Origin of the sequence: Hungatella sp. SL.1.14, from assembly GCF_024460495.1 — a bacterium.
GTDB lineage: Bacteria > Bacillota > Clostridia > Lachnospirales > Lachnospiraceae > Hungatella > Hungatella hathewayi.
The window spans coordinates 1-57,671 of record NZ_JANFYJ010000032.1 but is presented as its reverse complement, the minus strand read 5'-3'; the positions used below and the strand labels follow the sequence as shown (position 1 = coordinate 57,671).

Below are 57,671 nucleotides of genomic sequence, written 5' to 3'. Positions count from 1 at the left end.
CGGGCCATGGACCGACCGGATGCCGCCGTTATCCCGATAGTGGCGATGACTGCAAATGTGTTCAAAGAGGATGTGGATGCGGCTATGGAAGCCGGAATGAATGGCTTTGAGGGGAAACCGCTGGATGTAGAACATCTTTACCGGCAGCTCTGCAGACTTCTTGGTATCGATACGGAATGATGAAATGGCAGCTTAAAAAACCAGTTTTGGAATGGTGAATTCCAAAACTGGTTTTTTAGTGGACAAGAGGCTTTAAGCGTAAACGCATTTGCCTATGTGGCGGCCTGCTCGTTTGCTTTCTGCATTTTTCTGTAGAAAAACAGCAGATGATTCATGTGGGCAGTGCTTCTCTGGAAACCGCCGCTGCGGTTTCTGGCGGACCAGAGAGTATAGTGAACCTTCAGAATATCGTCCAGATCATCGAACAGAACCGCCATTTCACGGGAGAAGGCCCCGGGGTCATCTCTGAGCACGGTCATGGTGTAATACAGATGAATCCCATGGCGTACCATACGGAGACCGTTTTCCATCTCCCGGCGGATCAGCTCGCCGTCGGCACAGGCCAGGGCTGCTTCCGAGACCTCCTTTTCCACCTGGTCCAGATATTCCTTCATGGCGGCAAAGTCGATACAGATCGCAGGTTCCCGGGGAGGAATGGAGTTCGTTTTTGCAATGTTGGCGGAAAGAGTCAGGAGCCGCTCCATCTTCGCATCGAATTCCTCAATGGATTCATAAGTGTATTTGCTGGACATGACTGCGAATGCCAGCGTGGTGTTGTACAGCGGCGCATGCTCTAAGTGGTAGTAGTTGCCAAGGTCCCAGGCAGTCTGGAAGGCGTTTTCTGCGGGGCTTTCATAGATGAAACGGTTGCAGAACCAGGCCGTTAAATCAGAATCGCTTTCGGGTCCGCTCCAGGAACAGGCGGCCGTATAGGCGAATCCGGGGTAGCTGGCGCTTAAGTACTGCCAGTGGCCTAAATCGCCCCAATCGGTGGTGATAATTCCGAGACCGCCATATCGGATGGCACAGGAAGCGGCGTCCCGGATGTTTTTTGCCATATTGTCAGAGCGCCCGGTCAGGGATCCCCAGGAACTGGTTCCGGGGCAGAGACAGTAATTTAAACCGGTCTTCTGCATCAGTCTGGCATGGTCTTCAAAATGAGCATCGCCCTCGTAGATCCAGTCCAGCAGGATGGCATCCTTTGGAAAACGGGATACGCAGTCCGGGTGGTGCAGGATCTCATCGCCCCACATGAGCATTCTTTTTCCGCGGGAGGCGCAGTAAGCGTGCAGCTTTTCCACATATTCAAAGTACAGGTTCAGGCGGCCTTCCTTTTCGGCGGCCTGCTTATTCTTTCCCATCCCCAGCTCAAACGGTTCATCCATGTTGACATTGATACAGCCGGAGGAGGAGGCATCCATCAGCGTGCCTAAAAGCGTTTCCGCCAGTTCGAAGCTTCGGCTGTCGCGGACATCCAGGGTCATCGGCGGCCGCCAGAAGAGATTTTCAAAGATATACCCGTCCTCACATTCTGCAAGACTGCGAAACTGCGGTTTTTCCAACCATTTTTCCATGTGGCCCAGGACGTTTTGGTTGGGTACGAGATCGATAAAATGAGCTCTGGCATACTGGGAAAGTTCCCGGAATTCCTCCGGCGTCACCGGTGTCTCGTTGGTAAAAAGATAGTGAAAATCCTCGTAATCAAAACTGAATCCTTCCATATACAACTGAAGATGGTTGATTCTCATGGAAGCAAATAAGTCAATCAGTCCTTTAAGCGTCTCCATGGAAGGGATTTTGTCACGGCCGATATCGAGCATGATCCCTCGGACGGAAAGGGACGGTTCATCCGCAATCTCTGCACAGGGAAGAACACCGTCTGCCTGCGCAGCCAGCTGGACCAGTACGCCCAGTGCATAGAAGTAACCGGCGCCATCCTGGCAGGTGATCCGTATTCCATCGGAACTGATGCATATATGAAAGCTTTCCGGAGAACAGGTAACGTATTCCGCAGCCAATGTGATCCCGTCCGGCGAGTAGCCGCCGGGAAAAGCTTCTGCGAGAAGGGCGGCGGGGTCGAAACCGGCGTCCCGGCAGGAGGCTTCGATCTCAGGTGCGGTGGTCACGGCGCCATATCTGATGCCGGAAATGGTATTCTGCTGAAACGTGCATTGTTTTGGTGCAGGGAAAATTCGGTACATCTTATATACCTCCTAACATTTATCAAGATGTGAGACTGACAGCGGCAGCGGGAACCAGTTGACGGAATAAAGCGGGGAAGACGGTTCTCTGCCATAAAAGGAAGCCGGAGAGAACAGAAGATCTACCGCTTCTACATCGCTCATGCAGAGATCCGGTGTATCCCCGCACGGCGATACCGTAATTTCGCCGTGGGATACTGTGACAGCCAGTGCGGATCTGCCGCCGATTTGCAGAACGAGGCGGCCGTCGGTTAAAGGTTCTGACTCCGATTTGATGGAAAGGAAGAACCGGATTGCGTCACTGTAGTTGAATATTCGGTAATTATCTTCTTCCCGTACCGAAAAACGTTCATAGAAACCGGATATACCGCGGATTCGTTCTGTGTCATAGGAAGGGACTGCAAGCGTAAAGGCGTCACAGCCGTGGAGTGTGCTCCATGCCTTCAGGGCGGAGAACAGCATTGCTTCATCCGTCAGAACCAGTTCGTAAATATGGTCCTTAGTACCGCAGAGGTAACCGGCTGCGGTGCCTTCGCATTCTACTGCGTACAGCCCGCTGCCCCAGCTGGTGCAGACCGGGAAGAAATCTTGCTCCGACCTGACGGTATGTACCGGCAGCAAAGCATACATGCGGCTCAGCTTCTCAATCAGAGCGGTATCCCCGGCGGTTACCGGCTGCAGCGTGATCGGAATATCAGGATAGCGGGACGCGCAGTGACGGAAATTATCAGAGATGAATCGGTATTCCAGATAATGACCGCCGGGTTCATAGCCGTAATACTGATAGCGGTGACGCCTTCCATCCAGAATGCCTAAGGTAATCCCCTGGCGTTCCATATCGTCAGCGGCCATGGCCATCAGCTGCTTCATATAGCCTTTCCCCCGGCTGTAAGGATGAACCGAGACGCTGCCCACGGTGGCACAGGTAATGGTATGGCCGCTGTGCTCCAGGGTAATGGGAAGGACGCAGACGACAGCGCGTATCTGGCCGTCTTCTTTAGCCAGATAGTGGCACCATTCGGTCTGGCGGTCCGTTCCGTAAAGTTTGGGTAAGAGGGTCCGGAAGTTATGAGGGACCCGGTGCATGCTGAATACCATATTGATGAAGTCCAGAATCTCCGGAAGTTCTCCCGGCTGGCCCTTGCAATAGACGGTCATGAGACAAATCTCCTTTCTGTTTCAAACACATTCTGAGCATCTGCAGCCACGCAATGGCACGGCGGCCTGACAGCTGCTGTTATGCAGCACCAAAAGAAAAATATTCCTAAAAGTATGAAAAAAGCATAAAAACAGATTAAAATTTAGATACCATCCATGTTAGCACAATTTGGGAAGCAACACAATATAAAAGTAAAAAAATCAAAAATATTAGGAAAGTTCCATAATATAAGGTGAGTAAATACGGCATATTGACTATATTGACAGATAGGAAAGAAACGTGTACGATAAAGAAAAATATTAAAAAAAGTATGAAAAGGGGAAGCAATATGTCAAAGATTGTATTTGTTCCTTTGGATGAACGGCCCTGCAACTATCTGTATCCTGATTATATCGGGCGGATGAGCGGACTGGACTTAAGGATACCTCCGAAGGAAATTCTGGGAGATTTTAAAAAAGAGGCCGATGTGGAAGCTGTATGGGAATGGACAAAAGGACAGGTAAAGGGGGCCTCCCATCTCGTGGTATCCATGGATATGCTGTTATACGGAGGCATTGTACCATCGAGACTTCATCATCTGCCGGAGGCGGTCTGTGAGGAACGGCTGGAACGCTTAAAGGAGATCAGGGGGCTGGAGCCGGATATTCAGATATATGGTTTTCAGCTGATTACCAGGGCTCCGGCCAGAGATGGCAGCGGGGAAGAACCGGATTATTATGAGGATTACGGATACCGTATTTTCCGTTACGGAGTAATCCGGGATAAGGAGTCGGTAAATGCGGCCACACCCGAGGAACTGGAAGAACTGGAGACGATCTGCCGGGAAGTACCGGAGGAGTATCTAAATGATTTTTTGGAACGCCGCCGCGTAAATTATCATAACCATATTCGAACCATCGAACTGGTGGAGGAGGGCGTCATCGACTATATGATAATTCCTCTGGATGACTGCCGGGAGTACGGTTATGCTCCCTCTGAGCGGAAAAAACTCAGCTCTGTTATGGCGAAGAAAAACCTGCTTTCCCGCATAGCCATGTATCCGGGAGCGGACGAGATCGGCTGTACACTGCTTGCCAGGGCGATTAACGGGCAGAGCGGACTGACACCTGCCGTTTATGTGGATTACTCTTCCCTGCGGGGAAAGACACAGATTCCTTCCTATGAGGACCGAAGCATCGGCGAGACGGTTCTGTCCCATTTGCTGGCGGCAGGCTGCAGCGAGGCGGAGACCTCGGCCGAAGCAGACTTTGTGCTGGCGGTCAACCCGCCGACACCATTCAGTTTAAAGCTGGAAAAAGAAATCCTTACTGACGATATTATCCTGGAGAGTGAGAGGAATCTGTCTGCTTTTCTGGCAAGAATCAGGAAATACCGGACGAGAGGGCTGGCGGCAGGCGTTGCCGACTGCGCCATTCCCAATGGGGCTGACCGGGCGCTGATGCAGTTTTTATACGAACAGGATATGCTGAAAGAGCTGGCCGCCTACGGCGGCTGGAATACCTCATCCAATACCCTTGGAACGGTACTGTCCCATCTTTGCGCGTGGAACGCGGCGGAGAGGCTGGGACGCTTAACTGGAGAAGCGCGTGAGGCTTCTGAAGAATTCCTGTTCTTCCGGTATCTGGAGGACTGGGGGTATATGGCGGAGGTACGCAGAGACGTTACCGATCATCTGACGGATATCGATCCGGAGCTGAACCGTCTTGACTTAAGGGATAAGGAGCCTGTGGTCCGGGAGATTGTGAAGAAGAGGCTGGAAGAGTTCCAGGCGAAGTATTTTCCGAAGGAACCATACCGGTTTGAACTGAGGATGCCGTGGAATCGGATGTTTGAGGTAGAGATTAGTCTTTATCGATAATTAAGAAAATATGTTGTGACATTGCTGCCTGAACCGTTGCAATATGTTTTTTCCAGTTTAAAAAGGTGCCATAATTATCGATGTATTTGCTTATCTCCCATGATAAAATATTTATGTATAGTCGAACAGAAGTCAGAGGATAGCTGGTAACTATAAATTACTGTAGCAATCCGAAGCGCAATCATCAGACGCACGAAAGTCTTTTGATTACTTCTAAGTAAATTAGACACGGAGGGTTTGGATTTTTCAAGCCCTCTTTTTCAGTTCATCATCAGCTCAAAGTATTGAATGGCTTTTCAAGGGCGAATGATTTCCGCGGACAGTGAGCCTAACGGACACGCTGAAGGCGCGGTTTGATTTTTTTACAATAATAGATTCCCATGCAGACCGCAGCGGTTCCCCAGGTGACGGGATAGCCGAGATACAGAGTGTAGATGGACGGGAAGAAGGGAATCATGATCGTCAGCCAGAGGATTCTGAGGCCGCATAAATTCAGGATTGACAAAAGCATGGTACTGAAGGTGTCCCCTGCGCCCCTGGCGGTTCCAATCAGAATCTGACATGTGATCAGCAGAATGTAGCCTGGTCCCAGCACCTGACCCATCATGGCTCCATAATGGACGACCTCAGGGTCGGCGGTGAAGAGCCGGAGCGGCCCTGCGCTGAAGAAGAAGAGCAGGATTCCAATGGCGGCTGCGTAGAGGTTGCCGAGCCACAAAAACTGTTTAAATCCTTGCTTTACACGGTCAAACTTTCTTGCTCCCATGTTCTGGGCGATGTAGGTGGTCGTGGTCAGAGAGAGGCAGTTGGCAGGGAGAAGGGCAAAGCTGTCCACTTTCCCGTAAATGTTGCTGCCGGCCATGGCCAGAGAACCAAAACCGTTTAAATAGCTCTGCACAATGACGTTGGACAGGGAGGTGACGGCAGTCTGAAGGCCTGTGGGAATGCCGAATTTTAATATCTTAATCAGCATGGCCTTATCGGAATGAATCTGTGATGGAATCAGGCGGTAAATGTCATCGGTATGAGTCAGCTTCCATAACACACAGGCGGCCGAGACCAGCTGTGCGATTAAGGTGGCCAGCGCGACTCCCAGCACGGCCATATGAAAGACTGTGACAAAGACAATATCCAGCACCACGTTAATGACAGAGGAAAGGCAGAGGCAGTAAAGCGGATGCTTCGTATCTCCCGCCGCCTGCAGAGTGCCGGCCCCCATGTTGTAAAGGATATTAAAGAGTGCTCCAAGAAAATAGACGCGCAGATAGAGTGCTGCGTCCGGGATGACGGAAGAGGGGGTGTTCATAGCGGTTAAAATAAGGGGAGAAAGAAGACAGCCAGCGATAGAAACCAGAATTCCTCCCAGGATACAGAAGCAGAAAGAAGTATGGACGGCTGAATGAAGCCGGGTACCATCTCCGGCGCCGTAATACTGTGCGATGATGATTCCGGCACCGGTAGTCAGGCCGATGATGAAGCCGATGAACAAATTAATAATCTGGGCGCTGGCGCCAATAGCGGCCAGCGCACCGCTGCCTACGAAATTGCCTACGATAAAGGAATCTGTAGTGTTGTAAAGCTGCTGAAACAGGTTCCCAATGATGAGGGGGCCTGTGAACAGCAGAATCGATCGGGTTATGGGCCCTTCAGTCAGTGAAGCAGATGGTCGCTCCTTCATAATCCTGTCTCCCGCCTGTCCTCTCAGGTCTGGTCGCTGTCAGACGAATCCGACTGGCTGCGGCTGCTTTCAAGGTAATTATAAAAGGTAAATTTGCTGATTCCCAGAAGTTCACAGATCTGTTCCCCGGACTTCGTGATGAGGAATGCTCCTTTCTGGTCAAGGAAACGGATAAACTCAATCTTCTCGTTCTTGTTCATCTCCAGCGCAGGCTTTCCGATCTGTTCCTGTCCCATCTGAATCAGATGGCTGAGAAGATTATTCACGTCGGGAGCGAAAATCTCCTCGTCGTTGGAAGTGAAGCTGTCAAACTGGTTAAACTGGCGTAAATACCCTTCAAACTGAAGTGTCTCTGTGATATCCAGGTTCACGCAGATCGATCCGATGACCTCGCCCTGATCATTTTTTAGATAGATCGATGAGGAACGGAGAATCTTTCCGTCCTGTGTAGTGGTAACATAGTTAAAACGATCCCCATCCAGCACGGTTCCGCGCAGGACTTCCAGCCCTAAGTTGCTTCCGCAGCCCCCGATGGAACGGTGGGTAATGTCTCCGTTTCGGATATCGACAATGGTATGGTTGTAATCCTTTGTCAGATCATGAAGTACGATTTCGCATTTGTTACCGAAGTGCTGCTCTACTAATGTGAGAAGCTGCTGAAGTATAGGCATAATTTCATCAAGGGTTTTCATGGTAATCACCTCTCAAATATGAAAAAAAATAAGAATATAGTTGCGAATACTGTTTGTAGACTCAGTATATCATATTAAAAGTTTTTAAACAATAGAGAAATCAGAAAAAAAGTATGAGAATTACGCCGAAATCCCGGAGAGCACCGGCGCCGTCATGTATATTCCGTGTCCGTCTTGCTTCCTACTCGCCATAAGAAAGTCCGAGACTGGCGTACACGCCGAAAACAGGCGCGTTCGCCAGTCTCGGACTTTCTTATGACTCGTAACCCTCCGCCGAACGTAGGTGAGGGGGACTATCCGCTTCAGATGCCGGCACACTGGAATATACATGACGGCGCCGGTGCTCTCCGGGATTTCGGCTGTGTACTGGCTTCGCTGGATAAAAATGCGTATGGATATTATGTTAAAGGGGATAGCTGGTGGTGTAGACAAGTTGGAAACTAATGATGTAAGTGTGTGCCGCAGCTTTCGCCGATAATGAGTTCGGGGGGGAAGGTTATTCTGGCGTTTTCTGTGGAGCCCTGTATGGACTGGATCAGGGTGCGGACAACCATCTGTCCCCAGCGCCGGCTGTGGTGATGGATGCTGGTGAGACGGGGCATCGTGTAGTCGGCAAAGTAAAAGCGGTCGCAGCTGATGAGGGCCACGTCGCGGGGGACGGAGAGGCCGTGATCGGCAAATGCACGGATAGCGCCAAGCGCCACATTGTCATTCATGGCGATCACGGCGGTGAAGGGCGTCTCCCTCGTTAGAAGTGCTTCTGCAGCCTGGTATCCGTCCGGCAGATAGTAATCAGATAGAGATATTAAGTCTTCCTGTACCGCACTGCCGGAGGAGGCAGCCGCTTTTTTATATGCTTCCAGACGGGTCTCCGTGATGGTGACGCCGGGCTGGCCGCCGGCAAAGGCGATATGCTTGTGGCCCAGTGAGGCGAGGTAATTGTAGGCGGTGACGACTCCGCTTCCATTTTCTGAATCAAGAAAGATACAGTCGACGCCGGGGATTGCCCTGCCTGCCGCTACGACCGGAATGGAGGCGGCCAGCTTATTCAGCGCCTCCTTATAGGCGGGATTGGGCTCGACCATGTCCAGCTGGCCGCCGATAATCAGTATTCCATCTACTTTTTTGTCCATCATCATGCGGAAATATCCGGTCTCGTCGATCGGTGAATCCCCATGATGAAAACGGGTGTTGCACAGATAAACAGAGTATCCCTCCTCGGCGGCACACCTCTGGACTTCCTGAAAAATGGTTGCGAAATAGGGATTGGTGATATCCGGCAGAATGACGCCCAGCGTCATGGTTCTCTTCGATATCAATCCCCGGGCGAGCGCGTTCGGCGTAAAGTCATATTTTCTGACCACCGCTTCGATGCGGGCCTTTTTATCGGCGGAAACCGGTACTTTTCCATTTAAAAAACGGGAGACGGTGGCGACAGAAACACCGCTTTCCTGGGCGATCTGGGTAATTGTTATATTGGATTTCATAATCAGCCCCTCCAAAATATGCTTGAATCCCACGGACGAAGAACCGGGGGTCTTCCCAGTATAACACGGACGAAATGAAATTGCAATGAAACCCTTTTCACAAAAATATCAAATGAAATTTATGAAATATCACGAATTGACAAGAAAAAGAACGGATGGTATCGTAAAAATATGAAAAGGTTTTCATAAACTCATGCGAAGCGTGTGGAGAAAGGGAGTAAAAGAAATGGATACATATCTGGGAATTGATTACGGTGGAACCAAGCTTCTGATTGGGGAGGTCCGGGAGGATGGGGTGCTTTTGAAGTACAGGAGGTATCCGACCGGGCTTACGGGGCAGGAGGAGATTGCCGCTCATCTGCTTCAGTGTCTCGATAACTACGTAGCGGAGGAGGCTCCGGAAGGAAGAATCCGAGGGGCAGGAATCGGTATTGTAGGGATCAGCGATTTTAAGAATGGGATCTGGCATTCGGTGAATCATGAAGAAGGGATACCGCTCCCTCTGGCGCAGATGGCCGCTGAGCGGCTTGGAGTGGAGACGGGGATCGACAACGACGTCAGGAGCGCGGCTGCAGCGGAGCTTTTGTGGGGAGAAGGAAAGAACTGCTCTGATTTCATTTATGTCAATGCGGGAACCGGGCTGGCTGCCGGATTTGTAATCGATGGGAAGGTGCTGCATGGGGCTCACTGTGATGCCGGGGAAATTGGCCATATGGTTGTGGATTACAGGAGCAGCAGGAACTGTGTCTGTGGACGAAAGGGCTGCTGTGAGCTTACGGCTTCCGGAATCGGGATTCACAGGATGGTCGAAGAGAGACGGGCTGATGCTCCGGCTGAACTCCTGGAGCTGGGAAAGAGCGGGAGATATCCGGCGGCGGCCGTATTCCGCATGGCCAGAGAAGGCAGTGAATTCTGTCTTTCCATCGCAGAGGAGGCGGCCTCAGTGCTGGGCTGCACCATTATGAATCTGGTGCGCATGTCAGACCCTGATATGGTGGTGGCCGGCGGCGGACTGATGTCGGATCCGTGGTTCTTTCAGCGCGTGGAAGGATATTTGGAGAAAGTGACCATGCGCCATGTATCAAAAGGGTTCCGGGTATCAGGCTTCGCCCCGGCATTTTCCGGCGTAATCGGCGCTGCGGCTGTAGGACGCCTGAAAAGCGGGAGAGAGGGAAGAAATATCATTTAGAAAGATAGAATTTATAACATCAGATTTTATGACAAAGGAGATTAAATCATGAAGATAACGATTGCAGAAACAGAAAAACAATTTGACGAAACAGGTGCCTGGAGAATAATCGGACAGATTCTGGCCAGGAAAAATTCCGTTATCGGCCTTTCTACCGGGCAGACGACGACTAATATGCACAGAATTGTCAGCGAATTATACAAGCTTCATCCCTTTGATGTGTCAGAAACCGTCTTCTTTAATGTGGATGAACTGACGAATCTGCCGCGGAGTTACGAGGGCAGCTGCTACGCCATGATTCGCAGCCAGCTTTTAGACCACCTGGGAGTACCAGATGAGCGCTTTTTGATGCCGCTTACGGAGGGCGACGATTTCGAACTGGAGAGCAGAAAATTTGAGAACGGTATCAGAGAGCACGGCGGCGCGGATCTGCAGATTCTGGGAATCGGCTGGAACGGCCATATTGGAATCAATCAGCCGGGAACTCCATTTGGCAGTGATACCTGGGTGTCGCCTATGGATGAGATCTTTGAAGCCAGAGTGCGAAGAGAGACGGCAGTGCCCGATGATCATGAACTGGGTGGCCTGACCCTGGGAATTAAGACCATCATGCAAAGCAGGAGGATTATTCTGGCGGCCAAAGGAGAAAAGAAGGCAGAGATCATAAGGCAGGCGCTGGAAGGCCCGGTGACCGAGGCGGTTCCGGCCTCCATTCTGCAGCTGCATCCGAACTGTGAGGTACTCCTGGACCGTGAGGCAGCAGGTGCATTGATGCGCAAGACCATTTAAAAACGCCGGACTGGCCGGGAACAGTGACAACTCTTGAAAATGCAGAGTGATGCAGAAAGGACGAATATGCAGATAAATACAGAGTTTCAGCAGGAACTGGAAGAGAGCGGTTATATTCACAGACCGCTGCCTCTCCATGAAGAAGTTTCTCTGGAACAGAGGGAAAAGGAAAAGAAGGTGACAGCGAGAAAGACCGTGTGGAGCGGAGATGGAAAGGGCTGCTGCGGGGATCCTGTATCTATGGAGCGGGGGACGGTGGAAACCGTCCGGCTGGAGGTGGAAACTGTTCTGGCAATGGAGGCGCCTCTCCTGTGCCGGTGCTGGCCGGAAGGAATGCCTCAGGACGGGGACTGTGCCTATTACGGCCATATTCACGCCGCATTTCCGGTGAAAGAGACGGACTGGACTTCGTTTCACCGTGTAAGGGCCCTGATCAGGCCGGAGTGTGACGGAGCGAGAACCGTCAGCCTTTCCATGTATCTGGAAAATGACGGCGAGCGTAAGGTTCCGGACCGGTACAGACGGCAGGGATTTCACATGATGAATTTAAAGAATCACCAGTGGAATGACTGTATCTGGGAATTTCCGTCTCTGCCCCGTGACTGCGTGAGCGGATTTGGCTTCCGTTACCGGATCAATGGACGGGACACCGCAAGCGGTGAGACGGCCGCCTTCTTTGTGAAGGAAATCTGGCTGGAGGCAGTGGAACATCCGGGAAAGGAGAGCGGCTGGCTTCCGGAGCGGAACACCGTTTGCTATTCCACCTGCGGTTATGAGACCGGAGCAGTGAAACGGGCGGTGCTGGCTGAGGAGGCGGAAACATTTATAATTGAAGACCGGAGTGGCAGAATTTGTCTGAAAAAGAGCCTGGAACATGTAGTCTGGAAGGAAGATGCCTTCCGGATTGCCGACTTTTCAGAGCTGACCCAGGAAGGCGAGTACAGAATCCGGGCGGGGAATGTGACCGGAGACTGGTTCCCGGTCAGAGACGGTGTTCTGGATGAGGTGACGTGGAAAGGGATAAATTTTCTGTTCTGCGAGCGGTGTGGTTATCCGGTTCCGGGCAAGCATGGACTCTGCCACATGGATGTTTACGCAGAACATAATGGGGTAAAGCTGCCATACTGCGGCGGCTGGCATGATGCAGGAGATATGTCCCAGCAGACAGTCCAGACGGCAGAGACGGTAGAAAGCCTGCTGGAGCTTGCCGCAGAGCGGAGAGGGAACACGCTGCTGTACCAGAGACTGATGGAAGAAGCCCTGTGGGGGCTTGAATTTATCTTCCGGACGAGATTTGGAGACGGTTACCGGGCTTCCAGTATCGGCCTGATCCGATGGACCGACGGAAAAATAGGCAATGATGACGATGCAGCCAATGTCCGGGTTCACAACCATGCACTTGAGAATTTTATCTGCGCGGGAGTCTTTGCACTGGCTGCCGAGTGTCTGCGGGATTATGACGGTGAGCTGGCCTGGCGGTGTGCGAAGGCAGCCGAGGAGGATTTTGAATTTGCCCTGGAACGCTGCCGGACTCACGGAATGGAGCTGCCGGTACAATGGGAACATACATACTCTTCATCTGCAGCACTCTTTTACGGAGAAATCGTGACAGCCGCGGTCAGAATCTGGAAGGTAACGGGAAAAGAGGTGTATGAAACGGCTGCAGCTGAGTATGGAAGAAAACTTCTGGACTGCCAGGAGAAGGACTCATCAGAGACAGGGCTGCGCGGGTTCTTCTACAGGGATGAGACCCATCGCGATATCGTCCACTATAATCACCAGGCCAGGGAGCATGTTCCGGTCACGGCCCTTGTGCTGCTGTGCCGGCTGTTGGATTCCCATCCCGATAAAATGCTGTGGGAAGAGGGGATCCGCCTGTACGGCGAGTATGTGAGAGACTTAATGGCCTGTGCCTCTCCCTATGAAATGCTGCCGGCCGGCCTCTATTCCGAGACGGCGGAGGATCAGGAGCTTTTCCGTCTCCTTCATCTGCAGACAGATTATGAGACAGAGAAAGAAAATCACACCCTTCAGGTGAGGGCGGGAATGTGTGTCCCAACCGGCACTGGGGGAAAATCAGGCTATGGAGTCCGCCAGTTTCCGGTATGGTTCTCCTTCCGAGGCAACACCGCGGTGATGCTGTCGGCGGCAAAAGGGGCTGCCGCTGCAGGCGGATATTTAAATGACGCATTCCTTATGGAAGCCGCAGCCTCCCAGACCGACTGGCTGTTCGGGAAAAATCCGTTTGGGCGGTCTCTTATGTACGGTGTGGGTACCGGATATCAGCAGCTTTTCTCCACTTTCCCCGGCATCTGTGTGGGGCAGCTGCCTGTGGGAATCGAGACGGATGGCAATTCCGATGTCCCGTACTGGCCCGGCGGCAACCAGTCTACCTATAAAGAAGTCTGGGTCACGTCAGTTGCCAAATTGTTTGCAATAATTGCGGAAATATATAAAAATCAGACATAAAGTATGAAAAAGCAAACTAAAAAACATGTAAAGAAAAGTGAAGAATTAAAAAAAGTAAGCTGTTAATTAAAAAAAGTGATAAAAAAGTCCAAAAAAAAGAAAAAAAATACTTGAAAACTAACAAAAAGTATGATATTCTAAAATCACCAAAAGAAAAAAAGATTTTTAAAAGCATAAAAAAAGTTTGAAAAATATGACGAATATTAATAACTGATTTTATGCAAAAAAAGGAGGAGAATTATATGAAGAAGAGATTTATGTCCTGTCTGCTGGCGACTGCTATGGTGATTACATCACTGACAGCGTGCGGGGGAGGAAAGAGTACCACAACCGACACCACTGCAGCTGCAGGCGGAGAGACAGCAGAGACAACCGCCGGAGAGACAGCAGGGGACACAAAGGCCGAGAGCGGTGACAGGAAGAAAGTCGTATTCTGGTATTCCCACACAGGTGATGAGGCAACCTGCTTTGAAAATGCGATTAAGGCTTACAATGAGAGCCAGGACAAGTATTTCGTAGAGGGCTTGAGCGTATCTGATAAGCAGAAGATCATCGTTGCCATCTCCGGTAATGAAGCGCCTGACGTTATTGAAGTCTCCAACCAGGATGTCCTGGCGTACGCCACCAACGGACTGGTAGAGTCCATTACCGATCTGGCCGCAGCTGATAATTACGATCTGACAGGAGTATTTTCCAATCAGTCTCTCGTAGCCAACACACTGAACGACACTGTATACGGTGCGCCGCTGGCATCCATGATTATCCAGATGTTCTATAATAAGGACATTCTTGAGGAGATCGGCTACACAGAGCCTCCGAAGACCATGGAAGAGCTGTACGAGATGGCGGTAAAGGCTACGGAGGTTGACGATAAGGGAACCATCACGAGACTGGGCTACCCGTTATTCCCGCTGGCAAGCGCAAGACAGGAACTGATCTATGCCTTCGGCGGAAAGTGGTGGTCAGATGACGGATTAACCCTGACACCGGATGATCCGGCTATCCTTGACAGCCTTAAGATGAACATCGACTACAGAAGCCAGTACGGAATCGAGAAGGTACAGGAATTCGTCGCAACGGCCAATACCAACCGCTATACGGAAAATGACATGTTCTTTGCAGGTAAGCAGTTATTCCGTTTTGACGGAACCTGGATGGCAGCCATGATGAAGAACTTTAACTCCGATGTCAACTATGGCGTGGCGCTGATCCCGGGAACGGAAGCACATCCGGAGATCGCAGGTACCAGCCGTTATGAGACAAACTCCTTAAGCATTCCGATCGTAGCAAATGAAAAAGAAGGCGCATGGGATTTCGTTAAGTACTTCACTAATTCTGAGGCAACAAAGGAACTGTTAATCGGTATGGCAAATCTGCCGACACAGCTTGCATTATATGATGATCCGGATATTCTGGCACAGCCGAATTTCGATATGTTTATTGAGGCTCTTAAGACAGAAAACGGTATTCAGTACGCCAAGATTGAAGATCTGGCAAAATATACTTCCTTAATTGAAGAGTATCTTGACTATGCTTACAATGGCATGCAGACGCCGGAGGAGGCCATGAAGGGCCTTGCCGACCAGGCGAAGATGCTTCAGTAACAGAGTTACCGCGGGTTTTTTGTGACTTCCGCTTCGCTGCACTCACAAAAAACACCTCGCGGAGCTGTCCGTGCAAAGCAAAAGAATATCACATATGATGCCGAAGCACATATGTGATATTCTTTTATAAGGGGCCTTTTCATAATGTTTTCCGATCTCACACATCAGAAAGGAGTAGTCCAATGTCAAAACCGACTGCCAAGAAAATGAGCAAATCAGAACGGCGGGACAATATCAATGGATTTCTGTTCGCACTTCCATGGATTATTGGATTCGTATGTTTCAGTCTGATACCGCTGCTCACCTCGTTTTACTATAGCTTCACATCCTTCAATCCGGTGAAGCCGCCGGAATGGATCGGCCTTGAGAATTTCAAATATATTTTTAAGGACCCGCTTGTGTTCAAGAGTCTGAAAAATACTCTCTTTATGGCCTTTGTATCCACTCCGATTAACCTGTTTATTGCAATGCTCCTTGCTTCCTTATTAAATAGTAAGTTTAAGGGCAGAGGCGTGGCAAGAACTATTTTCTTCATGCCTTCCATCATCCCGATGGTTGCAGCTACCATGGTATGGATCTGGATGTTCGATCCTACATACGGCTATATCAACCGCGTGCTGGAGATGATCGGAATCAACGGCCCCTCGTGGCTGGTTAACCCGGCCTACACAAAATGGGCGCTGGTATTGATGGGAACGTGGTGCACCGGTACGACGATGCTGATCTGCCTTGCGGCTCTCCAGGATGTGCCGAACAGCTATTACGAGGCGGCCGAGATCGACGGAGCGAACGCTTTTGACAAGTTTTTCCGGATTACGATGCCGTGTGTGGCGCCGGTTCTGGTGTACCAGGGGATTTTGAATATCATCAACTCGTTCCAGTATTTTACTCAGGTATACGTTATCATCAACGCCAGCTCCGGCGGCGGTGCCAGCAACGCCAGCGGCGGACCGGCCAACTCCATCTTAATGTATCCGCTGTATCTGTTTAACACCGCATTCTCTTATATGAAGATGGGCAGAGCTTCCGCTATGGCATGGCTTCTGTTTGTCATTGTGTTTGTGCTGACACTGGTCATGACCAGAATCACGAAGAAGGTATCCGAGAATGGCGTAGGGGGTGAATAAGTATGAAAAACAATTACGCATATTATAAAAAACGTTTAAAACCGATTCCGAAGTATATTCTTGTTATTGTGCTGAGTTTTATCTTCTTTTCACCGTTTTTAATCATGGTGACAACGGCTCTTAAGACAAACGCGGATGCCTTCCAGCTGCCGGTAAAGCTGTTTCCGAGGGAGGTCATCTGGAACAATTTCCCGGAAGCCATGGCAAAGATACCGTATGTAAGATATATGATGAACACGATTTTCATCACGCTTCTTTCCGTAATAGGACAGATGGTAGCCACCCCGCTGGTAGCCTATTCCCTGGCCAAGATCAAGTGGAAAGGCGCTCCCATCATCTCTGCCCTGATTATGGGGACGATGATGATTCCTTATACGGTAACCATGATTCCGTTATATAAGATCTGGTCCAGACTGGGATTTACCAATACATACGTACCGCTGATTCTGCCTACCTTCTTTGGCAGTCCGTTCTACATTATCATCATGAGACAGTTTTTTGCAGGTCTTCCCAATTCCCTGATGGAGGCGGCAAAGATCGACGGTGCGGGTGAATTCAAACGCTACATCGCCATTGCGCTTCCGCTCTCAAGACCTGCCCTGACGACCGTTGGTATCTATGCGTTTATCAATGCCTGGTCCGATTACTTAGCACCGCTTATCTATATCAACAAGACGGAAAAACTGACGCTGTCCTTAGGTCTGCAGGGCTTCTTAAACCAGTATTCGGTTGACTGGACGCACCTGATGGCGGCGGCAACCATATTCGTAATTCCGGTCGTAATCTTCTTCCTGTTCTTCCAGAGGAACTTTGTAGAGGGCATTGCAACGTCCGGTATTAAGGGCTGATACATTTTTTGAAGAGGAGCAGACTATGGAACATCGAATTACGCTGAATGGCACCTGGAACTGGTGCGATACGGAAACGAAGGAATGGCATAAGGGATCTGTCCCGGGAACCGTTTTGACCGATATGGCGGACGGAGGCCTTATCGAGGATCCCTATTGGCGGACGAATGAGTATGAGACACGGGAGCTTTCCCGCAGAGATTACCGATATGAGAGAGAATTTGAAGTGCCGGACAGCTTTTTCCGGGAGACGGAGCAGTGCCTCGTGTTCGAGGGGCTTGATACCATTGCAGACATTTATTTAAACTATGAACTGCTCCTTGCAGTCAGGGATATGCACCGCACCTGGAGAATTGATGTAAAGGGAAAGCTAAAGACGGTAAACCGGCTGGCTGTTATCTTTCATTCTCCTATCGCCTTTATTGAAAAGGCGGACCGGGAAGGGGACATCTTTTATGCTTCCACAGGCTGCATGAAGGGAAATGGAGCACTCAGAAAGGCCCACTACATGTTTGGCTGGGACTGGGGTCCTCAGCTGCCGGATGCCGGAATTTTCCGCAGCGTCTATCTGTCCGGATATTCGGGCGCCCGTCTGGAGGATGTGAGGGTCCGCCAGGAGCATGGAGATACCGGGGTGAAGCTGTCGCTTGAGAGCAGTGTGAGAATGCCTGGCAGAAGTGAAACGTCTGAAGCCTATACGCTTGCATGCGAAATTACGGCGCCGGATGGAACCGGGATTTTTGTCAGTCAGACCGTTCATCCCGGCAGCACGGCCTGTACTTCGGAAACGATAGAAGCACTTATCGAGGACCCGCAGCTGTGGTGGCCGAATGGATACGGCGAACAGCCACTGTATACGGTGCGGGCAGAACTTAAAGCAGCCGGCGCTGTTCTCGATGTATGGGAAAGAACCATCGGATTGAGGACTGTCACTGTCTGCACGGACGCAGATGAATGGGGCAATCAGTTTGCCTTTGTGGTCAACGGCCAGAAGATATTTGCCATGGGCGCCAACTACATACCGGAAGATAATCTCCTCGGCCATTTGAGTGAAGCGCGGAGCGAACGGCTCATCCGCGACTGCGCCAGGGCTAATTTTAACTGTATCCGAATCTGGGGCGGCGGCTATTATCCGGAGGATTATGTGTACGATGCCTGTGACCGGTACGGTATTCTGGTCTGGCAGGACTTGATGTTTGCCTGCAATGTCTATGATTTAAACGATGAATTTGAAGCTGATATTCTGGCTGAAACGGCCGATAATGTAAAACGGATCCGCCATCACGCCTGCCTCGCCTTATGGTGCGGCAACAATGAGATGGAATGGGGCTGGCGCGACTGGGGACGTCTGGAGGGACACAGGCCGAAATACAAAGCGGACTATACGAAGATTTTCGAGATGCTTCTGCCCCGCCTGGTAAAACAGGTGGATGATCAGACGTATTACTGGCTGTCTTCGCCGTCGTCAGGCGGATCGTTCGACGATCCCAATGATTTTAACCGGGGTGACAACCACTACTGGGAGGTATGGCATTCCAACAAGCCGTTTACGGAGTACCGGGATTTCTATTTCCGGTTCTGTTCAGAGTTCGGATTCCAGTCATTCCCGGGAAAGAAGACCCTGGATGCATTCAGCCTGCCGGAGGATCAGAATATCTTCAGCGAGGTCATGGAATCACATCAGAAGAATGGCCTTGCCAACACGAAGATTTTCTCCTATATCTCCGGTTACTATAAGTATCCGAAGGATATGGAGAGCATCGCCTATATTTCCCAGATTCTTCAGCTGAAGGCGATTCAGTACGGCGTGGAACACTGGAGAAGGAACTGGGGACGGTGCATGGGTTCCATCTACTGGCAGTTAAATGACTGCTGGCCGGTGGCTTCCTGGGCCAGCGTTGATTATTACGGACGCTGGAAAGCACTCCATTACGGAGCAAGGCGGTTCTACGCCCGTTTTATGGCAACAGCCTGTGAAAAGGAAGAACTAAGTACCGATATCGGCTACTATATTCACAATGAATCCTTTGAGGAGAGAAACGCCGTATTGGTGGTCCGCCTCTTCGACCGTGATTTCCATACACTGTATGAGACGGAGACAGAGGCTGTGACCGGGCCCTTTGAGGTGAAACAAGTGCTGGCCATGGATTTTGCCCCGTTCCTGACAGAGGAAGGAATGAAAAAGAAAGCGGTGGCAGAATACCGTCTGATCGAGGATGGCCGTGTGGTAAGCCGGGGAACGACGCTTTTTGTGAAACCGAAATACTTCGAATTCCAGAAGCCGGAATACCGGATTTCTGTGACAGAGAGGGAAGATGTATTCTGTATTCACGTTGATGCAGATACGTATGTAAGTTATGCGGAACTGAGCATGGATGAGTATGATGTTATATTTGAAGACAATTTCTTCGATATCACATCGGAAGAGGGCGTGGACATAGCTGTGGATAAAAAGGAATTCCCGAACCGGATAACGGCAGAGGAAGCAGCGGCTGCGCTTCACATCAGAAGTGTGGCGGACAGCTTTTAAAGGGAGGAATCACGTATGCAGAAAGAATTACTGGATCAGCTGGAGACACCCTGCGTTGTAATCGATATGGCTAAAGCAGAGGAAAATGTGATACGGATGCAGGCGGAGGCGGATGCGGCCGGATGCAGACTGAGACCGCATATCAAGACACACAAGATGCCGCTCTTTGCCAGAATGCAGCTGGCTCACGGAGCCGCAGGCATCACCTGTGCGAAGGTGTCAGAGGCGGAGGTGATGGCAGACGGGGGCGCGGATGATATTTTTATCGCCTATCCCATGGTTGGCGGCTTCAGGATAAAAAGGGCCGTCGCCCTGGCCAGGCGTTTAAAACGCCTGATTCTGGCGGTGGACAGTATGGAATGCGCGGTGCCGTTAAATGAGGCTGCAAAGGCCGCGGGCATTACTCTGGAGGTTCGTCTGGAGGTGGACACCGGGGCAAAGAGAACCGGTGTCCAGAGGACGAAGGCCGCTGAACTGGCGAAGGAAGTCCATCAGCTTTCCAATTTAAACCTGACCGGCATATATACCTTTAAGAGTCTTGTCTATCACGATGAGCCCACCGAGGATAAAGTGATCGCGGGGGCCGAGGAAGGCGATATGATGGAGGCCATAGCGGATGAGATCAGGAAGGCCGGCGTTCCCATCGCAGAGATCAGCGCAGGTTCCACCCCTACGGGTGTGGAGGTTGCAAAGACGGGAAAGGTGGATGAGATCCGCCCGGGGACATATATATTCAAGGATCACATGCTTTGCAAAGAGGGGGCGGCCGAACCGGAGGACATTGCCGTGCGGATCTATGCCACGGTTGTCAGCACTCCATGCAGGGAGTACGCGGTGATTGATGGAGGGACGAAGACGTTTCCCATGGATATCCTGCTGGATACGCCTCCGTACTGCTACCCGGGATACGCGCTGATTGCAGGGAATGACGATCTTCAGCTCCGCCGAATGAATGAGGAACACGGGATCATTACCAGCAAAAAGGGAGATACCGGATTGAAGGTCGGCGACAAGGTGGAGCTTATTCCGATTCACGTATGTACTGCCATTAATATGCAGAATTCAGTCTATCTCTATGATGGAGAGACGCTGCGTCAGGAAGTGGTGGCAGCGAGAGGGATGCTGGTATGAGAACGCTGATAAAGAATGGACTGGTCTATGACGGAAGCGGTGATAAGCCGTTCCGGAAGGACATACTGATAAGAGATGGCGTCATTGAGGCGGTGACAGAGAACACGGAAACGGCCGGGACGGAAGCACCACCGGCAGATTCTGGCGGGCTGGAGGTTATCGATGCAAAAGGACTCGTTGTGACGCCGGGATTTATCGATACACACAGACACTGTGACATCGATGCCCTGTACAATCCGGAATTCGGGCGGCTGGAGATGGCGCAGGGGCTTACGACCGTGATCGGAGGAAACTGCGGCCTGGCGCCGATTCCGGCGCCGAAGCAGTACCGCCGGGCTATTTATGATTTTATCGAGCCGTGCCTTGGCATTGCACCCGAAGAGATGGCTTTGGAGCGGTTCAGTGATTACCTGGAGGAACTTGGAAAACGGGACCTTCCGCTTCATGTGGGCAGCCTGATTGCAACGGGTACGCTGAAGGCTGCCATTAAGGGATATGGGAAAGGGCTGTTTACCGGACCGGAGATGGAGCAGGCAAAGGCTTATATCCGCGAGGGGCTTGAAGCCGGGGCGGCCGGGCTTTCCATGGGTATCATGTACCAGCCGGAATGCTATTCTGCGAGGGCGGAGATACAGGAACTGATAAGCGCTGCAGCACCCTTCGGACGGCCTCTGGCCTGCCACATCCGGGGAGAAGGGGATAATCTGGTCTCCTCCGTGAAAGAGGTGATCGAGGTCACAGGGGCAGCCGGGGTTCCTTTAAATATCAGCCATTTCAAGGCTACCGGAGTGAAAAACTGGGGCAGTGAGATTTATAAGGCGATTGAACTGATCGACGCCGCCAGAGCGGCAGGCCAGGATGTGACCGTGGATTTTTATCCCTACTGCGGCGGCTCCACCACACTGATCAGTCTGCTGCCTCCGGCCGTGATGGAAGACAGCGTGGAGATGACGCTTAAGAAGCTGGGAACGGAACGCGGGAAGGAAGAACTGCGGCGTGAAATTTACCGGGAACATACAGGCTGGGACAATATGGTGACTGCCATAGGTTGGGAGCGCATTCTGCTGAGCTCCGTGACGAAAGAGGCGAACCGGAAATTCACAGGAAAGAATTTCCGGGAAGCTGCATCTCTGGCCGGATATGAAGAGCCGGCTGATTTCTGCAGCGACTTACTGGCAGAGGAACAGGGAAAGGTGGGAATTATCGTTCTCTCCATGTCCCAGGAGGATGTGGATACGGTAGCCAGACTTCCGTATTCCATGGTGATCTCCGATTCCCTGTATGGTGTGAGCGACTGCCCGCATCCCAGACTTTACGGTTCCTTTCCGAAAATTATCAGGGAATACGTCAGGGAACGGGGCGTTCTGACGATGGAGGAAGCCGTGAAGAAGATGACGCTTCTGCCTGCAAAGCGGCTGTCTCTCGAGGGAAGAGGTATGATAAAAGAGGGTTACCATGCAGATATTAACGTGTTTGATCCTGAAAAGGTCAGGGATTACGCGGTTTATGAAAATCCAAAACAGCTGTGCAGCGGATTTCGGATGATAATGGTTGACGGAACGATTGCTGTTTCCGACGATCTTTTATTGAAAAGAAACTGCGGCAGTGTTATAAAATTATAGTATCACAGAAAATGTAGAAGAATGAGGGAATGAATGATGAATGACGTATATGCAAAGTTAAAAGAATTAGGGCTGGAACTTCCGAAGGCACCTGCAAAAGGCGGAGTTTACTCCTCCTCCAGAGTATTTGCGGGCAATCTCGTGTATATCTCCGGCTGCGGCCCTGTTATCGACAGCCCGGTGGCAGGCAAGGTTGGTAAGGAATATACAAAGGAAGAGGCGCAGGTCTTCTCCAGGAATTCCATGTTAAACGTGCTGGCTGTGCTGCAGGACCGGATCGGTGATTTAAACAAGGTAAAACAGGCCGTGAAGATCCTGGTCTATGTGGCCAGCGATGATGACTTCTATGAGCAGCCATACGTTGCAAACGGCGGTTCCCAGCTTCTGGTGGACTTATTCGGCGAGGAGGCGGGAGCGCCGACCAGATCCGCGGTAGGCATGAACGTGCTGCCGGGTAATATTCCGGTGGAGACAGAGGCTATTTTCGAAATCGAAGAATAAGCCACAGGGATACAAGGAGAGCGAGATGGAACCGGTATATTTGGATGAGAGCAGGACAGATGAAGAGAGAGTGCGGGACTTAGTGTCACAGATGACGCTGGAGGAAAAGGTTTCCCAGCTCCGTTATGATGCCCCGGCGGTGGAGCGCCTGGGCATTCCCAGCTATAACTGGTGGAATGAGGCGCTGCATGGCGTAGCCAGAGCCGGGGCGGCTACGGTATTTCCGCAGGCCATCGGATTGGCGGCAATGTTTGATGAGGCGCTTCTGGAGAAAATCGGTGAGGTGACTGCTCTCGAGGGACGGGCAAAATACCACGAGGCCGTGAGGAACGGGGACCGGGGGCTTTATAAGGGAATTACCTTCTGGTCTCCCAATATCAACATTTTCCGCGATCCGAGATGGGGACGGGGACATGAGACATACGGAGAGGATCCGTGTCTGACGGGGCGTATGGGAACCGCCTACATTAAGGGGATGCAGGGCAATGGAAAGAGACTGAAGGCGGCAGCCTGTGTGAAGCATTTTGCAGCACATTCGGGGCCGGAAAAGGGACGTCATTCCTTTAACAGCGTGGTAAGCAAAAAGGATCTGACGGAGACGTATTTTCCGGCATTTGAGCGGTGTGTGAAGGAGGCCGGAGTCGAAGGCGTGATGGGGGGCTACAACCGGCTGAACGGTGAGGCGGCCTGCGGAAGTCATCATCTGATCACAGAAATCCTGAGAGAAAAATGGGGGTTTGACGGTTACTATGTATCAGACTGCGGTGCGATCAAGGACTTCCATATGCATCACGGCCTGACGGATACGCCTCAGGAATCCGCGGCCCTGGCTCTTAAGAGCGGCTGCGATTTAAACTGCGGCGCCGTGTATCTCCATGTGATGAGCGCCTATAACCAGGGCCTGGTGTCCGCAGAAGATATCGACAGAGCGGTTACCCATTTGATGATGACAAGGATGAGGCTTGGAATGTTCGATCAACATACGGAATTCGATGAGATTCCGTATGAGATCAATGACTGCGCCGAACATCACGGTCTTGCCCTAAAAGCGGCGGAAGAATCCATGGTACTTTTAAAGAATGACGGAATTCTTCCCCTCGATAAGACTGCACTTAAGACGGTGGCTGTGATCGGACCAAACGGTGACAGCGAGGAGATCCTGAAGGGAAATTACAATGGAACGGCGACAGAGAAATACACGATTCTGGAAGGAATACGGGCGGTGCTTGGGAAAGAAACCAGAATATTCTGTTCAGAAGGCTCCCATCTTTACCGTGACAACGTGGAAAATCTGGCGGAAGCGGATGACCGGCTGAAAGAGGCGGTTTCCATGGCGGTGCGGAGTGATGTTGTGTTCCTGTGCCTGGGATTAAACGGAACACTGGAAGGCGAGGAGGGCGATGCCAACAACAGCTATGCCGGTGCAGACAAGGCGGATTTGAACCTTCCGGAGTCCCAGATGAGACTCTTAAAAGCAGTTTGCGAGACGGGAACACCGGTGATTCTGCTTCTCGCTGCGGGAAGTGCTATGGCCATAAACTATGCGGCTGAGCATTGCAGCGCCATTCTTCACATATGGTATCCCGGACAGATGGGAGGTCTGGCGGCGGCGAGGCTTCTGACCGGTGAAGCAGTTCCTTCAGGCAGACTTCCGGTCACTTTTTATCGGACCACGGAGGAACTGCCGGAATTCACGGACTACAGCATGAAAGGCAGAACGTACCGCTATATGGAACGTGAGGCGCTGTACCCATTCGGATATGGTTTGAGCTACGGCGATTTTGAATACAGCAATTTTAAGGCGGAGCAGACAGAAGCCGGTCCTGACGGGCAGGTCAGGTTCTCTGTGAAAATAACAAACCGTTCCAAAGCCGAATGCGATGAGATCGCTGAAGTGTACGTTCGGATTGCAGATTCGGAGCTGGCCGCACCGGGTGGATCCCTGGCAGATTTTAGACGGATACATATGAAGGCAGGGGAGTCTGTGACGGTTCCGTTTACCCTTCCCGTCAAAGCATTTATGGTGGTGAATGAGGAAGGGGAGTATATATTGGACGGGAGCACGGCGGTTGTCACCTGCGGTGGGAGCCAGCCGGACAGCCGCAGTGTCAAATTGACCGGAAAAACTCCTTTAACGCTGGAGGTAAAGCTGGAGGATTTAAGATGGTAGAACGGTACCGGACGATATTGGCGGCAGAGGCGGCCGAGCTGAAAAAACGTCTTCCTGAAGGAAAACTGGCGGATATGTTTGAACAGTGCTATTTGAATACGATCGATACGACGGTAAAGGAACTGGAGGATGGCAGTCTGTTTGTAATCACCGGTGATATTGAGGCCATGTGGCTGAGAGATTCAGCGGCGCAGGTGCATCACTACTTGCCGGCCGCGGCCCGCTATGAGGAAATCTATGACCTGATCAGGAGGGTTCTTCAGAAGCAGGTCTGTTACATTAATAAAGATCCCTATGCCAATGCATTTAACGCCGCTGCCAACGGCCGTCACTACGCTCCGGACCGGTCAGGCCAGACGGACTGGACCTGGGAGAGGAAATACGAAGTGGATTCTCTGTGTTTTCCGATTTCGCTGGCGTTTGAACTCTGGAAGACTACCGGCCGCACAGAACATCTGGACCATGCCCTGAAAAGCGCCTGCGAGACGGTGACAGAACAGTGGGCGGCAGAACAGAACCATGAGGAAGAATCCCCTTACCGGTTCGAGCGGGAGACGGATAAGGAGACTGAGACGTTAAGCCGTTCCGGACTGGGAAGTCCGGCTGCCTATACCGGCATGACCTGGTCAGGTTTCCGTCCCAGCGATGATGCGTGCACCTACGGATATCTGATTCCCTCCAATATGTATGCAGCTGTGGCGTTGAAACAGATGAGTGAGATGGCGGAAACTGTTTGGCAGGATCGTGGGCTGGCGGACCGGGCCGCGATTCTCGGACGGCAGATCCGGGAAGGAATCGAGCGGTATGGAATTACAGACCACGGGAAATATGGGCGTGTCTATGTTTACGAGGCAGATGGACTGGGAAATACGCTTTTGATGGATGACGCAGGAATTCCGGGGCTGCTGTCCATGCCGTATTTTGGATACTGTGACGCTTCCGACCCTGTATACCAGAATACCAGAAGGCTGGTACTCAGCAGCGATAATCCCTGTTTCTATGAGGGAACCAGGCTCACCGGAATCGGAAGTCCCCATACAAAACCGGGACACGTATGGCCGATGTCTCTTATCATTCAGGCTCTTACATCGGATGATGATGCAGAAATTGAAAGGCTGGTCCGTATGCTGGTGGAAAATGATGCGGGTACGGGATATATTCATGAGAGTATTCATAAGGACGATGAGAGAATTTATACAAGGCCCTGGTTTGCGTGGGTCAATTCTCTGTTCAGTGAGATGCTGATGAAAAAGATTATGAGATAACAGGCTTGCCTGCCTGGCAGACGGAATGAAGTCTTCCAGGCGGGCAAGCCTGTTTTATGCCTTACTGAATTTCAAACTCTACCGTTACCTGTGCCGTTACACTTAACTGTCCCGGCTCGACGGCCATGGCTGCCGCGCCTGAGGCCTTATCCTCTGTGGCTGCGTTCCGGTAACTGGAATAACGTGCAGTTTGGTTGTCACTATACTCCTGCACATGGACGACCGCGCCCAGCGAACAGCCGCCTGCTTCCGCTATGGCTTCTGCCTTAACCCTGGCGGAAGCGATGGCATTCTTAAGCGCCTGCTGGTAGGACTCGTCATACTTGCTGGAAAGGTAGGTGACCTGGCTGATGCTGTTGATTCCGGCTTCCACACTGGAAGATATCAGTGCTCCTGCCTGGTCAATCGGAACATCGGATACGGTGATCTCCGTATTCATCTCATAGCCGGTGATGGTTCTTCCCGAATTCCAGTCGTAAACCGGATCAAGCCCATAGTTGGAGGTCTGAATCGATGTCTCCGCAATGCCGGAATCCTTTAGAAAGCTGATTACATTTGCCAGATCTCTGCTGTTCTGCTCCTGACACGCTTTTGCGTCTTCAGCCTGTGTGGTTACTGAGAAGACCAGCTCGGCCGTGTCGGGGACGACCTTCACCTCTTCACTGCTCTGTACGGTAATTACATGATCTTTTACATTTTCTACTTTGAGTGTGTCCGGTATGGGGGCGGAAGTGCTGCCCTGTGCGCAGGCCGTAAGGCCAAAGGCCGAAACCGCGGCCAGGATCACTGCTGTCTGAATCAGGTGTTTTTTCATAATGATACTCCTCCTTAGTCTGTCGTACCTTTATTTTACACGAAAATCCAGCGTATACTATTTCTTTTCTCTTAACATTACAGGTCAAATTCTTGAATTATCTCGTCAGTGTGACACAGCTGGATGAATTCCCTGGCAGACGGTGTTAAGTATTTATGTTTATGGTAAATGATAGAAAATTTGCGGGAAAGTGAGATGCCCTCCACCTCCTTTTCCAGAACAATGCCGTTTTTGATATCATCAGCCACCAGGAGATAGGGGAGAATAGAGATTCCGAGACCTTCCGCAACCGCTTTTACAATGGCCTGGGTGCTGACGCTTTCCCAGGCGGCGTTTAAATGAATCTGAAAGCCGGTTAAGAGGCTTTCCAGTATCTCGCGTCCTCCGCTTCCCGGTTCTCTCAGAATAAAATTGTGCTGCTCCAGTTCAGACAGCAAAACCGTACTTCTCGAAGCGAGAGGATGGGACGTGCCGCAGATCAGGCAGAGGCGGTCGTTCATGAAGGGGTCCCGGATAATTTGGGGTGATTCCGGAATTCCTTCGATCAGGGCGAAGTCGATCCGGTTGTTTAAAATGGATTCTTCAATATAAGAAGAATTATGAACCGATGCCTTCACGTTCATATTCGGGTGGGCGGTCGTAAACTTTTTTATAAGACCCGGCAGAAGAAAGTTTCCTATGGTGATGCTGGAACCGATACGAAGCGTTCCCATGTGTTCCCAATTGCGGATTCCCAGTTCCATCTCATCGAACAGGGAAACAATATGGAGTGCGTAATCGTAAAACATCTTTCCCTGCTCAGTGACGTAGAGCCTTCGGGAGATCCGGTCAAACAGCCGGATTCCATAGTAATCCTCCAGTTCCCGAATGGCCAGGCTGACGGATGGCTGAGCCAGATGGAGCTCTTCGGAAGCCCTGGTAATTCCGTTGTTCTGGTAGACTGAAACAAATATCTTCATATGGCGGAGCGTCATGTGAATCCCTCCTTATAAGGAAAACGTTATATATTTGATATAATAATACTATTTTACTTATTAATCAAGTGGAAATATACTGTAGGTAAGAGGAGGGAAGTACAATATGAAACGAGAAAAAGGAATTTTGTGGAAGCTGTTTCTTTCCATGATATCGCTTGGAACTTTTACCTTTGGGGGCGGCTACGTGATCGTGACTCTGATGAAAAAGAAATTTGCCGATGAATATCACTGGATCGATGAAACGGAAATGCTGGATCTGATTGCCATTGCCCAGTCCGCGCCGGGGGCAATCGCCGTCAACGGATCCATTGTAGTCGGCTATAAGCTGGCGGGGGTACCGGGCATGCTGGTATCCATACTGGGAACGATTCTTCCGCCGTTTGTGATTCTGTCGCTGGTGTCCATGTTTTATATCGCATTCCGCGATAATATCTGGGTTCACTCCATGCTGACAGGCATGCAGGCTGGTGTTGCAGCTGTCATTATTGCTGTGGTATTGGAAATGGGACATGGAATTCTGGTTGAGAAAAACAAGATTTCCATGCTGATTATGGCCGCGGCTTTTGTTCTGACATTCTTTCTGAATATCAATGTGGTATACGTGGTAATCGGCTGTATCGTGTTCGGAGCTGCCAGAACCTGGAGATCGATGAAGAAGGAGGCGGTAAAATGAGCTATATCCAGTTGTTTTTAAGTTTTTTACAGATCGGTGCATTCAGCTTTGGGGGCGGCTATGCGGCAATGCCGCTGATCCAGAATCAGGTGGTGACGCTGCATCACTGGCTGACAGCAGGAGAGTTTAATGATCTGGTTACGATCTCACAGATGACGCCCGGGCCGATTGCCGTCAATTCCGCAACCTTTGTAGGGCTGCGCATTGCCGGACTTCCGGGAGCGGTTGTAGCCACTGCAGGCTGTATTCTGCCATCCTGTATTCTGGTGTCGATTCTGGCATACGTTTATACGAAATATAAAAAGCTTACGATGCTTCAGGGAATTTTAAATACGTTAAGGCCGGCCGTAGTGGCAATGATTGCGACGGCAGGCATGAGTATCATTATTACATCGTTTTGGGGAGAAGCAGGATTTTCGCTTCCGGCCCTTATATCCGGACTGAAGGTGGATGCGGTACTGATCTTTGCGGCAGCACTGTTTGTGCTTCGGCGGTTTGATATCAATCCCATTTATGTTATGGTCCTGGCGGGTGTATGCCAGACCGTTATTACAGCAGCAGGAGGTATGGCAGGATGAAAATAAAGATTAAAGAATGTGTTGGAAATTCCAGAATCTACGGAGAGGATGGGAAATTGGCCGGAACAATAGAGGGCTGGCCAAAAAACGGCCCGGTCCGTGAAATATGTGGGACAGACGGCAGCGTTCACTACCGTGTCAGAAAAGAAAGAGGCTGCTGTGTGATAGAAAACAGAACAGAACCCCAGGCTGAACAGGAAATTTCAGTCCCATTCCAATATGAGGAACGGACAGACATCAGCGGAAACAGCAAAGGAGGCGGAGCGGCGGTTCTGTTTCGGGCGCCTCTGGCTGTAAAGGCGGTGGTTCCACTGACGGCAGGAGCTGTTATCGTACTCCAGAACCGGAAACGGGAGATTGTTCTGGAAGATCGTGAAGGACGAATTGGAAGAATCACCCGGATCGCTTCGCTGACCGGTCATGAGGTGGAATGTGAAAAGGAACTTGATGCATACGAGGCGGCGGTGCTGTTTGCGGCAGCTGAATATATGTATCACGATGATGATATTGAGATGGTGTAGCGCCGGAGTGGGCAGCAGGGCGGGAACAGGATGCGAACAGTAATAATGACGGCTTTTTTATTTTATGACTATTTGACAGAAAGGGAATAATCGTTTATTATTAAAACTAAGAAATGATATGAAACAATTGCATGGATTCACAAAAATCGATCCCCCAAAGAGGTGCGACTCTTTGGGGGATCTTTTTTCCTCTTTTGGGCGGGAATACCCAGGCAGGCTGCCATTATTTATTTTCTGTCCAACCATTTGCCTATGTAGTAACAAGCTACACCGGCCGCGACAGAAATAAGATAAGAAACAATATATTGCACGGATTCAAAACTTGACTTCAGATTTTTGTGTCATATAATATGTGACATATGCATAAAATTATAGGATAATATTGTAGTATAGTGACAAAAATAGAAAGGAATTTAAAAAAACTATTGCATCTCTTCATACACTGTGCTATAGTGAAACCAAGGTTAATGGAAACGTTACCGATACCGTTACCGAGAAGGTTACCGGTAACAGTTCCAAGAGTAACATTTTAAGGAAAGTACCTGCGGCAGAGAACGCAGATACGGAAGGAGGATATATATTATGAAACTTAGAAAACTGGCAGCACTTTCACTGGCAGCCGCGATGGCGGCAGGTACACTGGCAGGATGTTCTTCCAAACCGGCGGAGACAAAACCGGCAGAGACCACAGCGGCTCCGGCTGGCGAGACCACCGAAGCGGCAAAGGCAGAGGACACGTCTGCAGCGGCATCTGATGCAAAGGGACAGATTTACTACTTAAACTTTAAGCCTGAGGTTGCGGATGTATGGGTAGAACTGGCAGAGAAGTACACGGCTGAGACCGGTGTACCGATGAAGGTTCAGACAGCAGCGGCCGGAACGTATGAGCAGACCTTAAAATCTGAAGTAGCAAAGAAAGAACCGCCGACACTGTTCCAGATTAACGGACCGATCGGATATAAGTCATGGGCAAAGTACTGCCGTGATTTAAAAGATACGGATATCTACAGCCATCTGGTTGACAAGAGTATGGCAGTAACCGACGGAGACGGCGTATATGGCATTCCGTACGTAGTAGAAGGCTACGGTATTATTTACAATGATGCAATTATGCAGAAATATTTCGCCCTGGATGGCGCAAAGGCAGCATCCATGGACGATATTAAGAACTTTGATACATTAAAAGCAGTTGCCGAGGATATGCAGGCCAGAAAAGCTGATCTGGGAATCGAAGGCGTATTCGCTTCCACATCCTTTGCTCCCGGTGAGGACTGGAGATGGCAGACCCATCTTGCAAACCTTCCGATTTATTATGAATATAAGGACGATAACGTAAGCGATAAAGACGCGATCGACTTCAAGTATTCCGATAATTTCAAAAACATTTTTGACTTATATTTAAACAACTCCTGCACAGATCCGAAGATGGTAGGTGCCAAGACGGTTGAGGACTCCATGGCTGAGTTCGCTCTGGGCAAGGTTGCCATGGTTCAGAACGGCAACTGGGGCTGGAGCCAGGTTGCAGGTGTAGAAGGCAATACCGTGAAGGAAGAGGACGTTAAATTCCTTCCGATCTATACAGGCGTAGCAGGTGAAGAGAAGCAGGGCTTATGTATCGGTACCGAGAACTTCTTCTCCATCAACAGCCAGGCCAAGGAAGAAGATCAGCAGGCATCTCTTGACTTCTTAACATGGCTGTTCAGTTCTGACACAGGAAAAGATTATGTGACAAACAAGTTAGGCTTTATCGCTCCGTTTGATACGTTCACAGCAGATGAGAAGCCAACCGACCCGCTGGCAAAAGAGGTTGACAGATACATGAGCAATACGGATTTATATTCTGTATCCTGGAACTTCACATCATTCCCGAGCCAGACATTTAAAGATAACTTTGGCGCTTCCCTGTTACAGTATGCTCAGGGCGGAAAAGAATGGCAGGCCGTTGTTGACGATATGAAGGCCGACTGGGCTAATGAAAAGGCCATGACCAAATAAGAGTAAGGCAACAGACATGAGATGGGTGAGCGTAAGGGAACTTCCTCACCCATTTCTTTACTTAAACGCTGAGAATCACTATGTATGTTCAAGGAGGGTGCACCATGCAAAAATCCATCAAACGGTATTTTCCGATTTTTGTGCTGCCGACGCTGATTGCATTTATCATTGCATTTCTGTATCCGTTTATCATGGGTATTTATCTGTCATTTACGGAATTTACCACGGTAAAGGATGCGACGTGGGTGGGCATAAGCAACTATAAAAAGATATTTCTGGACCAGAACTTCATAAATGCGCTGGTATTCACCGTGAAATTCACCATAGTGTCCGTTGTGACGATCAATGTGTTTGGATTTTTGATGGCGTATGCTCTGACGAGAGGCATTAAGGGAACGAATTTATTCCGAACCGTTTTCTTTATGCCGAACTTAATCGGCGGTATCGTTCTGGGCTATATCTGGCAGCTGCTGTTAAATGGTATTCTGGCAAAGTTTGGGGTTACGCTGTCCTTCGACGCCAAATACGGTTTCTGGGGTCTGGTTATCCTGATGAACTGGCAGCTCATCGGTTATATGATGATCATCTATATCGCAGGCCTTCAGAACGTTTCTCCGGATTTAATCGAAGCGGCAAAGATTGACGGAGCTACGAAGACACAGACGCTGCGGCGCATCATCATTCCGATGGTTATGCCTTCCTTTACGATCTGTCTCTTCTTAACCCTGACCAATTCCTTTAAGCTGTTTGACCAGAACCTGGCTCTCACCGCAGGTGGACCCGGAAGACAGACCAGTATGCTGGCTCTCGATATTTACAGTACGTTCTACGGCAGAGTCGGCTGGGAAGGCGTCGGTCAGGCGAAGGCGGTTGTCTTCTTTTTGATGGTTGCGGTTATTTCCCTGACACAGCTGTATTTAACAAGGCGTAAGGAGGTAGAAAACTGATGAGCGTGAAAGCGAAAAAAGCGGAAAATCAGCAGATGGAAGTCAGCAAATCGACCGGTATGATGATGACTGTGTTCTTTGCCATACTTTCACTGGCATTTCTGTTCCCTATTTTCCTGGTTCTGGTGAACTCTTTTAAGAGCAAACTCTACATCAGCGATGCGCCGTTCCAGCTGCCGAAGGCGGGAACCTACGTGGCCCTTACGAACTATTTCGAAGGTGTGAGGAAGACCGGATTTTTCCCGGCGTTTGGAAGGTCTCTGTTTATTACGGTTTGCTCCGTAGCGGTAATTGTACTGTTTACCTCCATGACGGCATGGTACATTACCAGAGTGAAATCGAAATTTAACAGCATTCTTTACTATATCTTTGTATTTGCCATGATTGTACCGTTCCAGATGGTTATGTTCACCATGTCCAAGACGGCCAACGATTTATACTTAAACTCCATGTACGGTCTGGTTCTTCTGTACCTGGGATTTGGGGCGGGGCAGGCGGTATTCCTGTTCTGCGGATTCGTAAAGGCAATACCGCTGGAAATCGAAGAGGCGGCCATGATTGACGGCTGTTCCCCGATTCAGACGTATTTTAATGTGGTATTTCCGATGCTTCGGCCTACCGCTGTTACGGTAGCGATCTTAAATGCCATGTGGATCTGGAATGATTATCTGCTTCCGAGCTTGATTCTTCCGCAGGAAAAGGGTACAATACCCATGGTTATCCAGAACTTAAAGGGCGGCTACGGTTCCATTGATATGGGAGCCATGATGGCTATGCTGGTTCTGGCGATTGTACCGATCATTATTTTCTATTTAAGCTGTCAGAAATACATCATTAAGGGTGTAGCTGCCGGCGCAGTAAAAGGTTAAGGATAAAGGAGACACACGATGCGGGAATGTGGTATGTTGCTACCGGTTGCCAGTCTGCCGTCAAAGTACGGAATCGGAGCATTTTCTAAAGAGGCTTATGAGTTTATTGATACATTAAAAGAGGCGGGACAGCATTACTGGCAGATTCTGCCGTTGGGACCGACCAGCTACGGGGACTCACCCTATCAGTCTTTTTCGGCTTTCGCAGGTAATCCATATTTCATTGATCTCGACAAACTGGTGGAAGAAGGTCTCCTTACAAAAGAAGAATGTGACTCCGCGGATTTTGGAAGCAATCCGAGAGATATTGATTATGGGAAGATCTATTTTAACCGTTTTCCGCTGCTTCGCAAGGCGTATGAGCGCTGGCTGAAAGACGGCCATACAGCGGCGGAGGCCAGGGAAAAACTGTGGTCTGAGACCGTGGAATACTGCTTTTATATGGCGGTTAAGAACCAGAATAAAGGCAGGAGCTGGACGGAGTGGAATGAGGACATCCGTCTTCAGAAACGGGAAGCGATGGAACGGCTTCAGTATGAGCTGGCGGACGAGGCAGGGTTCTACGCCTTCCTTCAAATGAAATTTGAAGAGCAGTGGAGTGCGTTAAAATCGTATGCCAACGAAAAGGGGATCCGTATCATTGGAGATATTCCCATCTATGTGGCGCTGGACAGTGCGGATACATGGTATCATCCGGAACTGTTTCAGTTTGATGAGAACCGGGAACCGGTTGCGGTAGCCGGCTGTCCGCCTGACGGCTTTTCTGCCACAGGTCAGCTCTGGGGGAATCCGCTGTATCAGTGGGAATACCATGGGAAGACCGGCTATCAGTGGTGGATGCGGCGTATGGAATACAGCTTCCGCATGTATGATGTGGTGCGTGTGGACCATTTCCGGGGCTTCGATGAATACTATTCCATACCGGCCGGTAGTGAAAACGCGATTCACGGAACCTGGGAAAAAGGGCCGGGAATCGAGATTTTCCAGAAAATGCAGGAAAAGTTTGGTAAACTTGATATTATTGCGGAAGATCTTGGATTTTTGACGCCATCTGTGTTAAAATTAGTAAAAGACACGGGATTCCCGGGAATGAAGGTCCTGGAGTTCGCGTTCGATTCCAGAGAGGAAAGCGATTATCTGCCGCATAACTATACGACCAACTGTGTGGTTTATACGGGAACTCATGACAATAATACAATCCGCGGCTGGTATGAGGAGATGGATGAGGCGGACAGACAGCTTTCTATAGATTATATGAACAATGCACACACTCCCGAGGACGAAATTCACTGGGACTTCGTACGCCTTGCACTGGCGAGTGTGGCGAAGCTTGCGGTGATACCGGTACAGGATTACCTGGGGCTGGGAGGGGAAGCGAGGATTAACACACCTTCCACTCTGGGGGAAAACTGGAGATGGCGCATGCTTTCCGGGGAGATGACAGATGAAATCGCGGTAAAGTGCCGTAAAATGGCGAAACTTTACGGCAGGGTATGACAGGGGATGAGTATTTCTTATGGATTCTATCAATATTAAGGATATAGCCAGAATCTGCGGGGTTGGCGTAAGCACGGTATCACGTGCAATAAATAATCATCCGGATATTAATCCGGAGACAAAGAATATGATTATGCAGGCGATTAAGGAACATAATTATATTCCTAATAACAGCGCCCGCAATTTAAAACGCACGGATTCGAAGGCTATTGCGGTTTTGATTAAGGGCATCAGCAATCCGTTCTTCAGCAAGATGATCCGTGTTTTTGAAGAGGAGATCCAGAAGAAGAAATACTTGTTTATCATGCAGCGCGTGGATGCCTGCGAGGACGAAGTGGACGTGGCGCTGGAACTGATTAAGGAGAAGAAGCCCAGGGGAATCGTGTTTCTGGGGGGCTTCTTCTCACACAGCAAAGAGAAGCTGGAACAGCTGACTGTTCCGTTTGTGTTAAGTACCATTGGAATGACTGATTCATTGGAGGAATCCTCTTCCTATTCCTGGGTTTCCGTTGATGATTACGCGGAGAGCTACAAAATGACTGATTATTTATGTAAACTCGGCCATAAGAGAATTCTGATTCTGGCGGCGACGCAGGATGATGAGAGTATTGGAAAGCTGCGGCTTGAGGGATATAAAAAAGCCCTGGAGGACAACGGAATTGAGCTCGATGAAAAACTCTGCATTTTCTCTGAGGTAGGCAGGGACTGCTATACCATGGATTATGGATTTATGTCCATGAGCCGGATCCTGAAGGAGAAAAAAGTGGATTTTACAGCTGTCTACGCAATTTCGGACAGCATTGCCATAGGAGCCTGCAAGGCGATTACAGAGTGCGGCGGGAAAGTTCCGGAAGATTATTCTGTGGCCGGATTCGACGGACTTGATATCGCACATTACTATAATCCGACGCTGACCACCATAAGACAGCCGGTGGAGGAGATGGCGAAAAGTACCATAAGGATCCTGTTTGACGTAATTGGCAAGAAAGCGGACCATCAGAAACGGGTGTTTAAAGGAGAACTGGTGGAGGGAGAATCGACCAGGAGAATTTGAAGCCAGTGAGAAATGGGAGATTCGAATACATCTAAAATATAATTGACACAATAGAGAAAAAAGGGTTATAATAAAGGTACAAAAAGGCAGTCCACTCCACAGAGTGGCTTCCAAAAGATAATTTCTAAAAAAATAGTCACTTACCTTTGGGATGGCGGGGTGACTATTTTTTTGTACCGTTTTTTCTATCTATGTAAACGAGAATGGCAACGATCAGCATCGCTGCATTTATGATAACCATAAATTCTTCATAAGTAGACATATAATAGAACCACCTCCTTTCGGAGATGGAAGTCACCCGGCAGATGGACTGCCTGATTCTATTATATCAAAATAAAGTAAAAAAACAATTAAATACAGTGAAAACAAAAAGTAAAACTAAAAAATAGTGGGAATTATGGATAAGTGTATGATTAGAGCTGAAGTGGAATTTTGTGGTATCATATGGTTTGCAAAACGGGGACAGTGAACTTCTATAGAACACTGTCCCCGTTTTTGCTCACTTCTGACTGATGTGCTTTTTTGTCAGGATTACCCGGCCAGCCGTTTTCTTAAGAGTTCCAGATACGGTTCGTTTACCTGGCAGTTTAGAAGCGCAAAGGACCGCATGATTCTGGCAATGTCACCGGCGGAACAGTCCTGAAATGCTTTAGCGTATTCCGGCTGCAGGACTCCGGCGCAGAAACTGGTGAGAAGGGCGTAGTTCATACATTTCTGGAAGGTGCCGAAGGTGTAGTTGGGGGACTCGCTCAAAAGTGACATGACGTAGCGGGTGAACTGCCCGGTGACTTCTTTGCCGGGACAGGCGCTTCGCCAGGCCGTGAAGTTCTCTGCACCAAGCAGACCTTTCATGCGCTGGACCTCAGACACGGTTTTCATGTATTCGCTCTCGGGATCTAAAGTGACCCAGCCCATGGTGCCGCAATCCTTGTACGTCCAGGTGGTCCAGTGAATCCCCAGTTCATTGAAAGCCCGGAGCTGGTCATCCATGGAGGCCAGACGGTAAGGGATATCGTCGGCTCCTGTGCAGTATTGGGAACCAAATTCGCCTACCCAGAGAGGAACCTGCCAGGTCTCGGAAAACTGCCAGCCTTCCGTCTCCTTTATGTGGCGGATCTGTTGTTCGTAATCCCAGTAGCAGCCGGCCTCAACACGGTCGTTGTGAAGCATCTCATACTGGCCGGGATAAGCGCCGGGACCGAAGCTGGAGACAATATAGTCGTGGGAAGAGTATACCAGGTTATCGTCAAAGGGAGCCTCCAGACCGGAAAAATTATGGCCGTAGGAGTCGCCTTCTATGAAGATGATGTGGCGTTTGTCAATCTCTCTGATCCGGTCCACGGCTGTATGGATGACCCGGTTGAAGGTCTGATAGTCGGAAGTAAAGTTTTCGTACATATTGAAGGGATAATCGCCGCTGCGGCAGCTTGAGCTCGGTTCATTGAGAAGCTCATAGCCGGCTACGGCCGGACAGTCCTTAAAACGGGAGGCGATTTCCTGCATCAGGGCATAGTAGCGCCTTTGATAACAGGCATCGGACCAGAACAGGGAGATTCCCCGGTCGTTGTCACTGTGCCAGTGAGTGTTCTGCCAGCCTTGAACAGCATGCATGTCAAAGATTACGTAAAGTCCATGCTTTTCGCAGAGGTCCACGGTTTCCCGCAGGAGACGGAACCCCTCTTCTTTGTAGACGAAGGGAGCGTCATCGCTCTCAAAGTGCCGATAATTCAGCGCCAGACGCACGACGGTAGCTCCCGTGGAAGCGATAAAAGCCAGGTCCTCCTCTGCCAGAAAATTGTGAATCATTTCCTGGAAAAAGTAAGATCCGTTCTCTTCCCCCAGCCTTTTTCTCATGTGCTCGCGAAGCGAGATCTCGGTTCCGGGGAATCCGTTGATGAAATTCTCCATGTTCATCCAGCCGCCCACACAGGTGCCTCTTAGCCAGACCGGCGTTCCGGATTCTGTTATAATATTCTTTCCTTTGGTTTTAAGGAATTCCATACAGTATAACTCCTTTCTAAGTGAAATGTTTATCTAATTTTACTATGACAGCCTGCGGCGCACAAGATGAAAAAATATAAACATATACAAAAAAATAAGCTATAAATGCGTTAAACTGGAAAATGTTTATAAAAAATCATACTTATTTTTTTTGAGGGGATGTGCTAAGATGCATTCATAAAGTTCAGATGACGCCGGCGCCGGCAGCGGGACTTGTAAATGAAAAAATGGAGGAGTTTATCATGAGGTTAAAAAAGTATTTGGGGATTTTACTGAGCGGGATAATGATGCTTTCCATGACAGCCTGTGCTGGAGCGGATAAAGGCCAGACGGCGGCGCCGGAGAGCGGTCAGACGGAGGGGACAAAGAAGGAGCAGACGCAGGCGGAAGCCGGAAGCGGCGATGTTACCAAGATTACCATGTGGTCCAACGACCAGCATGACCAGGCGGTTTATGAAGAAAGGATTAAAGCGTTTAATGAGACCATCGGAAAGGAAAAAGGTATTTCCGTGGAATACACCGTCTATGGAAGTGATTACTATACGACGCTTGATGTCGCTGTGACTGCCGGAGAGGGACCAGATATTTTCAAGTGTAATAAAATTGGCAATTACGCGGAGGCCGGATACATCATGCCATGGGAGGATGAAGCCGGATTAAAGGGGCTGGTGGATCGTTTTGCGGAGTATAACGCGCCCGGTTATGGAGAATTCGGCCAGAAGACATACTCTATCCCGATCCGTGTGACGACGTATGGGATCGCCTGTAATATGGATGTCTTTAACCAGTACGGACTTAAGACACCTGAGACATGGGACGAAATGAGGGCGTGTGCAAAGGCAATCACCGAGGGAAGCAAGGAGTCAACTTACGGATATGCGCTGGCAATGGGATATGGATCCTACAACTATTTCTATGTGAATTTACCAAATGCAGCCAGCGTGGGAGATGAGTATTTCAATCACACCACAGGCCGGTATGACTTTGAATCCCTTGGCGGTTTCTTTGACCATCTTCAGGGATTTATTGATGACAAGAGTATGTTCCCGGGCTACGAGACGATGGATGGGGATACGGCGAGAGCTCAGTTTTCGGCAGGAAATATTGGTATGATCGGTGTTATGTCTTCAGACGTGACGACATTTAAGAATCAGTTTCCATGTGATTTCGAGTGGACCGTTATTCCATATCCGGTTGCTGATGGGTCTAACCGCTATAAGGAACCGGTTGGTGCCGCCATGTCCTATGTCATCAATTCCAGGGCGGCGAAGGACGGATATTCGGACAAGGTTGCGGAGTTTATAAATTATCTGTATTCCGATGAAATGTTTGTGGCTACGAATGAGGCACAGGTGGATATCAGTATCTTAGGTGATGAGATTACCAGCCAGTCCAAGGTGGATGGCCTGGATCCAAACTGGATTAAGTTCTCCGATATGGATGTATTCTGTATTAAGTATCCAAATCCGGATGGCGATTTATCGATTGAGGGAGACAGCTATCAGGACGTTTACAACAAGATTTTGACTGGAATTATCACGGATGTGGATGGCGCGCTGAAGGACTTGTCGGAACGTTACAATAAGGCTCTGGATGAAGCTGTTGCATCCGGAAAGGTGAATATTGATGACTACATTGATCCGAATATTGCCGATAAGATGAAGTGGAACCAGTAGCGGCTGAAAAAATTGGCGGGGATATGCACGGTATCTGCCAGCTCATACAGAGCTGGCAGGCCATGCCGCAATATGGCGAAGAGATAGGGTGAGAGTGAAGGATATATGATAAAAACAAAGAAAAAAATAAAAAAACTGCATTCCGCAAACAAGATTCAGGAAATCCTGATGATTACGCCTATGACGATCGGCTTTCTCCTGTTTTCCGTCTATCCGATTATCTGGGTGCTTCGGTGGTCATTTTTTAAGTATAACGGATACAGTGAACCGGTTTTTGTAGGACTGGGAAACTTTATCAGGGTGTTCAGCCGTGATCCGGCATACTGGAATTCACTGAAAAATACGTTTCTGATTGCAGGTATGAAGATGATATTTGAGATTCCGCTGGCTCTGGTCTTAGCAGTGCTTCTGAATAATAAGATAAAAGGCAGCTCTTTCTTTCGGGTGGTGTTCTTTCTGCCCTCCGTGTTCAGTATCGCGGTTGTAGGACTGATTTTCTCTATTTTGTTTGGGGCTTATAACGGAATTGTAAATGCAATCCTCAAAAATATCGGGCTGATTACCCAGAATATCAGCTGGTTCAGCGACAAGGGGCACGCCATGTTTGTGATTATCCTGGTGTCGCTGTGGACGACCTTTGGACTTAATATGATTTACTTTTTGATGGGGCTTCAGAATATATCCAAATCGCTGTACGAATGCGCTTCCATCGACGGAGCCAATGAAGTGCAGCAGTTTTTTTACATTACCATGCCTCTGGTAGCACCGATTCTGCAGCTGGTTCTCATGCTGAGCGTTTTGGGAACCATGAAAATGACGGATTTGATCCTGGTACTGACGAACGGAGCACCGGGAGGTTCCACGGAAGTGGTGATGACGTACATATTCAAGTATTTCTTCTCGTATGGTGAAAGTGCCGCCATGGAAGTTCAGTTTGGCTACGCTTCCTCCATGGCTGTTGTCACAGCGGTGATTCTGGGAATTGTCACACTGATTTATTTAAAGGTATCGAAGAAAATGCAGGAAGTAGAAGAATAGGAGGCACTATGAGAACAGTCAGTAAGAGTATCTGGAAGGCAGTGATCTACGCGTTTCTCCTGGTGATTGCCGTATTTGCACTGTTTCCGGTTATTTACATTTTACTCGGCTCCTTTAAGTCCAATAAGGAGATTTTAGTTGGGGGACTGAGCATTCTTCCGACAGAATGGCACTTTGAAAATTATATCCAGGCCTGGAAGCTGGCGGATTTCGGCAGGCTGACCTTCAACAGTATTTTCTATGCGGTTGTAGTGGTGGGCGGCTGTGTTGTGACGTCGATTACGGCCGGCTATGTCTTTGCCAGAGGGACGACCCGGTTTTCCAAAGTGGTGAATGCCATGGTGCTCTGCTCCATGTTTGTATCGATCGGAACGCTGTCGCTCTATCCGCAGCTCAGTCTGGCCAAAGTGTTCGGGCTCAGCGGAACGCTGTGGGGACCGATCATCATCCGTGTGTTTGGCATGAATGCGACGCAGGTGTTTATCGCTACCGGCTTTGTCCGGCAGATATCCAGGGAGATTGACGAGGCCGCACAGATCGACGGCTGCAGCTTCTTTAAGATATTCTGGAGAATCATTTTTCCTCTTTGTAAGCCGCTGGTGGCAACGACCGGACTGGTAGCATTTCGGACGGCCTGGAGCGATTACCTTCTGCCCTACGTATTTACCATTGCAGCAAAGGACAAATGGCCGCTGGTAGTCGGAGTTGTCAGCCTGAAATCCAGCGGTGAGGCGGTGTCCTCCTGGAACCTGATGCTGGCGGGAATCAGTATTTCCATTTTACCGATGCTTATTGTATACTTATTCTTAAACAAGTATTTTATTTCGGGTCTGACGGAAGGGTCTGTAAAAGGTTAATAGACTTTCGAGACGAATGGGGAGTGGGGGAAGCGTATGTTTTATACAATTGGTTTACTGGTCGCATTTTCTGTAATACTGCTTATTTTTGACCATAAGAGCAGATATTCTTATCTGTTTGTTCTAATGGCAACAGGGGCGACGCTGGCCTTCTTCTCCATCATTCTGCATATCAATATGTTTGCCAGCTACGGGGATTACTATGGAGGAAGCATTTATTACCGGCTGGATTATATGATCTATAAAGCAATAACGGCCAGACTGGCACTTCCCATTGTCGTGAATATCCGGCTTATGAATGTGGGGGTCGCACTGTTTCTTTTGGCCGAAATGATTTTTAACTACGAGTTTCAGAAAAACCTGGGGAGGAGCGAGCCGAAATTGAAAAAGGGGAGCCGGAGGATGCGGCGCCTGCTGTTCTTTGCGGTTCCCCTTCTTTCCATAATTCTTTACGATCCTGTAACCTCTACAAAAATGTATATTTTGTATCATACCAGCGGGAATAAACCGTTCGTGTATGGTCTGTACTGCTCTTTAAATGTGATCTTTAAACTTGTAGTCCTGTTGCTGCTGCTTCGGCCGATCTGTGTTTTGATCCGCTACGTGATGGTGACATCCGTCCGCTTTCTTCGCAAACGAATATTCCTGTTTTCCATGGGACTGATGCTTGCTGCTGCGATCTTCTATATTTTTTTCTATATCGGGCCATTCAGCATGTCGGTGGACAAGGTGATTCGCAGCGGTTTCTGGATCTTTGAAAACGTTCAGGCGCGGATTCAGAAGGTTTATTTGACGGCTCCGTCGCTGGTGCTGGTGGTGATCTCGTTCTGCATGTTTATACTGCTGAGTTTTCGGATGGATATGTCGGCAACACCGTTTGTGAAGCGGAAGATTCAGAAGAATTTAAACATCATGAACGAAGTCCTGGGGGAAACGCTCCATTCCCAGAAAAATCTCTTTTTTTCTCAGCAGATACTGATCACAAAGATTGAAAATAAGGTGGATAACACGGCGGAGATACCGGAAATCGGCCGCATGCGAAAGCTGATAGACGAGTCGCTGGGGCGGACGACTCAAATGCTTGATGAGTTAAAAGAAATTAAGTATCACTATCTAAATAACAGTGTTTCCAGCATTATCGATGAAGCGCTGAATGAAGTTACAGTGCCTTCTTATATCACGGTAGAGTGGAACGGAGAGGGGTATGAGGATATCTGCGGGATGTACGACCGCTATCATCTGTGCAAGGCGCTGGTAAATATCTTGAACAATTCCGTGGAAGCCATCGAACAGTCCGGGAAGGAAGAGGGGAAAATTACAGTCAGGCTGGAATTTTTGTTCCGATGGCTGATCATCATGATCCAGGATAACGGAAAAGGTATTCGTTTCCGTGACCGCGGCCGGATCTTTTCGCCGCATTATTCCGGAAAACAGGGGAAGATGAACTGGGGGCTGGGCCTTCCCTATGTTTATAAGGTGATCAGGGCGCATTTGGGACAGATCAAGATCGACAGCAGATACGGGGTATATACGTCAGTATTTCTTCTCCTGCCCATGAGCAGGGAAGAGAAGACCAGTGTCTCGCAGCGTAACGGGGGAGGAAGAAAACATGGAGAAAATCAAACTGGTCATTGCGGATGACATGGAGGAAATCAGGATCCATCTGGCGGAGGAGATTGCTGCACGGTCGGATGATATTCTGGTGGTGGGGCAGGCGGCTACGGGCCATGAAGCATTTCTGATGGTGGAACAGCTGCTTCCGTCTGTCGTGCTTATGGACATTCAAATGGAGACCAGAACCTCCGGAATTACAGCGATTGGTAAAATCCATGAGAGATATCCGGGGGTGAAATGTATCGCACTTACCATCCATGAGGATGAGGAATTCATATTTCAGGCATATCTGGCCGGAGCAGTTGATTATATCATAAAGACCAGTTCCATTGAGAAGATTGTGGGGGCGATTCATGATGTGATCGATAATAAGCTTCTGGTCCGCCCGGAGGTGGCGAAAAAACTGATTGACGGGTATCAGAGAGTCTATGAGAAGCAGAGCCGGTTAAAAGAGACCTTTCAGGTGATGCTTCTGATTAATACAACGGAATATGAGATATTAAAAATGGTATATGAAGGCTATACGTATAAGGACATTGCGTCAAAACGCTTTGTGGAGGAAACTACGATCCGGTCGCAGATCAACCATATTTTAAAGAAATTCAAGAAGAAGCGCATGAAGGATGTGGTGGCTCTGTTAAGGGAACTGAATATTTTTGATGAATCATAATGACAGATAGAAATGGAGAAAGACAGCGATGGAATATAATATATTTGGAAGAACAGGTATGAAGGTATCAGATATTGGCTTTGGAGCATGGGCAATCGGCGGCAGAGGCTGGGGCGACGGAATCTGCGACAGGGATGCAGTGGAAGCTTTAACTGTTTCGTGGGAAAAGGGAGTAAATTTATACGATACGTGTGATGCCTACGGTGATGGGCACAGTGAGGAACTGATCGGAGAGTTCCTAAAGGGACGCAGAAAGGAAACTGTTATCGTGACGAAAGGCGGTACAAACTTCCGTCTGCCGGAACGAAGCAAGAATTTTTCCAAAGAGTATCTCATGATGTGTCTGGAGGAAAGTCTGAAACGGCTTCAGACGGACTATGTGGATGTTTACCTTCTGCATGTTCCGGATGCGAAGCTGCAGGATGAATGTGGGGTTTTTGAGACACTGAAGGAGATGAAGCGGTCTGGCCGTGTACGGTTTGCCGGTCTTGCCATGTGGGGAGCCGGAGACACCATGCACGCGCTGGAACGTGATACGGAACGGGTAATCGATGTGCTGGAATGTCCGTTTAATATTCTGAATAAATCCAATTTAGAGGTTGTGAAGCTGGCGAAGGAGCGTAATATTGCGGTGATGACCAGTCAGCCTCTGGCCAGCGGAATTCTGACCGGAAAGTACCGGGAAGGAACACAGTTTGCCGAAGGAGATAACCGAAAGGGATTCTGGCCAGCGAAACGTTTCGAGGAGGTAAAACCGGATCTGGAAATTGTGGAAGCGTGTACGGCAGAGACAGGGCTCTCTATGGGGCATCTGGCGCTGGCCTATAATATGACGTATCCTGGTATCAGCTGTGTGATCCCGGGAGCAAAAAATGCAGCCCAGGCTCTCGACAACGCCGCGGCCACAGGGCTCCGGCTGAATGATGACATTATGGAGCGTCTCAGCAGTACAAAAGGCTTTGTTTTCTAGTGTCAATACACTGGCAGCAGTGAGCGTTGAAGGCAGCAGGCTAAAAGGGAGACTGGTATGAAGAAAATGGTATTACGGGAAGGCTGGCTTTTAAAGCGTTTTCCCACGGGAATGGACTACAGTCCGGAAGATTTGGAAGCTGGTTTTAGAGTGCCGGGAACCGGAAAGGACCGCAGTTTTCCAGTCCTGAATTTTCCGGAACAGGTCCACGATGTACTTCTGGATTACGGAGTGATAGGTAATCCCAATGAGACAGGGATTAACCGTGATTTATGGATTGATGAGTATGACTGGGTATACCGCCTTGAGTTTACCGGTGATGCGCCTGCAGCTGCAGGCGGTCAGGTTTACCTTACTTTAGAAGGGGTAGATACATTTGCAGCTGTTTATTTGAATGGAACCTTAGTCGGGAAATGCGGCGATGTGTTTCTGGATTACCGGTTCCCGGTAAATGAGGTGAATCCGGGAGCGAATGTGCTGCTGATCTGGATTCAATCCGCAGCAAAAAAAGTAAGCGGGATAAGGCTTCCGGAGCGGTATGAGGGACGTGTCCCGGCAATCTCTGCGGTGCGGGCATTCCGCTCCGGCTTTCATGAGTACTGCGGTCCGGTTCCAGGCCTGATCAGGTGCGGAATCTATGGTGACGTGACTCTGATGCAGGAAGATCCCCTTCTGTTTGATGAAGTGACAGCGGACAGCAGTCTTTCGGAAGATGGTGACTGCGGCGTGGTTACGATTACTGCCTCTTTTCTGGGGGCTTTGGAGGAATATCAGGGCGAACCGCTGCAGGCCAGGGTTTTTGACAGCACAGGCCAGGTGAGGGCGGAGGAAGTACGGCAGATTATGAGCCGTTCTGAGACCATGGTTCTTCGTGTGCCGCATCCTAAACTCTGGTGGCCGCGGACAATGGGGGACCCGTCAGTATACAGACTGGAGCTTACCTGCGGCAGCAGAACAGCGGATTTTTTGGAAAAGGTGATAGGATTCCGCAGAGTTTCCATGGCTGGAGATATGGATTTTCGGATCAATGGAAGACCTCTCAAGCTGTGGGGGGCCAATCTCGTCCATCCCGATACTCTGAGCAACCGGTACCGGCCGGAAGTGATGGGCCGCCTGCTGGATCTTGCAGAACTGGGGAATTTTAATATTCTGCGGGTCTGGGGGGAGAGCGAACGCTATCCAGAGGCGTTTTACGAGGAATGTGACAGACGGGGGATTCTTATCTGGCAGGATTTCTATCTCTGTTATACTGCTTATCCGGAGGAAGCGGAGTTCCTGGAACTCTGCCGAAAAGAGGCGGAGCAGATGACGAAACGGCTGAAATCCCATCCGTCCATACTTCTCTGGTGCGGCGGAAATGAGACTCTGTTATCAAGGGATTATGAAAATCCCGGAGGCCCCTGTTTTGGTGAAACGATTGTCCGACAGGTATTTCCCGGGGTCTGCATGGAACAGGATCCGGAACGGTACTACCATCCGTCTTCCCCATGCGGCGGTGCATATGCCAATGATCCCCTGGCGGGAGATACCCACGGCTATACCCATCTCTGGTTCGTTCCGGGAAGGGAATTCCCTGTATTTTTAAGTGAGAACTGCCGGGTCTCCACACCTTCCATGAAGTCCATGAGGAAGATGATGAGACCGGAGGAGCTCTGGCCGCCGGAATATACGGGGAGGGTTAGCCGGAGACAAAGAAAAGAGTGGCCGGAGACATGGGAACTTCATAATACAAACCAGGGCGTCATAAAGCTTGGACCTGTAGAGCATTATTACGATGCAGGATCGGCAGATGAACTGGTCTACCGGATCGGTGCCGCTCATGCGGAGTATATTCATGAACAGGTATGCCGGTTTCGGAGAGGCTTCCGGGGAGAAGAAGCCGCTTCTGCCGGTACAGCCAGAAGGACGAAGGGCCATATGCTCTGGAAGTTTAATAATAACAGCAATATTATTTCATATGGAGTTGTGGATTATTATCAGGAGCCGTACTACCCCTATTACGAATTAAAACGCTGCTACGCGCCGTTTCTGGTGTCGTGCGAGCTGGGGGACCATGGTTATCTATGGGTGACGAATGATACGGGGCATGCCGTAAACGGGCATCTGGAAATATTCCTGTTTGATATCTTAAAGAATGAACGGCAGGGCACCTTTTTCCAGAAGTTTCATGCTGAACCGGATGAATCAAAACCAGTCTGCACCATCGACTGCTACGGTCAGTTCAGAAAAAGTAACCTGGTCTGCGCTGTTGCATATTCTGATGAAGGCGAGGTCATGGGAATGTGCGCTGAACCGTGCGAGATTGAGCGAATAATGGAGTACCCGGAACATACGGGGCTTCAGCTCAAGCAGGAGGGGGATATCCTTGTTGTCACTGCGAGCCGGTTTGCAAGATGTGTGGAACTGGGAGGAGACGAGGATGGAGATGAATTTGGCTGGCTGTTTGAAGATAATTACTTTGATTTGCTGCCGGGAATGGAAAAGAGAATCCGGGTTCTGGGGCGCCATGAGAGGGGAACGGTGACGGCGAAGGCCGTATATGATGAGGATAAGGCGGTGCTGAAATATGAAAAGAGAGATTGAAGAGTACAGGAAAACGCCGGTTCAGTATGAATGCGATGTAGTGGTGTGCGGAGGAGGGACGGCGGGCTTTACAGCAGCGCTGGCCTCCGCCAGAAACGGCGCGGATACCATACTGGTGGAACGGTTTGGCCACGTGGGGGGAACTCTTGTAAATGGAGCAGGCCCGCTGCACAGCTTTTTTAACCTGTATAAGGCCTTTGCGGGGGCGGAAAAGACTCAGGTAGTCAGAGGAATCCCGCAGGAAATCGTGACGCGTATGATGGAAGCGTCGGGATCGCCGGGCCATTTAGAACAGGATAAGGGTGGAAACTATGATTCAGCCATTACGCTGATCGACTGGGAGATTTTTAAGGATGTTGCATTTACCATGCTGGAAGAGGCGGGGGTGAGAATCCTGCTTCATACAGTAATCGCGGATGTGATAAAAGACGGCGAGCGGGTATCAGGTGTCATCATTGAAGGAAAATCCGGAAGAGAAGCCATTCTTGCCCACACAGTGATTGATTCTACCGGTGATGCGGATGCAGCGGCGCTGGCCGGTGCCGGAGTTGTAAAAAAACACGATACGACTTCGGCAGGGATGCCGTTTGGCATGACAAATGTGGATATGCCTCGGCTGGTGGAATTCTGCCGGGAAAAAGGCATTGTCAATCAGTTGATAGAGGGCGATAAAGGAAACAGTACCGACCATGTAATACGGCTAGGTTTTGAACTGAAAAAAATTCCTGAATTTACAGAGTTTATGGAAAAGACGGGAATGTGGGGACCTCTTGGTTTTTCTCTGCATGAGAGAGAATTTACTTATATTAATTCGGCGGCTCTGCCTGACGTGGACGCCGCCAATACAGAAGAGTATTCAAAAGCAGAGATCACACTGCGCCATCAGGTTATGAAGCTGGCGGGGATGCTGAAACAGCATATTCCGGGATTTGAAGATGCTTATGTGAGCTGGACACCGGCCAGTATCGGCGTGAGGCTTACGAGAATTGTGGAATGCGAGTATGATCTGTCGCTGGAGGAGATTGTATCCGGAAAACGGTTTGAGGATGAAGTGTATTTATACGGATTCCATGACTGTGCTCCGAGAATTACCATCCGGGAAGGCGGCTATTATGGCGTTCCTTACCGGGCGTTGATTCCTAAACGCGTGGAGGGACTGCTGGTGGCCGGAAGATGTATTACCGGCACATGGGAGGCGCATATGTCCACAAGAAACACGGTATCCTGCATGGCCCAGGGACAGGCGGCAGGAACCGCGGCCGCGCTGTGCGTTAAGGAGAATATCCTTCCAAGATATCTCAATACGGAAGAACTCCGGGAGGTGCTGCGAGAGCAGGGGGTATATTTAGGCTGACTGATCAGAAGGAAGGAGAGAAGGCGTTTCCCGAAAACCTTGTCTTTGTAAAGAAACTGTTATCCCCATAGGAATTTCCTATATAATACAATAAAAAAACTATATTTCCTTATACCGCTGCCCTGTGCTATGATTATGGTCATAAAATCAGAGCCGTGAAAAGATGAGAGGGCCAGCTTCCCTTTGCATATGGATAAAGCGGCAGGGAGACAGAAAAATGAAGACAACGGATTTGTTTGCAAAGAAACCGGTACTCTCCTTCGAGGTTTTTCCTCCAAAGAGAACCAATCCGGTTGAGACGATTTATGAAACACTGGACAGTTTAAGAAAACTGAATCCGGATTTTATCAGCGTTACATACGGAGCCGGAGGCAGTGAAAACTGTAAGGCAACAACGGAGATTGCCTCAAAGATCAAGAATGAATATGGTATCGAGAGCGTGGCCCATTTGCCGTGCATCGGCCTGACAAAAGATGATGTAATCAGTCTGTTGGGCGGATTTAAGAGAGCGGGAATCGATAACATACTCGCGCTGCGCGGGGATATCCCCGAAGGCGGACGCCCGGCCGGTGATTTTGAGCATGCCAGTGACTTAATCTCTTTTATAAAAGAAAAAGAGGAGTTTAAAGATTTTAATGTGGTGGCGGCCTGCTATCCGGAAGGCCATACAGAATCGGAAAACATCCTGACAGACATCCGAAGCTTAAAGACCAAGGTGGACGCCGGAGCCGACCATTTGATTACGCAGCTTTTCTTTGACAATGACTGTTTCTACCGGTTTAAAGAACGCGCATTGCTGGCGGGAATTCATGTCCCGGTGGAAGCGGGGATCATGCCGGTCACCAATAAAAAGCAGATCGAGCGGATGGTGTCTCTCTGCGGCGTAAGCCTGCCTTCCAAATTTACCGCAATGATGGAACGGTATGAGCATAATCCCGAGGCCATGCGTGACGCCGGTATCGCCTATGCGGTGGATCAGATCGTGGATTTGATTGCGCGGGGCGTCGACGGCATTCACCTTTATACTATGAATAATCCCTACGTTGCTTCCAAAATTCACGAGGCTGTATACCGCCTGCTGGCCGCGTGAGAACCCTCACCGGCCGGATTCCGTTAGTATGACGAAGCCCTCTGCCGCGATTACGTTCTTCAGCTCTCTGATATAGGAAAGAGAAATCGGGCTTAAAGGGAATTTATCGCTGCAAATATAGCCGATCCGCATCCATTCCTCTGTCTTAAGCGGTACCGACACGATGTTGTCGCCGTTTAGGTTGCTGTTTAATATTCCGCTGCAGATCGTGTAGCCGTTTAAACCGATCAGCAGGTTAAACAGAGTCGCCCGGTCGCTGACATGAATGGTTTTCTTATGCGGGGCCGTGCTTAAGATTTCCTCTGAAAAGTAAAAGGAATTGAAGGTTCCCTGTTCAAATGCCAGAAACGGGTAGTCTTCCAGATCTTCAAGCGTGACCTCCTTCCTTCCGGTAAGCGGATGCATGGAACTGATAAACACATGGGGGGCCGCCTCAAACAGAGGGATAAAGAGCAGATGATTTTCCTTCAGCAGTTTCTTCAACACCTTTTCATTAAACTGACTGAAGTAGAGAATCCCTACTTCACTTCGGAAATTAGCCACATCTTCAATAATCTCATACGTTCTCGTCTCTCTTAACGTAAACTCATACTCATCCGTATCGATTCGGGAGATCAGGCTGACGAAGGCATTGACTGCAAAGGCATAGTGCTGTGTGGATACGGAACAGAGCCGCTTGGCTGGCTTCCCGTTTGTATAGCGCTGCTCTAAAAGCTGTGTCTGCTCGATAATCTGGCGTGCATACGACAAAAATTCCGTGCCGTCGGCCGTTAAGGATATTCCCTTTGCTGTCCGGTAGAACAACTCAATTCCAAATTCCGATTCCAGTTCTTTTAATGCGGCGGAAAGGCTGGGCTGCGAGATAAACAACTGCCTTGCTGCCTCCGTAATAGACCCGCATTCCACGATTTTTATGATGTATTTCAGCTGCTGAATCGTCATAGGACACCTCCCATAGTTTTTTTCTATAATATACTGTATTTTTTTGAAAAACGCAAATAAGTACGTAATTATGAGCCTTTCGGGCGATTTTTCGCCCTATCAAAATCAGCAGATTGGACGAACCGTCCTGATTTTCTGAAAAATGCGGATCTGGAAAAAATTACCATTTTTGGAAATTACCAAAATATGGTATGATGGTTCCAGGTTTTTAAATTCAGGAGGAGAAAAATTGAGAGGCTTACGATGGGATTATGACTTGCAGGAGAGAATTTATCAATTTATCGTGTACTTTGTTTCTGAAAATCTGTATTCTCCCACCATCCGCGAGATTTGCGACGGTGTGGGAAAAAATTCAACGGCTACGGTCAGCCTTTATCTGGAGGAACTGGAGGATATCGGGAGAATTATTCTCGGCCATGGACCGCGGACGATTAAGCTGGTAGGATTTAAGGTCGTGGAAGAGTGTCAGCATTAAAACTGTATGAGATCCAAGGGGGATCGAGTAAAAACCGGGAGAGTGTTTCATCTGAATTGATCAGTTGAAAACGCTCTCCCGGTTTTTTATATCATAGGAAAGTACCCCTATGATATAAAAAAGCCCTCCGGGCAGGATCGCACTGCGGCGGTAAGGAATCATGTCGCTAATGCGACCCGCCGCAGGCGGAGAATCCCGCTTGCGGGATTCATTCTTGTACTGGATTGATCCAATTATTCTGCAGATTCCAGACCGGTCTGGTCTTCCTTGCTTTCACCGGAAGCGGCATCGCTGTCCTGAGCTGCTTCCTGACTGGCTAATGCGGCCGCTTCCTCCGGGTTTAAATTCTCCCCCTTTGGTGTAATCGTTACACGGGCTTCGTTGCCGACCTGATCCTTTACGCAGATGGTCAGATTCTCCTTCTGCATGTCGAATGTAATGATTCCTGTGCTGCGGTCAATGGAGAGAGGAAGGATCTCCGGAGTGTCATCATCGTAAGCATATATGGTATCATAGTTTATTCCGGACTGGGTATCCTCCAGACGGAAGGAAAGGACGCCATCCTCGATGATGGAATCTTTAATGTCCGGCGGGGTGTCATCCAGAATATTGACCTGTTCTGAAAATACATTTTTCATACCGTTAAAGGCTGTTAAGCTCACCTTTACGGTTCCATTGGAGCCGAGTACAGCCGTGTAGGTCTTGGAAGCAGTTTTGGTGAGCTCCACTTCGTTGCCGTCCAGGGTTACTGTCATGGCTTTGATGGGAAAAAGTGATTTTATCTTTAATTCCATGGTGGTTGTCGTAAAATTATCGGCTTCCCCGATTGTCAAATCCCCCTTTGGTGCTGCAGTAACCAGAATAAAAATAATAGAGTTGACAACGATGAATGGAAGCACATAAAACAGGAGGACCGTCATAAAGTCACTCCGTCCGGAATCGTGCCGGCTGGAGCCTCCTCTCCCTCGGTTCTGCCTGGAATTATTGGTATATGGGCTCATATTGATTAAGGTTCCTCCTCATGTTTTTTACGTTTCCTAGCATAACAGAAAAATGCGTTTCTTACAAGATGATCTGTTAAATCGTAATAAATTAATGCATTCTTAAGAAATGCCCTGTTTATGCATGTTTCATGGGTATGATATTATCGTTTGACTGCATTTTGACTGCATTATAGTAATCCTCCAGTTTATCCGGCTCCACATCGAAAAATCCAAAATGGGTGTAGGTGTCAAGCGTGGTCTTAATGTCATCGTGTCCGAGGAGATACTGAGCCTGCTTGATATCAACACCTGCTTTGTATAAATCACTGGCATAGGTGTGCCGGAAAATATGTGGCGTGATATCATCTGATAGAGGGGTGCTTGATACAGCCTGAACTTTTTTAAGTATTTTTTCCCATTTATAATCGAGGGTAGAAATATATCTGCCGCTTTTTGAGGGAAAAAGAATTCCCGATCGGCCTTTTATGAATTCGAAAAGGATTTTTGCCAACGGGGCGGGAATCGGTATCTGGCGGAGTCCGGCAGCAGTCTTTGTGTATTCCTGCAGGCAGGTATTGATTTTCTTACTGGCAACCAATGTTTTAGAAACGTAAATCTGATTCTTTTTTAAGTCGATATCTTTTACATCTAATGCAAGCGCTTCGCACTTTCTTAAGCCAGTGTAGAGAAGCAGGTTGATGAAGCAGCGCTCAAAACTATCAAGGTCTGCTATTTCAAATAACAGACGTTCTTCAGACGTAAGAGCGCGCTTTGGTTTTTTGTCTATTTTGACTCTCTTCATTCCAGCAGTAATATCTTTTGCCATAATGTCTTTCTGGACTGCATAACGGACGATTGCTTTGATTCGGGACAGGCACAGATTGTACTGGGCCAGTTTTTTTGATTTTATCATATAGCTTCGAAACGATTCAATGTGCGACATCCGTAAGTCTTTGATTCTTATATCTCCGATATAGCTGTTAACGGTACTTAACTGACCTTTAATCGTACTTATTGTCTGGTCTCTAACGCTTCCGAGCTTCTCGTTTGTAAGCCATAATTCAGACAATTCTTTAAAGGTGGTGTTCTGTTCCTGTAAGATGATTCCTTTGTCCATAAGACTCATAAAATCACGATAGTTCTTATCTAATTCTTTGATAGTGCTGCCATAAATTGTTTTACGGACTGGTTTTCCGTCTTTGATACCGATGGTTACCTGCTTGGAGTATCTTCCATCTTTACGTTTCTTAGGCATAATACTTCTCCTTTCTTTCGAAAGGGCATAAAAATAGCCCTGTATTTTTTGCCAGAGCTGTGATACAATATGCTTGTTGAGGGCATGTGTATCGGCTCTGGCTGATATGTGTGTTGGAAAGCTCTGGGAGTTGGTAGCTCCTGGGGCTTTTTTCATGCTAAATTAATTCTGAAATTATTATACTCAAATCTTCATAAATGCCAACTTCGGCTTTTTCGTTAAATGGGATGATGATTGGTGCAGCATCTTCTTCATAGTGGTAGATGGTGGTACGTTCTTTGGCGAGATCGACAATCCAATATTCGCGTACACCTGCTTCGGAATAAAGAGCATTTTTCTTAGTGTAATCCATTTTTCTGCTTGAAGGTGAGACTATCTCAATAATGAAGTCTGGCGCGCCATTGCAACCACGATCTGAAAGTTTGTTTTTGTCACAAATCACAGAGATATCAGGTTCTACCCAGTTTTTGTCATCGGCATCAAGATTTACAGCAAATGGCGCTGGGTATACCTCACAATCTCCGCGATGGCTGTCAATGTAGTTGCCGAGAATCTTCGTAAACGCGGCAATCAGCTTCTGGTGATTCCTGCTGGGCGGTGCCATGGCGTAGAGCTGGCCGTCGATCAGTTCGGCGCGGTCACCTTCGGGGAGATTCCAGTAGTCTTCTGATGAGTATGTTTTCTTGTCTGGCAATGGCATGAAGGGCACTTCCTTTCTTGTTTCAATTCACAATAGGGGGTGATAGCATTAAGGCTTTCTGGTTAAAGTTCAATATCAATTCCAGCCTCTTCAGCTACTTGCATGAGTTCCTGGAAATTTTTTGAGTTTCTATTTTTCATTCTTCGATATGCACCAAAGGATTTGGGCGCATGTTCTGGAAGTTGATAAAATATATGATAATATTCTTTTCGATCTCGATTTTTCTTTTGACGCTCTTGCTGTTCTTGAATTAACTCAGGAGTATTGACAACATTACTTCTTAAAAAAACTTTATTTGGTGTATGATATAGAAAATTATTTAAGTCAAGCTCCGCTCTCTCTGCTTCTTCAAAAAATCCCATCTCTATATTCCACTGGACAATTCTATAGTAATCATATTCTCCCCATAAAATCGTGCTATGTTTCATAAGTTCGATCATTTTTCTTAGACAAGTTGAGCAAAGTTCAAAATCGTGTCTTATATAAAAATGTCCTGCTTTCATGCGTACAATATAATCCAAACATTTTGTTACATCTGGGAATGGACCATTTTGTCTTGAAAAATTTGGAATTGGTAACCTTTCAATATCTCCTTTATTTTCAAAATCATACTTTTCTCCATCAGAGATAAAAAATCTTGCTTGATAATAATTTCTACCATCGTTGGGATCAATTTTGTATAAAATACCATTCTTAAAATAAAGTGTCTGTTCCATTAATGCACTCCAAGATATTGCTTAATCTAATGGTCATTAATCATAAGCTGCTACCATACCATTGCTGACTATCAGCCAGTTCAAAATCATCGAAGCCTTTCATGCTTCGTACAACTTCAAGGTGTTCTTCTAGCTGCTTTAGCTCTTTTTGTATCCTTTTCTGTTCGGCTTGGATTTTTTTCAGACGCTGCAAAAATCTTTTAGCGGACATCGGTTGAGTCTCTACAGGAATTGTAATAGCAGCGTGCGCGGCAGCTTCTATAGTTTGTACGTTTTCTTTTTGGAAATCATCATTTTCAATATGACGCATGGCATGGCGATAGGCTTTGAGCTGTTCGTCATATGATAGCCGTGCGTTAATCATGATCGTAAAGCTATCATCTTCATTTTCAAAAACCATTTCATTCCCAGGAGCTGGGAAATCAAGTAAGACGACATTAACATCCGGTGTCATCGTTACCACGTTCCTTTCTTTTCAAAGCGAGCGCCATATTGTGTAAGGCGCGAAGATCGTCTGCATCCATGTCGCGCTGAACATCGAATAATGCGCGAAGTTCCTTGTTCTCGAATATTTCCTGGGCAGCCTGAGCGGTTTCGTCGTTGAGATAATAACGGTCATTAGAATCGTCTTTTTCTTCAATCAGATCAGACCGTTTACAGTTGAACAAATCGCACATTGCGTCAACTTTGTCCATTCTGGGCGTTTTTATACCATTACACCAATTATATACAGAAGTGGTTCCGACGCCTAAGTGCTTAGCTAATTCGGCCTGTGTTATTTCATATTTACTTAGATAATATCGAAGTCGTTTAGAAAATACAGCATTAAATTCTTGTTCTGGCATTTTTACACCCCTTTCTTCTTTAAGATTATAATACACCAAAAGTGAAAAAGTTGCAACATAAAAATGAAAATATATCACTTTTAGTGTTGACACACACTTAAAGTGATGGTATACTAATTCCAGAATAAAGGAAGGAGGTGCGAAAAGTGGCAGAAGTGATACAAATTAGCTTGGCAGCAGCGAGAGTAAATGCCAAGTTGACGCAGGAAGAAGTGGCAAATATGATGAAAATCGGTAAAAGAACGGTAATTAATTGGGAAAAAGGAGTGGCTATGCCGTCATTTGCAGACTTAAACATGTTGTCTAATATTTATGGAATACCTGTAGATAATATTTTTTTGTCTGCGAAATCCACTTAAAGTGATGCGTGAGGATGAAAAGGAGGCGAGAAAAGATGGGGGACGGCCAGATATTAACCATCAAAGACTGTATGGTCCGCCATAACAAGAGCTACGACACCATAGCGGCCTTATTCAAGCGTAAAGGTTCTCCGGCCTTCCGAGTAGGGCGCGAGTGGCAGGTAGATGCCGTTAAGTGGGACGCATACCTGCTGAAACTGGCGGAAGAAAGTAAGGGGTAGCACAGTAGACAACCCCGCATCACAGGAAGATATAGTTTCCAGATGAGCGAAAGTGTCAATGGGAAGTTGAGAAAAAAGGTGAAGAAACCTAATGGATATTAGATCGAGTCTTAAAAGCATGATTAAGTTGCCAGATAAGGAGGAGGTAAAATAAATGGAAATCCCAGAAAAACTTAATACTGTTTTTTTACATGAAATGTCAGCGAAATTAACCAACGCAATTACCGAATGTATGATATCTAATCAAATGACATTGGAGTGTCTTGAGTTGGCTTGTAATGAAGTAAAGGAAGTTTATAAGAAAAATGCAGTTATAAAGAAAGCTGACTAATGCCGGTACCAGTAGGACAACCCCACATCACAGGAAGGAGGGTGAGAGAAGATGACTAAAAGAAAAAATATCACTCCTTGTAAGAAAGTAAACATCTTAGGAAGGAAGCGATATTCGGAAAAGTGTAGCGCAAAGTATGTAATTGAACAGAGCTTTGATGACTGCTGGCGGGCAATCACGCGGCTCCATTTATTAATCATTATTGAATTTTTGCTATTGCATCAGTTAAAGCTTAGCGCAGATAAGAAGAAAGTGAATCCATAAACTGTTTTAGCATAATTCCTAGACCAAGGTCCTGGCATGACCTGTAAGTACATTATAGCTGGGAGAATCTGGAAAAGCAATCAGGAAGGAAAGTGATCCGCATCAATGTAACATGCAACACCTGCCGGTACCGCAACCGCTGCATAGAGCAGAGCCGTCGGTACCCGTGCAGAGATTATAAAAGGAGGGACAAGCCATGCAGAAGTACTACACAGACCTCGATGACTTCAAAGACGACAGCCGATCCCGCCTGCTGGAAGTAACGGAGCGGTGGCTGATGCCGGCGGTTATCTTTGTGGCCGGAGTGATTATCATTTTAGCAGTTTGCGCACGATTGGAGGCGCTGCGATAGGAAGTGAGAAAGTGGATGAGCTAATGAAAATAAGCTATGAGAGCGGACAACCTACGGTGTCGGCAAGGGATTTATATGATCTGCTTTCCGAAGACGGAGGAACAAAAGGAACCGAACGTTTTAGTAAATG

Annotated in this window: 53 protein-coding genes (1 of these 53 running past the window's edge); 37 read left to right on the top strand and 16 right to left on the bottom strand. The window is 48.7% G+C overall.

Features of this window, described 5'->3' with window-relative positions; translation table 11 throughout:
* On the top strand, positions 1–180 hold the 3' portion of the coding sequence (locus NE473_RS26125) for an ATP-binding protein (protein ID WP_055651360.1). 2,625 nt of this gene lie to the left of the window's left edge; 180 of the gene's 2,805 nt are visible here — the last part of the coding sequence; its start codon lies off the left edge, out of view; its stop codon occupies positions 178–180.
* Between the two features lie 92 nt (positions 181–272).
* On the opposite strand, the gene NE473_RS26120 is transcribed toward NE473_RS26125, so the two are convergent.
* Positions 273–2,201 carry a family 20 glycosylhydrolase gene (locus NE473_RS26120; protein WP_022031283.1) on the bottom strand — a complete coding sequence of 643 codons (1,929 nt, stop codon included), beginning with the start codon at positions 2,199–2,201 and terminating at the stop codon, positions 273–275.
* A gap of 12 nt (positions 2,202–2,213) precedes the next feature.
* Entirely contained in the window at positions 2,214–3,359 is a 1,146-nt protein-coding gene (locus NE473_RS26115; protein WP_055651361.1) for a GNAT family N-acetyltransferase, read from the bottom strand.
* A gap of 329 nt (positions 3,360–3,688) precedes the next feature.
* On the opposite strand from NE473_RS26115, the gene NE473_RS26110 reads away from it, so the two are divergent.
* Positions 3,689–5,218, top strand: coding sequence for a DUF4127 family protein (locus NE473_RS26110; protein ID WP_055651362.1), 1,530 nt, complete (start codon positions 3,689–3,691; stop codon positions 5,216–5,218).
* 328 nt (positions 5,219–5,546) lie between these two features.
* Here the strand turns inward: NE473_RS26110 and NE473_RS26105 are convergent, their stop codons facing one another.
* The 3 genes from NE473_RS26105 to NE473_RS26095 form a co-directional block, all read right to left on the bottom strand.
* Positions 5,547–6,896 (bottom strand): MATE family efflux transporter, encoded by a 1,350-nt coding sequence (locus NE473_RS26105; RefSeq protein ID WP_256265432.1) that lies wholly within the window; start codon positions 6,894–6,896, stop codon positions 5,547–5,549.
* A 23-nt stretch (positions 6,897–6,919) separates the two neighbouring features.
* Positions 6,920–7,588: a helix-turn-helix transcriptional regulator gene (locus NE473_RS26100; protein ID WP_006771017.1), complete on the bottom strand. Its 669-nt coding sequence runs from the start codon at positions 7,586–7,588 to the stop codon at positions 6,920–6,922.
* Between the two features lie 440 nt (positions 7,589–8,028).
* On the bottom strand, positions 8,029–9,075 hold the full coding sequence (locus NE473_RS26095) for a LacI family DNA-binding transcriptional regulator (protein WP_055651364.1): 1,047 nt from the start codon (positions 9,073–9,075) through the stop codon (positions 8,029–8,031).
* 226 nt (positions 9,076–9,301) lie between these two features.
* Here NE473_RS26095 and NE473_RS26090 point away from each other — a divergent pair, with 226 nt between their 5' ends.
* The 12 genes from NE473_RS26090 (at position 9,302) to NE473_RS26035 (ending at position 26,320) form a co-directional block, all read left to right on the top strand.
* Positions 9,302–10,264, top strand: coding sequence for an ROK family protein (locus NE473_RS26090; RefSeq protein WP_242866207.1), 963 nt, complete (start codon positions 9,302–9,304; stop codon positions 10,262–10,264).
* A gap of 48 nt (positions 10,265–10,312) precedes the next feature.
* Positions 10,313–11,053: a 6-phosphogluconolactonase gene (locus tag NE473_RS26085; RefSeq protein ID WP_055651366.1), complete on the top strand. Its 741-nt coding sequence runs from the start codon at positions 10,313–10,315 to the stop codon at positions 11,051–11,053.
* 66 nt (positions 11,054–11,119) lie between these two features.
* Positions 11,120–13,522 carry a glycoside hydrolase family 9 protein gene (locus tag NE473_RS26080; RefSeq protein ID WP_070102829.1) on the top strand — a complete coding sequence of 801 codons (2,403 nt, stop codon included), beginning with the start codon at positions 11,120–11,122 and terminating at the stop codon, positions 13,520–13,522.
* 242 nt (positions 13,523–13,764) lie between these two features.
* A complete protein-coding gene (locus tag NE473_RS26075) occupies positions 13,765–15,126 on the top strand; it encodes an ABC transporter substrate-binding protein (protein ID WP_022031916.1) in 1,362 nt (453 codons plus the stop codon).
* A gap of 182 nt (positions 15,127–15,308) precedes the next feature.
* Positions 15,309–16,253, top strand: a complete 945-nt coding sequence (locus NE473_RS26070; protein WP_006771026.1) for a carbohydrate ABC transporter permease — start codon at positions 15,309–15,311, stop codon at positions 16,251–16,253.
* Between the two features lie 2 nt (positions 16,254–16,255).
* Entirely contained in the window at positions 16,256–17,101 is an 846-nt protein-coding gene (locus tag NE473_RS26065; RefSeq protein ID WP_055651369.1) for a carbohydrate ABC transporter permease, read from the top strand.
* Positions 17,102–17,126: 25 nt separating this feature from the next.
* A complete protein-coding gene (locus NE473_RS26060; protein WP_256265431.1) occupies positions 17,127–19,631 on the top strand; it encodes a beta-mannosidase in 2,505 nt (834 codons plus the stop codon).
* Between the two features lie 15 nt (positions 19,632–19,646).
* A complete protein-coding gene (locus NE473_RS26055; RefSeq protein ID WP_055651371.1) occupies positions 19,647–20,762 on the top strand; it encodes an alanine racemase in 1,116 nt (371 codons plus the stop codon).
* Positions 20,759–22,384, top strand: coding sequence for an N-acyl-D-amino-acid deacylase family protein (locus NE473_RS26050; protein ID WP_256265430.1), 1,626 nt, complete (start codon positions 20,759–20,761; stop codon positions 22,382–22,384). The genes NE473_RS26055 and NE473_RS26050 overlap by 4 nt, the downstream gene beginning before the upstream one ends.
* Before the next feature lie 36 nt (positions 22,385–22,420).
* A complete protein-coding gene (locus tag NE473_RS26045) occupies positions 22,421–22,885 on the top strand; it encodes a RidA family protein (RefSeq protein ID WP_039890448.1) in 465 nt (154 codons plus the stop codon).
* A 25-nt stretch (positions 22,886–22,910) separates the two neighbouring features.
* The gene (locus NE473_RS26040) at positions 22,911–25,055 is read left to right on the top strand and encodes a glycoside hydrolase family 3 C-terminal domain-containing protein (RefSeq protein ID WP_256265429.1); all 2,145 of its coding nucleotides are present in this window, start codon (positions 22,911–22,913) and stop codon (positions 25,053–25,055) included.
* Entirely contained in the window at positions 25,049–26,320 is a 1,272-nt protein-coding gene (locus tag NE473_RS26035) for a glycoside hydrolase family 125 protein (protein ID WP_055651374.1), read from the top strand. The genes NE473_RS26040 and NE473_RS26035 overlap by 7 nt, the downstream gene beginning before the upstream one ends.
* Positions 26,321–26,381: 61 nt before the next feature.
* On the opposite strand, the gene NE473_RS26030 is transcribed toward NE473_RS26035, so the two are convergent.
* Positions 26,382–27,134: an SIMPL domain-containing protein gene (locus tag NE473_RS26030; RefSeq protein ID WP_256265428.1), complete on the bottom strand. Its 753-nt coding sequence runs from the start codon at positions 27,132–27,134 to the stop codon at positions 26,382–26,384.
* Between the two features lie 77 nt (positions 27,135–27,211).
* Entirely contained in the window at positions 27,212–28,108 is an 897-nt protein-coding gene (locus NE473_RS26025; RefSeq protein WP_006771035.1) for a LysR family transcriptional regulator, read from the bottom strand.
* A gap of 106 nt (positions 28,109–28,214) precedes the next feature.
* Here NE473_RS26025 and NE473_RS26020 point away from each other — a divergent pair, with 106 nt between their 5' ends.
* The 8 genes from NE473_RS26020 to NE473_RS25985 all read left to right on the top strand — a co-directional run bounded on the left by NE473_RS26020 (position 28,215) and on the right by NE473_RS25985 (position 36,245).
* Complete coding sequence (locus tag NE473_RS26020; RefSeq protein WP_022031909.1) at positions 28,215–28,784, top strand: chromate transporter; 570 nt, start codon at positions 28,215–28,217, stop codon at positions 28,782–28,784.
* On the top strand, positions 28,781–29,362 hold the full coding sequence (locus NE473_RS26015) for a chromate transporter (protein ID WP_006771037.1): 582 nt from the start codon (positions 28,781–28,783) through the stop codon (positions 29,360–29,362). The genes NE473_RS26020 and NE473_RS26015 overlap by 4 nt, the downstream gene beginning before the upstream one ends.
* Positions 29,359–29,883, top strand: coding sequence for a hypothetical protein (locus NE473_RS26010; RefSeq protein ID WP_256154035.1), 525 nt, complete (start codon positions 29,359–29,361; stop codon positions 29,881–29,883). The genes NE473_RS26015 and NE473_RS26010 overlap by 4 nt, the downstream gene beginning before the upstream one ends.
* 582 nt (positions 29,884–30,465) lie before the next feature.
* Entirely contained in the window at positions 30,466–31,878 is a 1,413-nt protein-coding gene (locus NE473_RS26005; RefSeq protein WP_006771039.1) for an ABC transporter substrate-binding protein, read from the top strand.
* 104 nt (positions 31,879–31,982) lie between these two features.
* Complete coding sequence (locus NE473_RS26000; RefSeq protein WP_022031908.1) at positions 31,983–32,825, top strand: carbohydrate ABC transporter permease; 843 nt, start codon at positions 31,983–31,985, stop codon at positions 32,823–32,825.
* On the top strand, positions 32,825–33,694 hold the full coding sequence (locus NE473_RS25995; RefSeq protein ID WP_006771041.1) for a carbohydrate ABC transporter permease: 870 nt from the start codon (positions 32,825–32,827) through the stop codon (positions 33,692–33,694). Before NE473_RS26000 ends, NE473_RS25995 begins: the two co-directional genes overlap by 1 nt.
* Positions 33,695–33,712: 18 nt before the next feature.
* Positions 33,713–35,191 (top strand): 4-alpha-glucanotransferase, encoded by a 1,479-nt coding sequence (gene malQ, locus NE473_RS25990; RefSeq protein WP_022031906.1) that lies wholly within the window; start codon positions 33,713–33,715, stop codon positions 35,189–35,191.
* Between the two features lie 19 nt (positions 35,192–35,210).
* Positions 35,211–36,245 (top strand): LacI family DNA-binding transcriptional regulator, encoded by a 1,035-nt coding sequence (locus NE473_RS25985; RefSeq protein ID WP_022031905.1) that lies wholly within the window; start codon positions 35,211–35,213, stop codon positions 36,243–36,245.
* A gap of 163 nt (positions 36,246–36,408) precedes the next feature.
* Here the strand turns inward: NE473_RS25985 and NE473_RS33235 are convergent, their stop codons facing one another.
* Both NE473_RS33235 and NE473_RS25980 read right to left on the bottom strand, forming a co-directional pair.
* On the bottom strand, positions 36,409–36,507 hold the full coding sequence (locus NE473_RS33235) for a putative holin-like toxin (protein ID WP_022031904.1): 99 nt from the start codon (positions 36,505–36,507) through the stop codon (positions 36,409–36,411).
* A 269-nt stretch (positions 36,508–36,776) separates the two neighbouring features.
* A complete protein-coding gene (locus tag NE473_RS25980) occupies positions 36,777–38,246 on the bottom strand; it encodes a glycoside hydrolase family 5 protein (protein ID WP_022031903.1) in 1,470 nt (489 codons plus the stop codon).
* A 242-nt stretch (positions 38,247–38,488) separates the two neighbouring features.
* On the opposite strand from NE473_RS25980, the gene NE473_RS25975 reads away from it, so the two are divergent.
* From NE473_RS25975 to metF, 9 genes are all read left to right on the top strand, one after another.
* Positions 38,489–39,922, top strand: a complete 1,434-nt coding sequence (locus NE473_RS25975; RefSeq protein ID WP_256265427.1) for an ABC transporter substrate-binding protein — start codon at positions 38,489–38,491, stop codon at positions 39,920–39,922.
* A 105-nt stretch (positions 39,923–40,027) separates the two neighbouring features.
* Positions 40,028–40,960: a carbohydrate ABC transporter permease gene (locus NE473_RS25970; protein WP_006771049.1), complete on the top strand. Its 933-nt coding sequence runs from the start codon at positions 40,028–40,030 to the stop codon at positions 40,958–40,960.
* 8 nt (positions 40,961–40,968) lie between these two features.
* Complete coding sequence (locus NE473_RS25965) at positions 40,969–41,817, top strand: carbohydrate ABC transporter permease (protein ID WP_006771050.1); 849 nt, start codon at positions 40,969–40,971, stop codon at positions 41,815–41,817.
* A gap of 36 nt (positions 41,818–41,853) precedes the next feature.
* On the top strand, positions 41,854–43,458 hold the full coding sequence (locus NE473_RS25960; protein ID WP_055651379.1) for an ATP-binding protein: 1,605 nt from the start codon (positions 41,854–41,856) through the stop codon (positions 43,456–43,458).
* On the top strand, positions 43,427–44,101 hold the full coding sequence (locus NE473_RS25955; protein WP_006771052.1) for a response regulator transcription factor: 675 nt from the start codon (positions 43,427–43,429) through the stop codon (positions 44,099–44,101). Before NE473_RS25960 ends, NE473_RS25955 begins: the two co-directional genes overlap by 32 nt.
* A gap of 28 nt (positions 44,102–44,129) precedes the next feature.
* Entirely contained in the window at positions 44,130–45,071 is a 942-nt protein-coding gene (locus NE473_RS25950) for an aldo/keto reductase (protein ID WP_055651380.1), read from the top strand.
* Positions 45,072–45,128: 57 nt separating this feature from the next.
* A complete protein-coding gene (locus NE473_RS25945) occupies positions 45,129–47,654 on the top strand; it encodes a glycoside hydrolase family 2 protein (RefSeq protein WP_055651381.1) in 2,526 nt (841 codons plus the stop codon).
* Positions 47,638–49,008, top strand: a complete 1,371-nt coding sequence (locus NE473_RS25940) for an FAD-dependent oxidoreductase (RefSeq protein WP_055651382.1) — start codon at positions 47,638–47,640, stop codon at positions 49,006–49,008. The genes NE473_RS25945 and NE473_RS25940 overlap by 17 nt, the downstream gene beginning before the upstream one ends.
* Positions 49,009–49,225: 217 nt before the next feature.
* Positions 49,226–50,098 (top strand): methylenetetrahydrofolate reductase [NAD(P)H], encoded by an 873-nt coding sequence (gene metF / locus NE473_RS25935; protein WP_039890409.1) that lies wholly within the window; start codon positions 49,226–49,228, stop codon positions 50,096–50,098.
* A gap of 6 nt (positions 50,099–50,104) precedes the next feature.
* On the opposite strand, the gene NE473_RS25930 is transcribed toward metF, so the two are convergent.
* Positions 50,105–51,040: a LysR family transcriptional regulator gene (locus NE473_RS25930; RefSeq protein WP_055651383.1), complete on the bottom strand. Its 936-nt coding sequence runs from the start codon at positions 51,038–51,040 to the stop codon at positions 50,105–50,107.
* Positions 51,041–51,269: 229 nt separating this feature from the next.
* Between NE473_RS25930 and NE473_RS25925 the strand changes: the two genes are divergently transcribed.
* Positions 51,270–51,515, top strand: coding sequence for a LexA family protein (locus tag NE473_RS25925; protein ID WP_022031893.1), 246 nt, complete (start codon positions 51,270–51,272; stop codon positions 51,513–51,515).
* A 233-nt stretch (positions 51,516–51,748) separates the two neighbouring features.
* On the opposite strand, the gene NE473_RS25920 is transcribed toward NE473_RS25925, so the two are convergent.
* The 6 genes from NE473_RS25920 to NE473_RS25895 form a co-directional block, all read right to left on the bottom strand.
* Positions 51,749–52,516: a hypothetical protein gene (locus NE473_RS25920; protein ID WP_055651384.1), complete on the bottom strand. Its 768-nt coding sequence runs from the start codon at positions 52,514–52,516 to the stop codon at positions 51,749–51,751.
* A gap of 118 nt (positions 52,517–52,634) precedes the next feature.
* Entirely contained in the window at positions 52,635–53,909 is a 1,275-nt protein-coding gene (locus NE473_RS25915; RefSeq protein ID WP_081034977.1) for a tyrosine-type recombinase/integrase, read from the bottom strand.
* A 1-nt stretch (position 53,910) separates the two neighbouring features.
* The gene (locus NE473_RS25910) at positions 53,911–54,453 is read right to left on the bottom strand and encodes a Uma2 family endonuclease (protein WP_006771061.1); all 543 of its coding nucleotides are present in this window, start codon (positions 54,451–54,453) and stop codon (positions 53,911–53,913) included.
* Positions 54,454–54,515: 62 nt separating this feature from the next.
* Entirely contained in the window at positions 54,516–55,169 is a 654-nt protein-coding gene (locus NE473_RS25905; protein WP_050797735.1) for a hypothetical protein, read from the bottom strand.
* 40 nt (positions 55,170–55,209) lie between these two features.
* Positions 55,210–55,623 carry a hypothetical protein gene (locus NE473_RS25900; RefSeq protein WP_006771064.1) on the bottom strand — a complete coding sequence of 138 codons (414 nt, stop codon included), beginning with the start codon at positions 55,621–55,623 and terminating at the stop codon, positions 55,210–55,212.
* A complete protein-coding gene (locus NE473_RS25895; RefSeq protein ID WP_039890418.1) occupies positions 55,607–56,014 on the bottom strand; it encodes a helix-turn-helix transcriptional regulator in 408 nt (135 codons plus the stop codon). Before NE473_RS25895 ends, NE473_RS25900 begins: the two co-directional genes overlap by 17 nt.
* A gap of 146 nt (positions 56,015–56,160) precedes the next feature.
* On the opposite strand from NE473_RS25895, the gene NE473_RS25890 reads away from it, so the two are divergent.
* From NE473_RS25890 to NE473_RS25870, 5 genes are all read left to right on the top strand, one after another.
* Entirely contained in the window at positions 56,161–56,373 is a 213-nt protein-coding gene (locus NE473_RS25890) for a helix-turn-helix transcriptional regulator (RefSeq protein WP_242663923.1), read from the top strand.
* A gap of 35 nt (positions 56,374–56,408) precedes the next feature.
* Positions 56,409–56,594, top strand: a complete 186-nt coding sequence (locus NE473_RS25885; protein WP_256265426.1) for a hypothetical protein — start codon at positions 56,409–56,411, stop codon at positions 56,592–56,594.
* 154 nt (positions 56,595–56,748) lie between these two features.
* On the top strand, positions 56,749–56,925 hold the full coding sequence (locus NE473_RS25880) for a hypothetical protein (RefSeq protein ID WP_155521583.1): 177 nt from the start codon (positions 56,749–56,751) through the stop codon (positions 56,923–56,925).
* A gap of 51 nt (positions 56,926–56,976) precedes the next feature.
* The gene (locus tag NE473_RS25875; RefSeq protein ID WP_118043195.1) at positions 56,977–57,189 is read left to right on the top strand and encodes a hypothetical protein; all 213 of its coding nucleotides are present in this window, start codon (positions 56,977–56,979) and stop codon (positions 57,187–57,189) included.
* A 196-nt stretch (positions 57,190–57,385) separates the two neighbouring features.
* Positions 57,386–57,541: a hypothetical protein gene (locus NE473_RS25870; protein WP_256265425.1), complete on the top strand. Its 156-nt coding sequence runs from the start codon at positions 57,386–57,388 to the stop codon at positions 57,539–57,541.
* Positions 57,542–57,671: the final 130 nt, after the last annotated feature.

Bases quoted from the DNA above. Each gene is read 5' to 3' on its own strand.
- NE473_RS26060 (WP_256265431.1), top strand. From the start codon at position 17,127: ATGGAACATCGAATTACGCTGAATGGCACCTGGAACTGGTGCGATACG.
- NE473_RS26105 (WP_256265432.1), bottom strand. From the start codon at position 6,896: ATGAAGGAGCGACCATCTGCTTCACTGACTGAAGGGCCCATAACCCGA.
- metF (WP_039890409.1), top strand. From the start codon at position 49,226: ATGAAGACAACGGATTTGTTTGCAAAGAAACCGGTACTCTCCTTCGAG.
- NE473_RS25995 (WP_006771041.1), top strand. From the start codon at position 32,825: ATGAGCGTGAAAGCGAAAAAAGCGGAAAATCAGCAGATGGAAGTCAGC.
- NE473_RS25965 (WP_006771050.1), top strand. From the start codon at position 40,969: ATGAGAACAGTCAGTAAGAGTATCTGGAAGGCAGTGATCTACGCGTTT.
- NE473_RS25915 (WP_081034977.1), bottom strand. From the start codon at position 53,909: ATGAAAAAAGCCCCAGGAGCTACCAACTCCCAGAGCTTTCCAACACAC.
- NE473_RS25970 (WP_006771049.1), top strand. From the start codon at position 40,028: ATGATAAAAACAAAGAAAAAAATAAAAAAACTGCATTCCGCAAACAAG.
- NE473_RS26045 (WP_039890448.1), top strand. From the start codon at position 22,421: ATGAATGACGTATATGCAAAGTTAAAAGAATTAGGGCTGGAACTTCCG.
- NE473_RS26090 (WP_242866207.1), top strand. From the start codon at position 9,302: ATGGATACATATCTGGGAATTGATTACGGTGGAACCAAGCTTCTGATT.
- NE473_RS26010 (WP_256154035.1), top strand. From the start codon at position 29,359: ATGAAAATAAAGATTAAAGAATGTGTTGGAAATTCCAGAATCTACGGA.
- NE473_RS25905 (WP_050797735.1), bottom strand. From the start codon at position 55,169: ATGGAACAGACACTTTATTTTAAGAATGGTATTTTATACAAAATTGAT.
- NE473_RS26040 (WP_256265429.1), top strand. From the start codon at position 22,911: ATGGAACCGGTATATTTGGATGAGAGCAGGACAGATGAAGAGAGAGTG.
- NE473_RS25900 (WP_006771064.1), bottom strand. From the start codon at position 55,623: ATGACACCGGATGTTAATGTCGTCTTACTTGATTTCCCAGCTCCTGGG.
- NE473_RS26025 (WP_006771035.1), bottom strand. From the start codon at position 28,108: ATGACGCTCCGCCATATGAAGATATTTGTTTCAGTCTACCAGAACAAC.
- NE473_RS26050 (WP_256265430.1), top strand. From the start codon at position 20,759: ATGAGAACGCTGATAAAGAATGGACTGGTCTATGACGGAAGCGGTGAT.
- NE473_RS33235 (WP_022031904.1), bottom strand. From the start codon at position 36,507: ATGTCTACTTATGAAGAATTTATGGTTATCATAAATGCAGCGATGCTG.
- NE473_RS25980 (WP_022031903.1), bottom strand. From the start codon at position 38,246: ATGGAATTCCTTAAAACCAAAGGAAAGAATATTATAACAGAATCCGGA.
- NE473_RS25975 (WP_256265427.1), top strand. From the start codon at position 38,489: ATGAGGTTAAAAAAGTATTTGGGGATTTTACTGAGCGGGATAATGATG.
- NE473_RS25945 (WP_055651381.1), top strand. From the start codon at position 45,129: ATGAAGAAAATGGTATTACGGGAAGGCTGGCTTTTAAAGCGTTTTCCC.
- NE473_RS26015 (WP_006771037.1), top strand. From the start codon at position 28,781: ATGAGCTATATCCAGTTGTTTTTAAGTTTTTTACAGATCGGTGCATTC.
- NE473_RS25895 (WP_039890418.1), bottom strand. From the start codon at position 56,014: ATGCCAGAACAAGAATTTAATGCTGTATTTTCTAAACGACTTCGATAT.
- NE473_RS26020 (WP_022031909.1), top strand. From the start codon at position 28,215: ATGAAACGAGAAAAAGGAATTTTGTGGAAGCTGTTTCTTTCCATGATA.
- NE473_RS26095 (WP_055651364.1), bottom strand. From the start codon at position 9,075: ATGAAATCCAATATAACAATTACCCAGATCGCCCAGGAAAGCGGTGTT.
- NE473_RS26115 (WP_055651361.1), bottom strand. From the start codon at position 3,359: ATGACCGTCTATTGCAAGGGCCAGCCGGGAGAACTTCCGGAGATTCTG.
- NE473_RS26080 (WP_070102829.1), top strand. From the start codon at position 11,120: ATGCAGATAAATACAGAGTTTCAGCAGGAACTGGAAGAGAGCGGTTAT.
- NE473_RS26110 (WP_055651362.1), top strand. From the start codon at position 3,689: ATGTCAAAGATTGTATTTGTTCCTTTGGATGAACGGCCCTGCAACTAT.
- NE473_RS25880 (WP_155521583.1), top strand. From the start codon at position 56,749: ATGGAAATCCCAGAAAAACTTAATACTGTTTTTTTACATGAAATGTCA.
- NE473_RS25885 (WP_256265426.1), top strand. From the start codon at position 56,409: ATGGGGGACGGCCAGATATTAACCATCAAAGACTGTATGGTCCGCCAT.
- NE473_RS26035 (WP_055651374.1), top strand. From the start codon at position 25,049: ATGGTAGAACGGTACCGGACGATATTGGCGGCAGAGGCGGCCGAGCTG.
- NE473_RS25875 (WP_118043195.1), top strand. From the start codon at position 56,977: ATGACTAAAAGAAAAAATATCACTCCTTGTAAGAAAGTAAACATCTTA.
- NE473_RS25930 (WP_055651383.1), bottom strand. From the start codon at position 51,040: ATGACGATTCAGCAGCTGAAATACATCATAAAAATCGTGGAATGCGGG.
- NE473_RS26075 (WP_022031916.1), top strand. From the start codon at position 13,765: ATGAAGAAGAGATTTATGTCCTGTCTGCTGGCGACTGCTATGGTGATT.
- NE473_RS26065 (WP_055651369.1), top strand. From the start codon at position 16,256: ATGAAAAACAATTACGCATATTATAAAAAACGTTTAAAACCGATTCCG.
- NE473_RS26000 (WP_022031908.1), top strand. From the start codon at position 31,983: ATGCAAAAATCCATCAAACGGTATTTTCCGATTTTTGTGCTGCCGACG.
- NE473_RS25920 (WP_055651384.1), bottom strand. From the start codon at position 52,516: ATGAGCCCATATACCAATAATTCCAGGCAGAACCGAGGGAGAGGAGGC.
- NE473_RS25870 (WP_256265425.1), top strand. From the start codon at position 57,386: ATGCAGAAGTACTACACAGACCTCGATGACTTCAAAGACGACAGCCGA.
- NE473_RS26030 (WP_256265428.1), bottom strand. From the start codon at position 27,134: ATGAAAAAACACCTGATTCAGACAGCAGTGATCCTGGCCGCGGTTTCG.
- malQ (WP_022031906.1), top strand. From the start codon at position 33,713: ATGCGGGAATGTGGTATGTTGCTACCGGTTGCCAGTCTGCCGTCAAAG.
- NE473_RS25985 (WP_022031905.1), top strand. From the start codon at position 35,211: ATGGATTCTATCAATATTAAGGATATAGCCAGAATCTGCGGGGTTGGC.
- NE473_RS26085 (WP_055651366.1), top strand. From the start codon at position 10,313: ATGAAGATAACGATTGCAGAAACAGAAAAACAATTTGACGAAACAGGT.
- NE473_RS26005 (WP_006771039.1), top strand. From the start codon at position 30,466: ATGAAACTTAGAAAACTGGCAGCACTTTCACTGGCAGCCGCGATGGCG.
- NE473_RS26070 (WP_006771026.1), top strand. From the start codon at position 15,309: ATGTCAAAACCGACTGCCAAGAAAATGAGCAAATCAGAACGGCGGGAC.
- NE473_RS25910 (WP_006771061.1), bottom strand. From the start codon at position 54,453: ATGCCATTGCCAGACAAGAAAACATACTCATCAGAAGACTACTGGAAT.
- NE473_RS25940 (WP_055651382.1), top strand. From the start codon at position 47,638: ATGAAAAGAGAGATTGAAGAGTACAGGAAAACGCCGGTTCAGTATGAA.
- NE473_RS25950 (WP_055651380.1), top strand. From the start codon at position 44,130: ATGGAATATAATATATTTGGAAGAACAGGTATGAAGGTATCAGATATT.
- NE473_RS26055 (WP_055651371.1), top strand. From the start codon at position 19,647: ATGCAGAAAGAATTACTGGATCAGCTGGAGACACCCTGCGTTGTAATC.
- NE473_RS25960 (WP_055651379.1), top strand. From the start codon at position 41,854: ATGTTTTATACAATTGGTTTACTGGTCGCATTTTCTGTAATACTGCTT.
- NE473_RS26100 (WP_006771017.1), bottom strand. From the start codon at position 7,588: ATGAAAACCCTTGATGAAATTATGCCTATACTTCAGCAGCTTCTCACA.
- NE473_RS26120 (WP_022031283.1), bottom strand. From the start codon at position 2,201: ATGTACCGAATTTTCCCTGCACCAAAACAATGCACGTTTCAGCAGAAT.
- NE473_RS25955 (WP_006771052.1), top strand. From the start codon at position 43,427: ATGGAGAAAATCAAACTGGTCATTGCGGATGACATGGAGGAAATCAGG.